This window comes from Glycomyces endophyticus (assembly GCF_039531525.1).
Taxonomy (GTDB): Bacteria; Actinomycetota; Actinomycetes; order Mycobacteriales; family Micromonosporaceae; genus Glycomyces; species Glycomyces endophyticus.
On the sequence record NZ_BAAAQF010000020.1, the window covers coordinates 1 to 40942 of the forward strand.

At 72.0% G+C, this 40942-nt stretch carries 40 protein-coding genes and 1 pseudogene; 29 read left to right on the top strand and 12 right to left on the bottom strand.

Going from position 1 to position 40942, the window contains the following annotated elements; genetic code table 11:
• Positions 1–183 precede the first annotated feature (183 nt).
• The 3 genes and pseudogenes from ABD419_RS20160 to ABD419_RS20170 form a co-directional block, all read right to left on the bottom strand.
• Positions 184–987: pseudogene (locus ABD419_RS20160) on the bottom strand (IS5 family transposase).
• 70 nt (positions 988–1057) lie between these two features.
• The gene (locus ABD419_RS20165) at positions 1058–1702 is read right to left on the bottom strand and encodes a class I SAM-dependent DNA methyltransferase (protein ID WP_344490237.1); all 645 of its coding nucleotides are present in this window, start codon (positions 1700–1702) and stop codon (positions 1058–1060) included.
• Between the two features lie 146 nt (positions 1703–1848).
• Positions 1849–2985 carry a hypothetical protein gene (locus tag ABD419_RS20170; RefSeq protein WP_344490240.1) on the bottom strand — a complete coding sequence of 379 codons (1137 nt, stop codon included), beginning with the start codon at positions 2983–2985 and terminating at the stop codon, positions 1849–1851.
• 226 nt (positions 2986–3211) lie between these two features.
• On the opposite strand from ABD419_RS20170, the gene ABD419_RS20175 reads away from it, so the two are divergent.
• From ABD419_RS20175 to ABD419_RS20185, 3 genes are all read left to right on the top strand, one after another.
• Positions 3212–4363, top strand: a complete 1152-nt coding sequence (locus ABD419_RS20175; RefSeq protein ID WP_344490242.1) for a tetratricopeptide repeat protein — start codon at positions 3212–3214, stop codon at positions 4361–4363.
• A gap of 100 nt (positions 4364–4463) precedes the next feature.
• The gene (locus tag ABD419_RS20180; protein WP_344490245.1) at positions 4464–6014 is read left to right on the top strand and encodes a gamma-glutamyltransferase family protein; all 1551 of its coding nucleotides are present in this window, start codon (positions 4464–4466) and stop codon (positions 6012–6014) included.
• Positions 6015–6247: 233 nt separating this feature from the next.
• Entirely contained in the window at positions 6248–7390 is a 1143-nt protein-coding gene (locus ABD419_RS20185; protein WP_344490248.1) for a DNA glycosylase AlkZ-like family protein, read from the top strand.
• 174 nt (positions 7391–7564) lie between these two features.
• Here ABD419_RS20185 and ABD419_RS20190 read toward each other — a convergent pair whose 3' ends face one another.
• The 4 genes from ABD419_RS20190 to ABD419_RS20205 all read right to left on the bottom strand — a co-directional run bounded on the left by ABD419_RS20190 (position 7565) and on the right by ABD419_RS20205 (position 12083).
• The gene (locus ABD419_RS20190) at positions 7565–8719 is read right to left on the bottom strand and encodes a S1 family peptidase (RefSeq protein WP_344490251.1); all 1155 of its coding nucleotides are present in this window, start codon (positions 8717–8719) and stop codon (positions 7565–7567) included.
• 282 nt (positions 8720–9001) lie between these two features.
• Entirely contained in the window at positions 9002–9826 is an 825-nt protein-coding gene (locus tag ABD419_RS20195) for an NmrA family NAD(P)-binding protein (RefSeq protein WP_344490253.1), read from the bottom strand.
• 293 nt (positions 9827–10119) lie between these two features.
• Positions 10120–10794 carry a response regulator gene (locus ABD419_RS20200; RefSeq protein ID WP_344490256.1) on the bottom strand — a complete coding sequence of 225 codons (675 nt, stop codon included), beginning with the start codon at positions 10792–10794 and terminating at the stop codon, positions 10120–10122.
• Positions 10791–12083, bottom strand: coding sequence for a sensor histidine kinase (locus ABD419_RS20205; RefSeq protein ID WP_344490259.1), 1293 nt, complete (start codon positions 12081–12083; stop codon positions 10791–10793). Before ABD419_RS20205 ends, ABD419_RS20200 begins: the two co-directional genes overlap by 4 nt.
• Positions 12084–12225: 142 nt before the next feature.
• Here ABD419_RS20205 and ABD419_RS20210 point away from each other — a divergent pair, with 142 nt between their 5' ends.
• The 5 genes from ABD419_RS20210 (at position 12226) to ABD419_RS20230 (ending at position 14674) form a co-directional block, all read left to right on the top strand.
• Entirely contained in the window at positions 12226–13107 is an 882-nt protein-coding gene (locus tag ABD419_RS20210) for a DUF998 domain-containing protein (RefSeq protein WP_344490262.1), read from the top strand.
• On the top strand, positions 13104–13256 hold the full coding sequence (locus ABD419_RS20215) for a hypothetical protein (protein WP_344490265.1): 153 nt from the start codon (positions 13104–13106) through the stop codon (positions 13254–13256). Before ABD419_RS20210 ends, ABD419_RS20215 begins: the two co-directional genes overlap by 4 nt.
• A gap of 8 nt (positions 13257–13264) precedes the next feature.
• Positions 13265–14029: a carbon-nitrogen hydrolase family protein gene (locus ABD419_RS20220; RefSeq protein ID WP_344490268.1), complete on the top strand. Its 765-nt coding sequence runs from the start codon at positions 13265–13267 to the stop codon at positions 14027–14029.
• Positions 14030–14118: 89 nt separating this feature from the next.
• Positions 14119–14409: a type II toxin-antitoxin system Phd/YefM family antitoxin gene (locus ABD419_RS20225; RefSeq protein ID WP_344490271.1), complete on the top strand. Its 291-nt coding sequence runs from the start codon at positions 14119–14121 to the stop codon at positions 14407–14409.
• On the top strand, positions 14402–14674 hold the full coding sequence (locus ABD419_RS20230; RefSeq protein WP_344490274.1) for a type II toxin-antitoxin system RelE family toxin: 273 nt from the start codon (positions 14402–14404) through the stop codon (positions 14672–14674). The genes ABD419_RS20225 and ABD419_RS20230 overlap by 8 nt, the downstream gene beginning before the upstream one ends.
• 41 nt (positions 14675–14715) lie before the next feature.
• Here the strand turns inward: ABD419_RS20230 and ABD419_RS20235 are convergent, their stop codons facing one another.
• Both ABD419_RS20235 and ABD419_RS20240 read right to left on the bottom strand, forming a co-directional pair.
• Positions 14716–14976 (bottom strand): hypothetical protein, encoded by a 261-nt coding sequence (locus ABD419_RS20235; RefSeq protein ID WP_344490277.1) that lies wholly within the window; start codon positions 14974–14976, stop codon positions 14716–14718.
• A gap of 59 nt (positions 14977–15035) precedes the next feature.
• Positions 15036–16484 (bottom strand): MFS transporter, encoded by a 1449-nt coding sequence (locus ABD419_RS20240; RefSeq protein ID WP_344490279.1) that lies wholly within the window; start codon positions 16482–16484, stop codon positions 15036–15038.
• Between the two features lie 128 nt (positions 16485–16612).
• On the opposite strand from ABD419_RS20240, the gene ABD419_RS20245 reads away from it, so the two are divergent.
• The 7 genes from ABD419_RS20245 to ABD419_RS20275 all read left to right on the top strand — a co-directional run bounded on the left by ABD419_RS20245 (position 16613) and on the right by ABD419_RS20275 (position 22333).
• Complete coding sequence (locus ABD419_RS20245) at positions 16613–17812, top strand: cytochrome P450 (RefSeq protein ID WP_344490281.1); 1200 nt, start codon at positions 16613–16615, stop codon at positions 17810–17812.
• Complete coding sequence (locus ABD419_RS20250; protein WP_344490283.1) at positions 17809–18468, top strand: TetR/AcrR family transcriptional regulator; 660 nt, start codon at positions 17809–17811, stop codon at positions 18466–18468. The genes ABD419_RS20245 and ABD419_RS20250 overlap by 4 nt, the downstream gene beginning before the upstream one ends.
• Positions 18465–18665 carry a ferredoxin gene (locus tag ABD419_RS20255; protein WP_344490286.1) on the top strand — a complete coding sequence of 67 codons (201 nt, stop codon included), beginning with the start codon at positions 18465–18467 and terminating at the stop codon, positions 18663–18665. Before ABD419_RS20250 ends, ABD419_RS20255 begins: the two co-directional genes overlap by 4 nt.
• A gap of 113 nt (positions 18666–18778) precedes the next feature.
• Positions 18779–19939 carry an NAD(P)/FAD-dependent oxidoreductase gene (locus ABD419_RS20260; protein WP_344490288.1) on the top strand — a complete coding sequence of 387 codons (1161 nt, stop codon included), beginning with the start codon at positions 18779–18781 and terminating at the stop codon, positions 19937–19939.
• A gap of 225 nt (positions 19940–20164) precedes the next feature.
• Positions 20165–20887, top strand: a complete 723-nt coding sequence (locus ABD419_RS20265) for a hypothetical protein (RefSeq protein ID WP_344490291.1) — start codon at positions 20165–20167, stop codon at positions 20885–20887.
• Positions 20887–21687 (top strand): hypothetical protein, encoded by an 801-nt coding sequence (locus ABD419_RS20270; protein ID WP_344490293.1) that lies wholly within the window; start codon positions 20887–20889, stop codon positions 21685–21687. The genes ABD419_RS20265 and ABD419_RS20270 overlap by 1 nt, the downstream gene beginning before the upstream one ends.
• Positions 21668–22333, top strand: a complete 666-nt coding sequence (locus ABD419_RS20275) for a hypothetical protein (protein ID WP_344490295.1) — start codon at positions 21668–21670, stop codon at positions 22331–22333. The genes ABD419_RS20270 and ABD419_RS20275 overlap by 20 nt, the downstream gene beginning before the upstream one ends.
• Before the next feature lie 100 nt (positions 22334–22433).
• Here the strand turns inward: ABD419_RS20275 and ABD419_RS20280 are convergent, their stop codons facing one another.
• A complete protein-coding gene (locus tag ABD419_RS20280) occupies positions 22434–23138 on the bottom strand; it encodes a siderophore-interacting protein (RefSeq protein WP_344490297.1) in 705 nt (234 codons plus the stop codon).
• Positions 23139–23199: 61 nt separating this feature from the next.
• Between ABD419_RS20280 and ABD419_RS20285 the strand changes: the two genes are divergently transcribed.
• On the top strand, positions 23200–25767 hold the full coding sequence (locus tag ABD419_RS20285; protein WP_344490299.1) for a GNAT family N-acetyltransferase: 2568 nt from the start codon (positions 23200–23202) through the stop codon (positions 25765–25767).
• Positions 25768–25824: 57 nt separating this feature from the next.
• On the opposite strand, the gene ABD419_RS20290 is transcribed toward ABD419_RS20285, so the two are convergent.
• Entirely contained in the window at positions 25825–26847 is a 1023-nt protein-coding gene (locus ABD419_RS20290; protein ID WP_344490302.1) for a pectate lyase family protein, read from the bottom strand.
• 313 nt (positions 26848–27160) lie between these two features.
• Between ABD419_RS20290 and ABD419_RS20295 the strand changes: the two genes are divergently transcribed.
• From ABD419_RS20295 to ABD419_RS20325, 7 genes are all read left to right on the top strand, one after another.
• The gene (locus tag ABD419_RS20295) at positions 27161–28501 is read left to right on the top strand and encodes an ABC transporter substrate-binding protein (protein WP_344490304.1); all 1341 of its coding nucleotides are present in this window, start codon (positions 27161–27163) and stop codon (positions 28499–28501) included.
• A gap of 17 nt (positions 28502–28518) precedes the next feature.
• Entirely contained in the window at positions 28519–29457 is a 939-nt protein-coding gene (locus ABD419_RS20300; RefSeq protein WP_425556139.1) for a carbohydrate ABC transporter permease, read from the top strand.
• Positions 29458–29466: 9 nt separating this feature from the next.
• The gene (locus ABD419_RS20305; protein ID WP_425556138.1) at positions 29467–30363 is read left to right on the top strand and encodes a carbohydrate ABC transporter permease; all 897 of its coding nucleotides are present in this window, start codon (positions 29467–29469) and stop codon (positions 30361–30363) included.
• Between the two features lie 9 nt (positions 30364–30372).
• On the top strand, positions 30373–32277 hold the full coding sequence (locus ABD419_RS20310; protein WP_344490309.1) for a glycoside hydrolase family 43 protein: 1905 nt from the start codon (positions 30373–30375) through the stop codon (positions 32275–32277).
• The gene (locus ABD419_RS20315; protein WP_344490339.1) at positions 32270–33157 is read left to right on the top strand and encodes a DUF6807 domain-containing protein; all 888 of its coding nucleotides are present in this window, start codon (positions 32270–32272) and stop codon (positions 33155–33157) included. Before ABD419_RS20310 ends, ABD419_RS20315 begins: the two co-directional genes overlap by 8 nt.
• 76 nt (positions 33158–33233) lie before the next feature.
• Complete coding sequence (locus ABD419_RS20320) at positions 33234–34121, top strand: DUF6807 domain-containing protein (protein WP_344490312.1); 888 nt, start codon at positions 33234–33236, stop codon at positions 34119–34121.
• Complete coding sequence (locus ABD419_RS20325; RefSeq protein ID WP_344490315.1) at positions 34118–35329, top strand: ROK family transcriptional regulator; 1212 nt, start codon at positions 34118–34120, stop codon at positions 35327–35329. Before ABD419_RS20320 ends, ABD419_RS20325 begins: the two co-directional genes overlap by 4 nt.
• A gap of 66 nt (positions 35330–35395) precedes the next feature.
• On the opposite strand, the gene ABD419_RS20330 is transcribed toward ABD419_RS20325, so the two are convergent.
• On the bottom strand, positions 35396–36067 hold the full coding sequence (locus tag ABD419_RS20330) for an NUDIX domain-containing protein (protein ID WP_344490318.1): 672 nt from the start codon (positions 36065–36067) through the stop codon (positions 35396–35398).
• A 147-nt stretch (positions 36068–36214) separates the two neighbouring features.
• Between ABD419_RS20330 and ABD419_RS20335 the strand changes: the two genes are divergently transcribed.
• The 6 genes from ABD419_RS20335 to ABD419_RS20360 all read left to right on the top strand — a co-directional run bounded on the left by ABD419_RS20335 (position 36215) and on the right by ABD419_RS20360 (position 40876).
• Entirely contained in the window at positions 36215–36955 is a 741-nt protein-coding gene (locus tag ABD419_RS20335; protein WP_344490321.1) for an SDR family oxidoreductase, read from the top strand.
• Between the two features lie 12 nt (positions 36956–36967).
• The gene (locus tag ABD419_RS20340) at positions 36968–37552 is read left to right on the top strand and encodes a TetR/AcrR family transcriptional regulator (protein ID WP_344490324.1); all 585 of its coding nucleotides are present in this window, start codon (positions 36968–36970) and stop codon (positions 37550–37552) included.
• A gap of 4 nt (positions 37553–37556) precedes the next feature.
• Positions 37557–38525, top strand: a complete 969-nt coding sequence (locus tag ABD419_RS20345) for an NADPH:quinone oxidoreductase family protein (RefSeq protein ID WP_344490342.1) — start codon at positions 37557–37559, stop codon at positions 38523–38525.
• The gene (locus ABD419_RS20350; RefSeq protein ID WP_344490327.1) at positions 38522–39253 is read left to right on the top strand and encodes a glucose 1-dehydrogenase; all 732 of its coding nucleotides are present in this window, start codon (positions 38522–38524) and stop codon (positions 39251–39253) included. The genes ABD419_RS20345 and ABD419_RS20350 overlap by 4 nt, the downstream gene beginning before the upstream one ends.
• Before the next feature lie 142 nt (positions 39254–39395).
• The gene (locus ABD419_RS20355) at positions 39396–40163 is read left to right on the top strand and encodes an ABC transporter ATP-binding protein (RefSeq protein ID WP_344490329.1); all 768 of its coding nucleotides are present in this window, start codon (positions 39396–39398) and stop codon (positions 40161–40163) included.
• Complete coding sequence (locus ABD419_RS20360; protein ID WP_344490331.1) at positions 40160–40876, top strand: ABC transporter ATP-binding protein; 717 nt, start codon at positions 40160–40162, stop codon at positions 40874–40876. The genes ABD419_RS20355 and ABD419_RS20360 overlap by 4 nt, the downstream gene beginning before the upstream one ends.
• The last annotated feature ends 66 nt before the right edge of the window (positions 40877–40942 follow it).

The following is a 40942-nucleotide window of genomic DNA, read 5'->3' on the forward strand; positions in this document are numbered from 1 at the left end:
GAGGGTGTGGGAGAGCAGGACACCGCCAAACATGAACATGAAGGAAAGGCCCGACACAATGTGTCGGGCCTTTTCGCTTGCCGTGGAACTTGTCCAGAGTGCCATTGCCATGACATATGTAGAAGGCCCCCACCATTCGGTGGGGGCCTTTCTTCGTTGTCCTTGCGGGCCTTAGAGCTCGTTTCAAGTTGTTTGATTGAGGCGCCTCCAGCAGATGAGCGCGGCGGCGAGTTTGGTGAAGCCGTGATGGAGGTCGAGCTGGCGTTCCCAACGGACGGCGAGGCGCTTGAACTGGTGAAGGTGGGCAATGGCCTGTTCGACAACCCAGCGGATCGTACCCAGGCCGATGATCTTCTTGCGGCCTCGTTGCGGGATGATCGGCTCGATCCGTTTGGAGCGCAACCAGTCACGGAAGGCAGCCGAGTCGTAGCCGCCGTCCGCCAGGACTGCATCGGGCCTGCGTCGCGGGCGTCCGACCCGGCCCGCGATGGGTGGTATGGCTTCGGTCAGGTCCTGGGCGGCCTTGATATCGGGCACATTGCCTGCAGTAGTGATGACTGCGATCGGCAGCCCCGCCCCATCGCAGGCGATGTGGTGCTTGGAGCCGGGCCGGCCGCGGTCGACCGGCGATGGGCCGGTTGCGGAACCCCCTCATCTTGCCTTGACATGGGAGCCGTCGAGGCAGACCGCCGACCAGTCGATCTGACCGAGCGCATGCAGGTCGGACAGCAGCATTCGGTGGAGTCCCTCCCACACACCGGCATGACACCAGCGACGGAATCGTCTCCAGCACGTGGTGCCGGATCCAAACCCGAGTTCGGTCGGCAGATGATTCCAGCTGATGCCGGTGTACAGCACGAACAGGATGCCTTGCAGACACTTCCGATCGTCGAGCGGCATCGGCCCACGACGCCCTGGCCGGTGGACCGGTAGCAGTGCTTCGATCCTGACCCACAGCCCCTCGTCAATCTCCCATGGTTTCGCCACGTCGGTTCAACGAGCCCCAAGCCGCGCATCGCACCAGCAGTCCACCAGCCGAGGAGCTTGGAGCCCGTGCTCAGGAGCGGCGCCGTGCGAAGAGTATCGCTTGCGGGACTTGCCCGTCGGGGTCGCAAAGCCACTGAGCCTCGATCGTGAAGCCGGCCTCGCGCAGCCAGGAGGCCACCTGGTCAGGCTCACGGTGGTGGACGTAGACCGACATGGGGTGGCCTCCGTACCCTTGCGTCTTCAGGTGCGAGGTGTCGCCGACATGGAATCCGAGCTGCAACGGTGCGCCTGGCCGTAGGACTCGGTGGAAGTGCGCGAAGACTGCCGGTACCTCGTCGTCGGGGATGTGGATCAGTGACCACCAGGCGATCAGGCCCGCTATCGAGGCGTCGCCAAGGCGCAGGTCGGTCATCGAGCCCACCTCGAAGTGCAGGTCGGGGTGATCGCGACGGGCCGCGTCGATCATTCCCGGAGAGAGATCGATGCCGAAAGCGTCGATACCGAGCCCGTGCAGGTGGGCGGTGACGTGTCCGGGTCCGCAGCCGACGTCTGCTACCGGCCCGCCGCCAGCGGTCCGTACCAGCTCGGCGAACACCTCCAGCGCGGCGCGTAGGTGCGGGCCACCGGAGATGGCGTCACGTAGTTGCTCGGTATAGCTGGTAGCGACGGTGTCATACGAGGTTCGGGTGTCGGCCATCCAGTCGTCAGTGGTCATGCCCGACAACATACTCGACCGCCACGTCGTCGGCCCCCAAGGCGCAGAGACGGGTCACCAACCCTCTAACCAACCCAGAACCCCACCACCTGTCGACAAGGCATGATCCGGAAATCGCGCCCCTCGCTCGAACTTGAAACGAGTTCTTAGACGTACGGGCCTTCGAGGTGTTCGCCCGCGTGCTGGCGGTACCAGAGGCCGCGGTAGCAGCGCCACGGCTGCGGGCGGAGGTGCGTGGGCGCGAAGATCTGCTCGAGGAGGCGGCGGGCCTCCAGGAAGAAGTCGAGGCGCTCGTCGGGTGCGGCGATGTGCTGGGAGTCGTCGACGGGGGTCTCCGCAGGGAGGATCGTCAGCGACGGCCACATTGTGGTCTGCTCGGCGAGGGGGAGGAGCCAGGCGCGCATCTCGTCGAGCGGCTCGCTGCCCACGGTGTAGGTGAAGGAGGTCCGGTGGCCGGCTTCGCGTGCGGCCGAGAGGATCTCGGAGAGGCGCTCGGACTGGTGGCTCGCCGCCGGCGAGAGCGGGTCGGCGGCCGCGGCGTCCTGGGGGACGATCGGTTCGGCCGCGAGCTCGGTGCTGTCGTCCTTGTACGTCTCCGTCGTGAGGAACAGCAGGACCGGGCCGACCTTCTCGGCGAGCTCGTTGAACGCGGCCTTGCTGCGCAGGGCCGGAGTCAGGACGCCGAGCGTGGTGGACTCGGGGAGTCCCTCAGCGGTCATGGCTGCGCGGACCGCGAGCAGGTGCTCGACGATCAGCTGCTCGTCGAGGGCGCCGCTCGCGGAGAGGGTGACCTCGTCGAAGAGGTGCTGCTCGCCGTCGTCGGCCAGATCGGAGGCCAAGGCCTCCAACAGGTCCTGGTAGCACTTGACGAGTCCGGAGGACTCGACGCCGGTCTGGAGGAGGAGGGTGGCGGCGGTGCCGTCGGCGCGGAGGTACCCGCGGACCTCTTCTCCCGGTTCGGCTTCGATGATCTCGGCGACCGGGGTGCCGTCGACGCACAGCTCGCTCAGCCCGTGCTGGGGCGAGGAGGGGTCGACGTGGGCCCGGAGGCTGAACGGCGAGGTCGCGCGGTCGGCCGGGAGGACGAGCATGAACTCCTCGTCCTCGGAGTTCAGGCGCAGGCGCATGCCCTCGGTGTTGTTGCCGCGCAGACCGTAGAGGTTGAGCGCGATGAGCAGGAGTTCACTCCACTCCAGGTCGTGGCGCACAGCGAGGCGCCGCCACCGGTGCACCGTCGAGGAGATCGGGCCGGCTGAGTCAGCTGGTTGTGTCGGCTCTTCCATGACCAGTTCCGATTCTTCCTCTCGTCCCCACCGCGGAAACTCCACCGTACAAGAGACTTGGACGTACAGGTGGACGCGGTCCACCTCTATGCTAGGTCCGTCGGCGGACAAAAGCACCCGTCGTGAGCACCGGCACGCGGTCCGAATGCTGGGAACCGTGTCGTGCGAGCCGTCCCTCTCCCACCTCGACCGGAACCCAAGTCCCCCGAGTGATCTGGAGTGGGGAATGCAAGATGTCGCCGATCCGACCGCAGCCGAGCCGCCGCGGGCGCAGGGGCGGGTCCTCAAGGCGGTGGCCAAGGTCTGGCCCGGATTCCTCACGGGCGCCGTCGAAGGCCGCGCACACGATCTCATCGAGCAGGGTCGATACGACGATGCGGTGGCGGTGCTGGAGCGGGGAGTCGAGCGGTTCGGCGCGCGCGCGGTGCCCGCGGTGCTGCTCGCCTGGTGCCTGCATACGGCCGGGCGGCAGGCGGAGGCGCTGACGTGGGTCGCGCGGGCCGTCGACGACGACCCGGAGCACGCGGACGCGCTCTGGCTGCGCGCCGACATCCTGTTCGAGCTGGAGCGGCCCGAGGAGGCGACCGCGTCGCTGTGGGCCGCGGTCGAGCTCGACCCGGAGAACGGCCGGTATTACATGCAGCTCGCCTGGATCCGGTACCAGGACGCGGAGTACGCGGTGACGCGCGACCTGGTCGAGCAGGGGCTGGAGCGCGCGCCCGACGACGCGTGGGTGCAGCACATCGCCGGTCGGATCTACGACCACCACCTGCGGCACCGGCGCGCGCAGCGCCACTACGAGCGGGCCGTGGCGCTCGACGCCTGGAATACCGTGGCGCGGCTCGATCTCGCCGAGCTGCTCCAGGCGCGCGGACGGTGCAGCGCCGGGGTGCGGACCGCCTGGGAGACGACCCGGCTGGAGCCGCTCGCCGCAGCCGACGCCGAGGAGGCGCGGAGCGTCTACGACACGGTGCTGCGGCGGTGGCCGTGGCGGTGGTACGAGTGGGCGCTGCGGGCGGCCGTGGTGCTGAACGCGCTCGACTGGATGCTGCCGACGCCGCGGGCGGCGGACTGGGCGCTCATCGGGGCGGTCGGCGTGCCGTACGCGGCGGGCTGGGTCCGGTCCCTGCTGGTCCTGCCCGCGCCCTGCCGCCGGGACCTGGTGGCGAAGGGGCGGCGCGGGCCGTTCGCGGGGACGGTGGCGCGGACCCTCGCAGTGGCCGGCGGGATCTCGCTGGTGCTGCTGGGGGAGTTGAACGCGGTGCAGCACTTGGGGGTGCTGGCGCTCCTTGCGCTCGCGTACGCCGAGTGGTTCCGGCGCGCGTACCTGATCGCGCAGGGCCGGGCCGCGGGCGGGGAACCGGCCGGTCGTCACTAGCCGCGCGGCAAGGTAGGCTTCGAGCCGGTGCCGGACCTGCGGTTCGGCGCGATCCCGTCCCCCCGTCCGGTACCGCCGGCGGTTGCGCAAAGGAGTCCCCGTGGTCGATCAGGGTGTGGTCTGTTCCGTCGATCCGCACGTCAGCCGAGCGGGCGCCGAGGTGCTCGCGAACGGCGGCAACGCCGTCGACGCCGCGATCGCGGCCGGCGCGGTGCTCACCGTCGTCGCCCCCCACCTCTGCGGGCTCGGCGGCGACCTGTTCGCCCTGGTCCACGTGCCGGGCGAGGACACCCCGGCGTACCTGAACGCCTCGGGCCGCGCCGGATCGGGCGCGGACGCCGCAGGCCTGCGCGCCGAGGGCCACACGGCCATGCCGTTCCGGAACGACCTGCGCTCGGCGACCGTGCCGGGCGTCGTCGACGGATGGTTCGCGCTGCACGAGCGGTACGGGACGCGGCCGATGGCCGAGCTCCTCGCCCCCGCGATCGAGCTGGCGTCGCAGGGCTGGCCCGCGACGGCGATGCTCGCCAAGGCCGGGGCGATCCTCGACGGCGTCGAGGGCGCCGAGGATCTCGTCGGGCTGGAGCCCGGGGCGACGGTGACCCGCACGCGGACCGCGGGCGCGCTGCGCGCGGCGGCCGAGGGCGGCCGCGACGGGTTCTACCTGGGCGACTTCGGGCAGGGGCTGGTGGAGATCGGCAAGGGCCTGTTCACCGAGGCCGACCTCGCGGCGGTGCAGGCGGCGTGGGAGGAGCCGATCGGCGTCGACGCGTTCGGGCACCGGATCTGGTCCGCCGCACCGAACTCGCAGGGCTACCTGCTGCTGCTCGCACTCGCGGTCGCCGACCGGCTCGACCTCCCCGTCGACGCCGGCGACCCGCTGTGGGCGCACTACCTGGTCGAGGCCGCGCGGCAGGCCGGGCACGACCGGCCGGAGCGGCTGTTCGACGGTGCCGACGTCTCGGACCTGCTGGCCGCGGCCGGCGAGCGGGCGGCGCGGATCAGCCCTGACGCGAAGGCCGACGTGCCGGTGCACCAGGCCGCGGGCGGGACCACGTACATGGCGGTGCTCGACGGGAACGGCATGGGCGTCTCCTACATCCAGTCGAACGCGGCCGGGTTCGGGACGTGGCTCTTCGAGCCGCGCACCGGGATCGGCCTCCAGAACCGCGGCACCGGGTTCAACCTGGAGCCGGGGCACGAGGCCGAGTACGGGCCGGGCAAGCGCCCCCCGCACACGCTCGTGCCGGCGCTGGTGACGCGCGCCGACGGGTCGCTGCGGCTGGTCGCCGGGTCGATGGGCGGCGACTCGCAGCCGCAGATCGTCTCGCAGCTGATCGCGCGGGTGCTGCACGGCGGCGAGTCGGTCGAGGCCGCGGTGAGCGCGCCGCGGTGGCGCCTCCACCCGGGCGAGACCGGGTTCGGGACCTGGACCGGCGTGTACGAGACCGACGTCGAGCTGGAGGACGGCAGCCCCGAGGCCTGGTCCGAGGGGCTGCGCGAGCGCGGCTTCGCGGTCGCGCCGGCCGCGGCCGGGAGCGGCTTCGGGCACGCGCACCTCATCGAGATCCACGAGGACGGGCACGTCGAGGGCGCGGCCGACCCGCGCGCCGAGACCGGCACGGTCGGGGTCGCTCCGAATCGGGGGTGACGCGCCCGGGTTTCGAATCGGGGGAGCCTCGGAGGGTCCGGTGCAAATCGGGCGTTCGGAGTCGCCCCCGGTTCGATGGTGCCCGGTGGGTGTGACACCGGGTGAACGGGAGAGGCGTTCGCGCTGGTCGCGGGCTGACGCATGATCGTCGGCGGGTTCGCGGCCGCCAGGTTGTCGGTGGGTCGTTGTACGGTCGGGGCGATCGCTGTCGTTCTCTGAGAGGAATGAGTGCAGTGCCTGAGTCGTTGCGGCTGGCCGACGCCCGGCGGATCGCCATCGCCGCGCAGTTGCGGCCGAAGGCCACGCGTTTCAAGACCGTCCTGGAGCGGCTCGGGTGCATTCAGCTCGACACCATCTCCGCAGTCCGCCGGGCGCACGAGCTGACGCTGCTCGCCCGCGACCTCGACGTGGACGAGGCGGTGCGGAGCCTGGACCGGCGGAAGGCGCCGGTCGCGTTCGAGTACTGGGCGCACGCGATGTCGCTCCTGCCGGTCTCGGCCTGGCCGTACCTGGCGCGGCGGCGGCGAAGCTGGCGCGAGCGGTACCAGACCGACGCGCTGGCCGTCGCCGAGGCCGAGGTGCTCGCGCTGCTGAACGAGCGCGGGGCGATCACCGTCTCCGACTTCCCGTCCGGGGCGATGCACCGCGGAGAGGCCGTCGGCAACATGGGCGACAGCTGGAACTTCCGGACCGACCACAAGCAGGCGGTCGAGCGGCTGCTGTGGTTCGGCGACGTCGCGTGCACGCACCGGATCGGCTTCAAGCGCGTCTACCAGCTCGCCGAGCGCGGCATCCCCGCCGAGCACCTGTGGGACGCCGACGACGAGGAGTGCCTGCGGTACATGGTGTCCACTGCCTTGCGGAACCTCGGCGTGGGCACCACCAAGGACGTCGCCGACTACTTCCGGCTCAAGATCGCCGACACCGACCGGGTGCTGCGCGAGCTGGAGGTGGAGCAGGTCGCCGTCGAGGGGTGGAAGTCCCCCGCCTGGATCGACCCGCAGGTCAAGCGCTCGAGGCTGACCGGCGCCGAGCGGGCCGTCACGGTGTCGATGTTCGACCAGCTGGTGTGGCTGCGCGAGCGGATGAACCGCCTGTGGGGCCACGGCTGGAAGATCGAGATCTACGTGCCGGAGCCGCAGCGCACCTTCGGGTACTACTGCCTGCCGGTGTTCGTCGGCAGCGACCTGCCCGGGCGGGTCGCGCTGCGCCGCAGCGGCGGCGAGCTCGTCGTCGAGGCCGCGCAGTGGGACGACGCGCGCGCCGACCGCGAGCACCTGATCGCCGCAGTCGACCGCGCCGCCTCGTGGGTCGGCGCGGAGGCCCGGTGGAAGGCCGAGGTCCGCGGGTTCGACACCGTCGCCGGAGACGTCTGAGCGATTGGGCGGCAACCGGACCGGTCGGCGCCGCTGAATGATGCGACGCTGCGGCCGCTACCTACGTGAAGAGCCCCGGCCTAGGGTGGCGGCCGGGGCTCTGCGCCGTTGCGGCGCAGTGGGTCGGGCCCGGCCGTTGTCGATCCGGCCGGGCCCTGGTTCAGCGGTGCGGGACTAGCTCGTGACGAGCGTCAGGCCCCACGCGGAGAGGGCCGGTCCGATGGGCTGGAAGTAGGTCGTGCCGCCGGAGGAGCAGTTGCCGTTGCCCCCGGAGGTCATGCCCTGGGCGCTGTTCCCGGTGATGAACGAGCCGCCCGAGTCGCCCGGCTCGGCGCAGACGTTGGTGCGGGTCATGCCGTAGACGCTGCCCTCGGCGTAGTTGACGGTCTGGTTGAACGCCTGGACGGTGCCGCAGTGCCAGCCGGTGGTCGAACCGGAGCGGCAGACTGAGGAGCCGACCGCGGCGCGGTTGGCGTTGGCGACGTCGCGGGCGCCGGAGTACATGTTCACGTCGTCGTACAGGACCTCGCTGGTGCCCACGGCGACCCACGCGCGGTCGGCGGACGGGAAGACCGAGTTGCGGAAGGTGCCCGGGGCGGCCTCGCCGCTGGTCACCTGGTCGCCGGCCGAGCCGCAGTGGCCCGCGGTCACGAAGCCGGGGGTCGACCCCTGGCGGACTGAGAAGCCGACTGAGCAGCGCCACGAGTTCTCGACGATGTACGCGTCGCCGCCGCGCACGAAGAACAGCTCCGGCGCCTCGGAGACGGCGGTCGTCGCAAGGTCCGCGTCGATGCCCGCGGTCTCGATCGCCTGGGCCGCAACGGCTTCGTCGGTGGCCTCGACCACGAGCGTGTTCTTCTCAAGGTCGACGTAGTGGCCGTTGAGCCCGTCGATCGCGAGCGCGTCGAGGGCCGCGCCGGCCGCTTCGAGCTCGGCGAGGCCGTGCTCGACGAGGACCGGGGTGGCGCCTTCGCCGCGCAGCTCGGTGAACTCGGAGCGGTCGGTGGTCGCGACGAGGATCTCGTCGGCGCTCTCGTCGACCCAGAGGCCGGCGTAGGAGGCGTCGAGGGAGTCCGGGACCTCTTCGAGCAGGTCGGCGGCGACGGCCTCGACCGCGAGGCGGTCGTACGCCTCGGACTCGCTGAGCCCGAACGTCTCCGAGAGCTCCTCGATGAGGCCGGGGGAGACGTTGCCGAGGAGGTCGGCGCGGGCGTCGGCGGCCTTGGCGTCGAGGATCTCGGCCGAGGCGGGTGCCGCGCCGGCGGCGAGAGAGAGTGCGGTGGCGATGGCGCCGGCGGCGGTGACCGCAAGTGCGCGTTGGCGGTTCATGTGATGCCCTTCGGGTGAGGCTGTCGACGGCCGACGGGGTTGGCGGCCGCCATGGCAGGGCGGGGGTGCGATCGCTGGTTGCGGTCTCACCCGGAGTGATGGGTGAGCCATGCCATACATGGAGATTAGAGGTAAACCGCGCAAAGTTAAAGATAGAAATAATTCAGTGAATATCGGTCCAAGTCGTGCAAGGTTTCAGAAATGCTACCCAACCTGTGATTTCACAGATTCAACCCAAAAGGGGCGGCGTTCCGACCGGAACGCCGCCCCTTCGTCTCGGGCCTACTTGAACGCGTCGGCGTGCTCCCTCGTCCACTGCGCGAAGCTCAGCGGCGCGCGGCCGAGGAGGCGCTCGACGGTGTCGGCCACGGTGCGGCCTTCGACCGGCGTGTTGCCGAGGGCCTCGATGAGGAAGGCGATGAGGCCCTCGTGCATGCCCTCGCCCCGCCACTTCTCGCGCGCCTCGTCGACGGTGAGCTCGACGTACTCGACCTCGCGGCCGACGGCCTCGCCGATGTGGCGGACCTTGTCCTGCATGGTGAGGACCTCGGGACCGGTGATGACGAGGGTCTGGCCGTCCTGGCCGCCGTCGAGGAGGACGCGCGCGGCGACGGCGCCGATGTCGACCGGGTGGACCATCGCGCTGAGGCGGTCGCCGAACGGCTCGCGGATGCGGCTCTCGGCCTTGATGGGCGCGGCCCACCACATGAGGGCGTTCGACATGAACTCGACCGGCTGGAGGAAGGTCGCCTCGATCGCGCTGGCGGCGAGGGCCTGCTCGAGCGGGCCGGCGGCGATGCCGCCGAGGACGGTGCTGCGGCGCACGCCCGCCTGCTCGGCGAGGGCGACGATCGCGGCGGGGTCGGGGATCGCGCCGTACTGCTCGCCGGCGAAGTTGATGAAGTGGACGGCGTCGACGTCCTTGAAGGCGTCGGCGAGGGTCTCGGGCGCGGCCAGGTCGCCGACCGCGATCTCGACGCCCGCGGGGAGGTCGGCGTCGGGGTTGCGGGTGAGGGCGCGGACCTGGACGGTCGGGTCGAAGGCGATGAGCTGCTCGACGACGTTGCGGCCGACGGTGCCGGTGGCGCCGGTGATCAGGATGCGCATGGGGTACTCCTCGCTCGGGATTTCTTGGAACGGAATCTCTTGTTCCAATAATAGCAGAGCGGAATGATCTATTCCAGGAGGTGGGGAAAGTTTGTCGGGGCGGGCGGCTCCGGCCCCCGAGGTCGGGTGTTTCGGCACGTAGGAGCCCCCGCTTGCAACGATGCCCGGTGGGTCTGACACTCGTCGGAGGCGTGAGGCGTGAGGCGTGAGGCGTGAGGCGTGAGGCGTGAGGCGTGAGGCGTGAGGCGTGAGGCGTGAGGCGTGAGGCGTGAGGCGTGAGGCGTGAGGCGNGGTCAAGACTCCCGCGGGTCCCCCGCTGTGACGAGGCCGGTCTCGTAGGCGCAGACGACCGCTTGGGCGCGGTCGCGGAGTTCGAGTTTGGCGAAGACCTTGCCGACGTGGGTCTTGACGGTCTGCTCGGAGACGAAGAGGGCGGCGGCGATCTCGGGGTTGGAGAGGCCGCGGGCGATGAGGCGCAGGACCTCCTCCTCGCGCGGGGTGAGCGCATCGAGGCGGGACGAGCGGCGCAGTGCGGGGCGGGCCTTGAAGCACTCCTCGATGAGGCGGCGCGTCACCGACGGCGCGAGCAGGGCGTCCCCGGCGGCGACGATGCGGACCGCCGAGATGAGGTCGCCCGGCGGGGCGTCCTTGAGCAGGAACCCGCTGGCGCCCATGCGGAGCGCCTCGTACACGTAGTCGTCGATGTCGAACGTCGTGAGCATGAGCACCCGCGGCCGCCGCGCCTCCGGCGCCGAGAGGATGCGCTTCGCCGCCTCCAGGCCGTCCATCGTCGGCATCCGCACGTCCATCAGGACCACGTCGGGGCGCAGCCGGGTCGTCTCGGTGACCGCCGCGACCCCGTCGGGGGCGTCGCCGACGATGTCGATGTCCTCTTGCGCGTTCAGCAGAGCCGCGAACCCGGCGCGGACCATGGCCTGGTCGTCGGCGATGAGCACCTTGATCGTCACGCGGACTCCTCTGCGGTGGAACGGACCGGCAGCACCGCGCGGACGCGGAAGCCGCCGTCGGGCGTCGGCCCGGTCTCCAGCTCGCCGCCGTCGAGGGCGACCCGCTCGCGCATGCCGACCAGGCCCAGGCCCGAACCCTCCTGCCCCGGCGGGACCGGGCCGGGCGGCGGGCCGTTCACCACGGTAACCACCACCGTCCCGTCGCCGGCGGCGACCGACGCGTCGACGTGCGCGCCCGGGGCGTGCCGGACCACGTTGCTCAACGCCTCCTGGACCACCCGGAACACGGTGAGCGCCACTGTCTCAGGCAGGTCGGGCGGCAGGTCGCCGACCGCGAGGTCCACCGGCGTGCCCGCCCGGACCACCGACTCCGCCAGGCCGCGCAGGGCCTCCGGCCCCGGCTGCGGCTCGCGCGAGCCCGCCTCGTCCTCGCTGCGCAGCACCCCCAGGAGCCGGCGCATCTCCGCGAGCGACTCGCGCGCCTGGTCGCCGATCGACCGGAACTCCGCCCGCACCTCCTCGCCGAGCCCGGCCAGCCGGTACTCCGCGGTCGAGGACTGGACCGCGATCACCGACATGTGGTGCGCGACGATGTCGTGCAGCTCCCGCGCGATCCGGGTGCGCTCCTCCAGGAGCCGGCGGCGCTGGCGCTCGGCCTCCGCGACCCGCTCCTCCTCGGCGACCCGCGAGCGGCCCTGCCGCCAGATCCGGACCGTCAGGCCCACCAGGAACGCGAACGCGCCCAGCAGTGCCCCGAGCGTCAGGTTTTCGACGGCCGGGTTGTCGTTCACGAACTCGTTGTAGGACAGCGTGATCCGGCCCGAGTTGACCGCCCAGACCACCCAGGAACCGGCCGCCGTGTACCCGCTCCACGCGAGGACCCCGACCCAGGCCGGGCGGTCGCGGCCGAGCGCGAACAGCGCCACCAGCAGCGCGAACAGGGTCGGCACCGTCAGCGGCCACGGCTCCCAGCCGCCGACGTCGCCGAACCGGACCGTCCCCGCGAAGACCGCCATGACCAGCAGCCACGCCTCGACCGGCCGGAACCGCGCCAGCACCACGGCCGCGCCGGTCGCCACCGCCAGCATCATCGGCGCGCCGATGTCGTAGTTCGTGCGCAGCAGCTGGTTCTGGGTCCCGAACATGAGCAGCGCGAACGGCACCGACCCCGGCCCGACGAGCGCGAGCACCAGCGCCAGGCCCCAGCGCCGACTGCCCGGCGCCACCGGGACCAGGTAGCTGATCACCCGGCGGACGGGACGGGGGCTCGGTGCGGTCTCGGCGGTCACGGCACTACCGTATGCCGCCCGGGACCTGCGCGCCCTCACACCGCGGTACGGCATCGGCGGGCCCGTCTCACCCCAGGGGGTGAGACGCGATTCCACGCCTCGGCTTGAGGGAAGAGGACTTCCCGGAACCTACCTTCGGCGCATGTTCCCAGACTTCTTCCGAAGCCGCGCAGCCGAAGTGACCGCCATGGCGGGCGTCGCCGCCGCGCAGGCGGGCTTCGCGGTGATGCACCTGACGCAGGGCGGCACGGTCGACCCCGTCGCGATCCCCGTCTCCTCCTACGCCGTGACCTGGCCCGGCGTCCTCCTGTTCCCCGTCTCCGTGCTCGCGCTGGCCGCCACCTGCGCGATCCTCGCCGGGCGCGGCGTCGGCCTCGCCCGCGAGGGCCTCATCCGGTTCCTCCTCGGCGGGACCGCCCTCATGCTGGTGTGCGCGGCGGTGTTCCGTACCGGCACGCCCGAGTCGGGCCTCACCTGGTGGGCGCAGATCCACCGGTACACCGCCGGGGCGGCGTTCGTGCTGCTCACCGTCGTCGCCGCGCTCTGCGCGATCCGGATGCGGCAGGCCGGCGCGCCCGCGTGGGTGCGGCACGGCACCTGGTGGGCGACGGCGCTGGCGGTCCTGACGTTCGCGACCACCACGGTGAACACGTTCCTCCCCGGCTTCCTCGGCGGCGGCGACTGGCGCGGCATCCCGCAGCGGGTCCTCCTCGTGGTCCTGTCGACGCTGCTGTGGTGCCTGGTCGCGAACTCGATCCGGGCGGCGGTGCCGGTGGCGGATTCAACGGCTGTTCGGGCGGCGGAGCCGGGTGTGGTCCCGGGCACTGGGCCAGCCGCGGTGGCGACCAATGATCGGGCGACAGAGCCGGCCGTGCCTGGGACCGCCGAGCGGGTGACCGCCGGACCAGTACCGGTGAACGGGCCGGCCCTTAGAACCGAACCGGTCGGCGCACCCGGGCTCGCGGCCCCGTCGACGCGGGCCGTCGACGCTCCGGCCCGAGTGCTCGCCGGGGTCCGGCCGTGAAGGCCCCCGCGCGGCTCCGGTCCCGCCTCGCCCGGGCCCGGCTGGCCCTGGGCGGGTGCCGCGAGCTGCGGCGGGCCCGCGAGGAGTTCGCGTTCTTCACGCCGGTCGACGAATCGAGAGAGGGCCCGCACTTCGGCTCCTGGCTATAGTCGCCGGTATGAACGCACCCTCGCCGAAAGCACCCTTGTCGATCGCGCTCGCTCAGCCCGACCTGCGGCCCGGTGACGTGGCAGGGAACGCCGCCGCGCACGCGGCCGCGATCCGCGCCGCCGGGGCCCGCGTCGTGGTCTTCCCCGAACTCTCGCTGTCCTCCTACGCGATGGCCGCCCCGACCGTCGACCTCGCCGACCCGGCGCTGGCCGTGATCGTCGACGCCTGCGCCGAGACCGGGAGCATCGCGCTCGCGGGCGCGCCACTCCTGGAGGACGGGCGGGAGTTCATCGCGACGGTCCGCTTCGACGCCGATGGCGCGGTGCCGGTGTACCGCAAGATGTTCCCCGGCGGCGACGAACCCGGGCGCTTCGCCGCCGGGCCCTGCGCCGCGGTGCTGGACGTCGACGGCTGGCGCCTCGGCCTGGCGATCTGCCGGGACTCGAAGATCGACGCCCACATCGAGGCGACGGCGGCCCTCGGCATCGACGCGTACGTCGGCGGGAACCTGCACGACCCCGAGGGCGCGGCGGTCCGCGACGCCCGGATGCCGAAGCTGGCGGCCGAGTACGGCGTGTGGGTCGCCCTGAGCTGCTTCGCCGGTCCCGGCAGCGACTACCCGGACGCCTCGGGCGGATCGGCCGTGTGGGCCCCGGACGGGTCGCTCGTGGCACAGGCCGACGGTGAGCCGGACCGGATCGTGCGGGTCGATCTGCACCGAGGCTCGGCGGCGGCCGCGCGGCCAGGCGACCCTTCTCGCCGCCCGGCCTAACCCGCTCGGTGACGGTGGTCACGAAAAAGACGAATACTCGGCGCATGTCGTGACACGAGTACGGCTTGTACAAGTCATACGGTTGTGGCATGGTTGATGTCATGAAAGAGATATCGGTCGGTGACCTGCGGCTTCATCTCGCGGACGTCCTGAACGAGACCGCCTACACCGGCGCCCGGACGATCATCACGCGCGCGGGGAAGCGCATCGCCGCCGTGGTGCCGGTCGACGAGGCCGAGAAGCTCGAAGACGACGAGGACGCCTATCTGCTGAAGCTTGCAGAGGAGGCGAGGGTTGCACAGGGCGACAAGCCCTATGTGACGTTCGAAGAGGTGCTCGCCCAGTACAAGGAGGACTTCGGCGAGGATCTCCGTGGCTGAGGAGCGGTACCGTATCGACTTCTCCGAAGAGGCCAGCAAGGGATTGAGCAAACTCGATAAGCAGGTGCAGAAGCGAATACTCCTTGCTGTCGACAAGCTGAGAACCAATCCCCGCCCAGACGGTGTCAAGAAGCTCAAGGGCGGCAGCAACGAATGGCGAATCAGAGTCGGTGACTGGCGTATCGTCTACGAGATTCACGATGGAAGATTGGTCGTAATCGTGCTGGATGTCGATCACAGAAGCAAAGTCTACAAAACGAAATAGCGAGCTCGGGCCCGGCAGATGCCGGGCCCGCTCTCTTGTGATCAGATCGTGTTCGCGTACTGCTCCAAGGAGTCCGATCCGCCCTGGAAGAGGGTGACGGCCTCGTCGAGCCGGTCCTTCGCCTGGCGCCACTGCGAGAGCGCCTCGCCCGGAAGCGAGCTCGCGGTGTCCTGGGTGGCGGCGGTGCCGGCGCCTATCGCGCCGTCGGCCCGGTCCTGGGCGCCGCCGACGGCGCCCATGGCCTCCTGGACCTGCTCGATCGCGCCTTGGATCTGGGCCTTGATCTCGGCCGGGCTCGACATGGCTCTCCTCTCGACGACTGCACTGTCGCCGTCCACGGTAGAGCCCCGACCGCCTCCGATCAGGCCGCGGCGCGGACGAGTTCGGGCTCGGCGTCGGCCGTCTCGACGGCGCGCCCCGGCAGGAACGCCGCGATGGCGAGCGCGGCGACGGAGGCGAACGCGGCGATCAGGAAGATGATCTGGAACGCGTCCTTGGAGGGCACGGCCGTCCCGGCGAAGTCGACGGTGACATGGGCGAGGACGACGCCCGCGATGGCGCTGGAGATCGAGGTGCCGATCGAGCGCATGAGCGTGTTCAGGCTGTTCGCGGCCGCGGTCTCGTGGACCGGCGTGGCGTCCATGATGAGCGCGGGCATGGCCCCGTAGGCGAGTCCCATGCCGGCGCCCATGAGGGTGGCGACGAGGACGAGCTGCCAGATCTCGGCCATGAGGAACGCGCCGAGGCCGTACGCGACGGCGACCACGACCGCGCCGGCCATCAGGGTGACCTTGGGGCCCTTCGCGTTCGTGATCCGCGCCGAGACCGGCGACATCGCCATCATGACGATCCCGGAGGGCATCATGACGAGGCCGACGGTGAGCATCGACTGGCCGAAGCCGACGCCGGTGGCCTCCGGGAGCTGGAGCAGCTGCGGCAGGACCAGCGACATCGCGAGCATCGCGAAGCCGAACACGACCGAGGCGAGGTCGGTGAGGAGGACCTGGCGGCGGGCGGTGGTGCGCAGGTCGACGAGGGGCTGCGGGGTGCGCAGTTCCCAGGCGCCCCAGGCGAGGAGGACCACGACGGCGCCGCCGCCGAGGCCCAGCGTGAGCGGGTCGGTCCAGCCCCAGTCGGCGCCCTTGGAGACGGCGAGGAGCAGGGCGAGGAGGCCCGCGGAGAGCCCGGCCGCGCCGACGGGGTCGAACCTGCCGCCCGACTTCACGCCGGACTCGGGGACGATCGCGGCGACCAGGAGCAGGCACAGCAGGCCGGCGCCGGAGGCGACCCAGAAGAGGACGTGCCAGTCGGTGTGGTCGGCCAGGAGCGCGGCCGCGGGGAGCCCGAGAGCGCCGCCGATGCCGAGCGAGGCGCTCATGAGGGCCATCGCGGAGGCGAGCTTCGCCTTCGGCAGCTCGTCGCGCATGATGCTGATGCCCAAGGGGATCACGCCCGCGGCGAGGCCCTGGACCGCGCGGCCGGTGAGGAATGCGGCGAGGTTCGTGCTCAGTGCGGCGACGACCGAGCCGACCGTCAGCAGCACGAGGCTGACCAGGAGCATGCGCCGCTTGCCGAACATGTCGCCCAGGCGGCCCACGACGGGCACCGCGACGGCGGAGGCGAGGAGGGTCGCGGTGACCGCCCACGAGGTGTCGCCGACCGAGGCGCCGAGCAGCGCCGGCAGCTCGGGCAGGAGCGGGATCACGAAGGTCTGCATGAGCGAGACGACGATCCCCGAGAAGGCGAGGACCGCGATGATGCGGTTGGAGCGGGACGGCGAGACGTCCGGATCGGTGGTGTTCTGAGTCATCGGCGGTGGTTTCCATCCTGGTAGTGCATGTGACCCGAAATATTTTAAGTCAGCTGCTTGACTTACTGTACTCCCGGCGGTTGAATGGTGGGCAAATCGAACTGCCGTCGATCCGTCAGGAGGACCACATGTCCGAGCACGCCGCCCTTCGATACCCCATCACCGGCGACTCCGCGCTCGAGCCGCCGACGGCATGGGCCGAGCTCAGGGGCACCTGTCCCGTCGCCCACGTGACGTTCGTCTCCGGCGACGACGCGACGCTCCTCACCCGCTACGCCGACGTCAAGGCCACTCTCGCCGACCCGCGCTTCACCCGCACCTCTCCGGACGGCGACAGCGCCCGCGTCAGCGAGGAGTCCGGCGGCGTCCTCGACTCCCAGATGGCGAGTGTCCTCCCGCAGCACGGCGAGGCCCACCTGGTGTGGCGCCGCACCCTCAACAAGTGGTTCACCGCCAAGCGCATGGCCGCGCTGCGCCCCGGAATCACCGCGATGGCCGACCGGCTCGTCGACGAGATGACCGCCGCGGGCGACACCGCCGACCTCAAGGCCGCCTTCGGGTTCCCGCTGCCGGTCTGGGTCATCTGCGAGATCCTCGGCGTCCCCGAGGCCGACCGCGACCGGTTCGCCTACTGGTCCGACACGCTCCTGAGCATGACCCGGTACACCCGCGACGAGATCACCGCCGCCCAGACCGAGTTCCATCGCTACATGGCCGGGCACCTCGCCGCCAAGCGCGCCGACCCCGGCGACGACCTCCTCTCCGAGCTCGCGACCGGCTCCGGCATGTCGGACGCCGAGATCATCGCCACCGGCCAGGGCCTCCTCGTCGCCGGGCATGAGACCACCGCCAACATGATCGGCAAGATGGCCGCCATGCTCCTGGCCGACCGCGCCCGCTGGGAGGCCCTCCTCGCCGACCCGAAGCTCGTGCGCACCGCCGTCGAGGAGACGCTGCGCATGGACGTCAACGCCGGGTTCGGCATGGTCCGCTACATCGACCGGGAGTTCGAGGTCGGCGGCGCCGTCATCGAACCGGGGACGACCGTCGTCTGCTCCATGGCCGCCGCCAACCGCGACGAGGACGCGTTCGAGGGCGCCGCCGAGATGGACCTCGCCCGCACCCCCAACCCCCACCTGGCCTTCGGCGCCGGCGCGCACTCCTGCCTCGGGCAGGCCCTCGCCCGCACCGAACTCCAGGTCGCGCTCGAAGTGCTCCTGCGCCGACTGCCCTCCCTCGAACTCGCCGTCGACCCCGAGGACCTCCAGCGGGTGGAAGGACTCCTGGTCGGAGGCATGGCCGCCGTCCCCGTACGGTGGCGGACATGAGCACCAGCACCAGGGCCACGCGGGTCGCCGCGACCCGCGAGGCCATCATCACCGCAGCCGAACGGCTCATCGCCGAGCAGGGCGTCGCCGCCGTCTCCAACCGCCAGATCTCCGAGGCGGCCGGTCAGGGCAACAACACCGCCGTCGGCTACCACTTCGGGACCAAGGCCGACCTCGTGCGCGCCGTCATCGCCAAGCACATGGACGACATCGAGCGGCTGCGCATCGAACGGCTCGAACGCCTCGGCCCCGAACCGGCGCTGCGCGACTGGGTCGCCTGCTTCGTCATGCCCACCATGGACCACCTCGGCTCCCTCGGCGGGCCGACCTGGTTCGCGCGCTTCGCCTCCCAGGCCCTCTCCGACCCCGCCATGCGCGAGGTCATCGCCGACGAGGCCATGGAGGCGCCCTCGCTGCGCCGCGTCACCGCCGGCCTCGACGCCTGCCTGCCCCACCTGCCCGCCGACGTGCGCGCCGAGCGCGACGACATGGTCCGCCAGCTCGCCGTCATCGTCCCCGCCGCCCGCGAGGCCCGGATCGCGGCCGGGGCCGCCACCGCCAGGGACACCTGGCACGAAGCCGGACTCGGGCTCGTCGACGCCATCGTCGGCCTGCTCCAGGCCGAGTACACCGAACTGAGGGAGTTACCGCCATGAGGATCACCGTCGACGAGGACAAGTGCTGCGGCGCCGGATCGTGCGTGCTCGTCGCACCCGACGTGTTCGACCAGCGCGACGAGGACGGCATCGTCGTCCTCCTCGAACCCGCCCCCGCCGCCGAGCACCACGAGTCCGTACGCGAGGCCGCCAGCGTCTGCCCCGCCCTCGCCATCGACGTGGACGAGGCCGCGTGACCGGGGCGCCGGCAGTCCCCGGCAGCGCCGCAGGCCCGGGAGATTCCGGTGCGGCCCCGGGCGGCGCCGGGAACGCAGGGACCGCCGCGGCCCTGCGCGGTCCCGGCGCCCCGGTGTCGAGCGTCCTCGTCGTCGGCGCCTCCGCGGCCGGGCTCGCCACCGCCGAAGCGCTGCGCCGCAAGGGCTTCACCGGGAAGCTGACGCTCCTCGGTGCCGAACCGCACCTGCCGTACGACCGGCCGCCTCTGTCCAAACAGGTCCTCTCCGGCCAGTGGGACCCGCGGCGCGCGCAGCTGCGGCCCGAGACCGTGCTCGCCGCCCTCGACGCCGAGATCGCGCTCGGCGAGGCCGCCACCGGGCTCGACGCCGCCGCCCGCGCCGTCACCACCGAGACCGGCCGCGTCATCACCGCCGACGCCGTGGTCATCGCCACCGGCATCCGCGCCCGGCACCTCCCCGGGGCCGCCGGGCTCGGCGGCGTCCACGTCCTGCGCACCATGGAGGACGCGCTCCGGCTCAAGGGCGAGCTCGCCGGAGCCCGGCGCCTCGTGGTCGTCGGCGACGGCGTCCTCGGCGCCGAGATCGCCGCCACCGCTTCGGGACTCGGACCCGACACCACCCTGGTCGGCCCGCAGGCCGCACCGATGGCGACGCAGCTCGGGACCGCCGTCGCGAAGTACCTCGCCGAGCTGCACACCGAGCGAGGGGTCGGGCTCCGCCCCGGCGTCGGGGTCGCGGGTCTGGAGGAGCGCGACGGGCGCGTGACCGGCGTCCGCCTGGAGACCGGCGAGATCCTCCCGGCCGACGCCGTGGTCGTCTCCATCGGGTCCCTCCCGGTCACCGAGTGGCTCTCCGGGAGCGGCCTGCGGATCGGCAACGGCATCGTGTGCGACGCGAACTGCCTTGCCGCCGAAAGCATCTGGGCCGTCGGCGACGTCGCGCGCTGGCACCACCAGGGGCTCGGGCGCTCGCTGCGCCTGGAGAACCGCACCAATGCCACCGAGCAGGCCGCCGCGGTGGCCGCGAACATCCTCGGCGCCGATCTGCCGTACACGCCGGTGCCCTACTTCTGGACCGACCAGTTCGACGCGAAGATCCAGGTCTACGGCCTGCCTTCGGTCGGCGGCGAACTCGAGGTCCTCGAAGGCGACCCGGCCGCTCGCCGCTTCGTCGCCGCGTACCGCTCCGCGGGCCGCATCACCGGCGTCGTGGGTTGGCGCATGCCGAAGCAGGCTCGGCAGCACCGACAGTCCCTAGTGGAGTCATACTCCTAGCGCCGTCCGCGCCCCCCGATAACCGACCGAAGTACGGCGGCACCGCTGCGGGAACCGGCTGGGTGGTGTCCCCGTGCGAATGGGTCGGATACTCCCCGCCTGACCAGCGGTACCGCGCTGAGCGCGGGGCGGAACTAGACTGAGCGCGACTACCGGCCCACAACTGAAAGCCCCTGCCCCCATGCACAACCCCATATTCCTGCCGCCCGTACCCAAGGCGGCGTCGTGACGACGCTGCGCGAATTCGCGCCGTTCATCGGCATCGCCCTCTTCGTGATCGCGATGGGTGCGGTGTTCGTCCGCTTCAAGTTCGCGGACTCGGTGCCGCACCGCGTGCCCGTGGCGGTCTTCGCGGTCGTCTCGCTCGCCTTCCTCCTGACGGGAGCCGGCCTGCGACTCCACGAGCAGCAGGTGCTGAACCGCCCGCTGACCGTCGGCGACATCGTCCGCCCCGATCTCGAGGGCGAGCTGCCGACCGACGTGACGGTCGAGTCCTGGCAGGCCGCCCTCGAACCGCTCGGACTGGAGTGGACGAGCCGCGACGAGCTCCTGGTCGACCGGCCGCAGGATCTGCTGTCCTTCGACGGCGAGTACACGGGATACATGGAGGGGCACACTGACGATGGGAGTCTCCGGCTGACCGCGGTCATCGGCTTCGAGGGCACGGAGATCTCCTGGTTCGCCTGCCATGCAGCGGGCCTCGACGAACTCGACATCAGTTCACGGTTCTTCTCCACCTGCATCACCTCGGCGGAGATCGCGGAGATCGATCCGGACGCCGTAGCCGAGTGGGTCGGCGACACCCTGTCCTCGCCGAGCACGGAAGTGGGAGGGATCGCCGTCACGATCGCGCGGGAGTGCCCGGTGAGACTGATGGCGGCGTCGATCGTCGGGACCGAGCCGAGGGTGAACGCCCAGCTGACCGTCTCCCGAGGGGAACTCTGCTGATGGACGAGGTGGTGAAGCCAGGCTTGCGCCGCTTCGGGCCGCTGTGCCTGTGGAGTTCGGCGATCGTCGTCGCCATGTACCCGAATCTGCTGCTCATCGTGTGGCTCGACGACAGCGGATCGGACTTGATGACCTGGTGGTCGAGTGGCTTGATCTACCTCGAAACGGGGGCGTTCTTCCTCATCGTCTTCTCCTGGAAGGGGGTGGTCGATGGTATTTCCGGGTCAGCGGGATCCGGGAGGCGATGGCACGGCATCCAGCCGGGCTTCGAGATCATCGTGGTGCTGCAACCTGTCGTCGCCCTCCTCGCAACCTTGCTGTCGCTGGACTTGGTGAGAAGCAACGGACTCGAGGCAGGGACGATCTCCTACTTCGCAAAGTGGGCCGTCTTCCAGCTGCTCCCCTGGATGCTCTACTTCAAGCACCGGACACCGAAGCCGTTGCCGCCCCGTCCCGGCATCAGCGGATCGGACTCCGTGCGGCTCTGGTATGTCACCGACCGGGAGGACGACACCGACCAGGTCGAGGTCGCGGTGCGAGTGGAGGAACCGCTCAGCATTGCCGAGGTCCTGGGCACGGTCGTCGGGAATCAGGTGCTTCCCGCGGTCCCCGGCGGCACTCGGCGCTGGACGGTGCTCGTGGACGGCGCACCCGTGGGCGAGCTGATCCAGACTTGGCAGCATCCGCGCTGGTGGCAGGAGACCGAGTGGGAGGACGAGGTCAGTCCGTCCGCGCTGTTCAAGGGGGAGCGCATCGAGTTTCGGGTGAAGAGGGAGAACGGTGCGGCTGGAGGGGCGTGAGTGGCGGGTCGTCGTCGATGAGGTGCGGCTTGGGGTGGAGCGGTTTCGGGTGGTGCGGGCGGTGAGGGTCGGGCATCTGGTGCTTCACGAAGGGCGGCTCGGGGCGCAGTTGTCCGTGGACAGGCAGGGGACTGTCGATCTCGCGATCGCCTGGTGGCTGGCGTCGAGGTCGCCGCGGAGCCTGGTGTACCTGCCGCTGCGGGAGAGCGCCGCCGAGTGCGGGGCGGAGTACGGCGGGCGGAAGCTCGATCTGGTGCTGCTGCACCACAGCCTGGGGTTCAGGCCCTCGCAGTGGAAGGCGGTGCGGGGGAGGCTGGGGGCCGGGCGGGCGCAGAAGGTGACCGCGCCGGCCGGGGCGCTTCCCGAGTACGAGGCGAACGTGCATCAGGTGCGGTGGCGGCGGGAGTTCCGGGATCGGCTGCGGTGGACGATCGCGGCGGACACGTTGTTCCTGGTGGGGAGCCGGACCGCGTTCGAGTTGGAGGGCGGGCAGGTGCGGGCGCTGGCCGAGGACTGCCCGGCGCATCTGGCCGAGCAGCCCGGCACGCACTGCTGCGCGGAGATCGAGATGGGCCGGCGGGGAGCCGTCGATCGGCGCAACCCTTATGCGCAGCTGCATGTGGAGTGCTGCAACCGGCACTGGTAGCCGCGGCGGAGTCGACGGTCAGCGGCGGCGGAGGACCGCCTCGACGACCGGGAGGCAGGCGGGGTGGGGCTCGCGCCGACCGGCGTACCGGTCGGTGGGATCAGGGACGCCAGTACGCCATGGCGTGGAAGCGGTCCTTGGGGATCGCGAGGTCCTTGCGGGCCAGGGCCGTCAGGGCGCGGGTGGTGCGGGCGTCGCAGGTTATCCACAGGTATGTGGACGGGGAGACGAGGGCGGGGAGGTCGGCGCGGACCGCCGCTTCGAGGGCGGTGCCGTCGCCGCGGGGGACGCGGTGGAGGTCGTGGCCGTCGCGGGTGCGGAAGGGGAGGTCGTCGTTGGAGGTGGTCTCGAACCAGATCGTGGCGGGGGTGCCGGGGAAGGCGTCGAGGAGGGAGTTGATCGCGGGGAGCGAGGCGGCGTCGCCGACGAGGAGGAGGCGCTCCGGGGCGGGGTCGGGGGCGGTGAAGGCGGTGCCGTAGACCGTGGCGGCGATGACGTCGCCGGGCCGGGCCCGCTCGGACCAGTCGCTGGCGGTGCCGTCGTGGAGGGCGAACTCCAGGTCGAAGGCGCCGGTCGCCGGGTCGGGGTCGACGAGGGTGTAGGCGCGCTGGTGCGGCTTGCCGTCCTGCTCGAACCAGAGGCGGACCCACATCGCGGGGTGGACGCCGACCTCGGCGAGGAGTCCGCCGTCGGTGAACGAGAGGCGGCGGTAATGGGGCGCGACCTGCTCGGATCCGGTGACCGTGAGCTTGAAGTCCTTGGCGCGCAGCAGTTTCAGTACCGCGCCTTCCCAGCCGTGGCCCATGTCCGGTCCTCTCGAAACGTTCGCTTGAGTGATTCTAGGGTTAGGTTAGACTAACCTAATTATGAGCTTCTCCTGTCATCGGGACGCCTGGGGAATCCCCCACCTGCGGGCCTCCGACCTCCTTGCGCTGGCCTTCGCCCAGGGATGGAACGCCGCAACGGACCGGGCCTGGCAGCTCGAGCGGCTGCGGCGCCGCGCCACCGGGACCGCCGCCGAACTGCTCGGGCCCGAGTGGGCGAACTGGGACCGCCTCATGCGGCAGGTCCGGGTCACCGCGAAGGCGGGCGAGGTCTTCGGCGCACTGGACGAGGACACCCGCGCCTGGGTCGCCGCGTACGTCGACGGCGTCAACGCCGGATCGCCCGTCGCCCCGTGGGAGCCCTGGACGCCGCTGGCCGTCTGGTACGCCGAGCACCTGACGTTCGGGTCCGGCTTCCCCGCGAAGCTGTGGCGCCAGACCGTGCGCGACACCCTCGGCGAGGACGCCGTGGCCCGGTTCGCCATGGACGGCCCCGAGCCGATCGGGTCCAACGGATGGCTCGTCTCGGGCGACCGGACCGCCTCCGGGAAGGCGATCGTGGCCGGCGACCCGCACCGGTTCATCCAGCTTCCCGGCTCCTACCAGCAGATCCGGCTCGCCTGCGACGAGTTCGACGTGGTCGGCCTGGCGATGCCCGGCATCCCCGGGATCGCCCACTTCGGACATACCGGCGGCGTCGCGTGGGGCATCACCAACGCCATGGCCGACACGCAGGACCTGTACCGCGAGCAGCTGCGGCGGAACATGGACGGGTCGATCGAGGCGTACGGGCCCGGCGGATGGGAGCCCGTCCGGCGCTGGACCGAGACCTTCGCCGTCGCCGGAGGCGACGACGAGACCGTCGAGATCCTCGAGACCGCGCGCGGCCCCGTCGTCGCGGACGGACCCGACGGGGCGCTCAGCCTCCGCGGGCCTGTGAACGCGGCGCCCGACCTCGGATTCTCGACGCTGCCCAAGCTGCTGCGGGCGCGCACCGTCGCCGACGTCGACGCCGCCCTCGACGACTGGGTGCTGCCCGTCAACGTCGTGATGGCCGCCGACACCGCCGGGGGCCTGCTGCACCGCGCCGCGGGGAAGGTGCCCGAGCGCGACGCCGAGAACACCAGGTACCCCGTCTTCGCCTGGGACGGGCGCTATGCCTGGAAGGGCTGGAAACCCATGCCCCGCAGGGACGTCGAACAGATCGCGACCATGGCGAACGACCGCGGGGTCGCCGCCCCGCTCGGCGTCGAGTTCTGCTCCACCGACCGCGCCGACCGCATCCGCGCCCTCCTGGAGGAGCGCGACGACTGGACCGCGGACGGCATGGCCCGCATCCACACCGACACCCGGCTGCCCACCGCCGGGCTGCTCCTCGACCTCCTCCCCGGCCTCGACCTGAGCCCCGACGCCGCGCAGCTGCGCAAGCGCCTCCTCGGCTGGGACCGCCGCATGGACGCCGCCAGCACCGACGCCGCCGCCTTCGCCGCCGTCAGGCGCGCGTTCGTCCGCCGCCTCGCCGAGCTGCCGGTGTTCGCGCCGCTCGCGAACCCGAACTGGCACCCCGCGTTCTTCCAGCCGTGGCTCGCCCTGGTGCCGCGCATCGCGTTCGCGCTCCGCCACGTGCTCGAGAGCGGCCTCGTGGCCGACGGGGACCGCGACGCCGCGCTGGCCGCCGCCGTCGAGGAGGCCGCGCAGGGCGAGCCCGCGGCCTGGGGCGACGTGCACCGGCTCACCGCCTGGCACGACCCCGCGCCGGGGGAGGAGGCCGTCGGCCCGCTCGGCGGGATCTCCGGTGACGCCGACTGCGTGCTCTCGGCATCCGGGGCCGGCGTCGGGGAGGACTTCCTGCGCGGACCCGCCGCCCGCTGGGCGTGGGACCTGGCCGACCGCGAGGCGAGCCGCTGGATCGTCCCCTTCGGAGCGTCGGGGGAGCCGGGGCCGCACCAGCGCGACCAGTTCCCCCTCTGGAAGCGGGGCGAACTCGCACCCGTCGTCACCGACTGGCAAGAGCTGCAAGAGGAGTACCGCATGATCGACCGCCGGCCCGTCTTCGAGCACGAGGTCGGCGGCTTCGGCCGCGTCGCGATCGTCCCCGTGCGGCCCGCCGAGGACCTCGACCTGATCTACGGCTGGGTCACCGAGGAGCGCGCGACGTTCTGGGGCATGACCGGGCACTCGAAGGACCACGTGCTGGAGATCTACGAGTACCTCGACTCCCTCGACACCCACCACGCGTTCCTGGTCCTGCGGGACCGGGAGCCGATCGCGCTCTTCCAGACCTACGAGCCCGCCGCCGACCCGGTCGGGGAGTGCTACGAGGTCCAGCCCGGCGACATCGGCGCCCACCTGCTGGTCGCCTCCTCGCGCGGGCAGGCGCGGCCGGGGTTCACCGGGGAGCTCATGGGAGTGCTCGCGCTGTACCTGTTCGCCGACCCGGCGCACCTGCGGATCGTGGTGGAGCCCGACGCGCGGAACATGCGGGCCGCGGCCCGCATGCGGCGCACCGGGTTCACGCTCGGGCCGGAGATCCAGCTGGGGGAGAAGCGGGCGCAGCTGGCGTTCATCCGCCGCGAGGACGCTCCCTGCCAAGGGGTGTCGAAGGAGTGAGAACGGGCGGCGGCCCCAACCCCAGGGCCGCCGCCCTCAGTTCAGCGGTGGTGCGGCTCAAGTCCCAATACTGCGCTGCGGGCCGCTGAACCGGCTCAGGAGGCTCGGCACCGCGCGGGCGGGGTCGAGCCGGTAGTCGTAGAAGTCGCGGGGGTCGAAGCCCTCGCCCTGCGAGGTGATCAGGCCTTCGTCCCAGGTGCAGTCGACGGTGACGTTCCCGCGCTCCACCAGCTCGCCGTCCACAGTGTAGTACGGGTTGTGGACGCGCTCGAAGTACGAGTTCTCGATGACCCCGTTGGAGAAGCCGCGCACGTAGTTGCCGTAGGCGGCGACGTCCTGCAGGTAGTTGTTGTACATGTGCAGGTTGGCGATGTTGTCCGCGCTGGGGTTGCGCTGGACGGTCTCCTTGAACCAGTTGTGGTGGATGGTCATCTGCGCGGTGACGTTGGGGGTCCACCCGATGCCGAAGGTCTTGTTGTTCTCGTGCAGCCGGTTCCACGAGACGGTGAGGAACGTGGTGTCCTTGCGGCTGTCGATGAGGCCGTCGTTCATGCGGGTGAGCGTGTTGTGGTCGATCCAGACGTGGTCGGCGGTGTCCATCTGGATCGCGTCGAAGTCGAACTCCTTGTCGTCCGGGTCGTCCTCGGGCATGAGGGTGTCGCGGATCGTCAGGTTGCGGATGATCACGTTGTGCACGCCCGCGGCGAGGAAGAAGCCGCCGCCGGCGATCGCGCCGCGCGTGCCGACGCCGACGATCGTCTTGTTCGAGGCGACGCGCAGCTCCGTGCCGCGCGGGGCGATCTCGATCGTGTTCGGCACGCGGATCACGTAGGGCGCCTCGGCGGTGACGTACGCCGTCAGCTCGGCCTGCGTGGTGGCGGTGACGGTCGCGCCTCCGGCGCCGCCGGTCGTGGGCCCGCGCCCGAGGCCCGGGAGGGACGCGAAGCCGTCGGCGCAGTCGGACCAGCGGCCCGGCCCGGCGGCCTCCGCGGCGCCCGGGAGGGCCGCGGCGAGCGCCCCCGCGGCGGCGGCCGCGCCGAGGGAGCGGCGGCTGAATCTCGATGGGTTCCAAGGGGTCACGCGAGGCTCCTTCGACTCGGGGTGAGCGGCGNCGCCGCGGCGAGCGCCCCCGCCGCGGCGGCCCCGCCGAGGGAGCGGCGGCTGAATCTCGATGGGTTCCAAGGGGTCACGCGAGGCTCCTTCGACTCGGGGTGAGCGGCGTCAGCGAGCAGTCTAAGCAGGTCGATTGATTATGGTCAATGGATTCGCGTAATCTCGACCCAATTATTTTCATGACTTGACATAACCTCGCCCCCGGTCGTAACCTGAGCGCCCAACCATCGAGTCCGATCGATACGCCGGACACGGACGTCCGCGTGAAGGGACCGCAAGCGTGACCACAGCATCAACCCCTCCCACCCCCCGGCGGCCGGTCAGCCGCCGCAACCTCATGAAGGCCGGCGGCCTCGGCCTGGCCGCCGCGCCCGCCCTCGCCGCCTGCGGCCGCGGATTCGGCGGCGGCGGTGACGACGAGTCGGGCGACGGCGTCACCCTCAACATGGTCTGGTGGGGCGACGCCACCCGCGCCGAGAAGACCCAGGCCGCCCTCGACCTCTTCAAGGAGCAGAACGAAGGCGTCGAGATCGAGGTCGAGTACCAGGACTCCGGCCCCTACCAGGACAAGCTCGCCACCCGCTTCGCCGCGGGCGACCCGCCCGACCTCATGGCCATGCGCATGGACAGCCTTCGCGAGTACGCCGACCGGGACGCGCTCCTCGACCTCAACGAGTACGCCGACCGGCTCGACCTCTCCGGGCTCAGCGACAACGCCGCGACCATCGCCGAGGTCGGCGAGAGCGTCTACGGCGTCCCCGCCGGCCTGAACACCGTCGGCTTCGTCGTCCGCCAGGACTTCGCCGAGCAGTACGGCGTCGCGGTCCCCGACGGCGACACCTGGTCCTGGGACGACCTGGCCGCCTTCGCGAAGGCGATCACCGACGCCAGCGGCGGCGAGGTCTACGGCACCGGCTTCGAGGCCCAGACCCTCGCCAACATCCTCGTCTTCACCCGCCAGCGGGGCGAGAACTTCTTCACCGAGGACGACCGGCTCGGCGTCACCGCCGCCACCGTCCAGGCCTGGTTCGAGCTCATCAACGGGATGCGCGAGGACGGCGGCTTCCCGCCCGCGGGCTTCTTCGAGAACATCGGCGGCTCCGCCGACCAGTCCTACATCGCCCAGGGCAAGCTCGCCTCGCAGATCATCCCCACCAACAACTTCCTCGGCTACAACGAGGCGTGCGGCGGGACGCTCGCGCTGCTGCGCATGCCCGGCGAGACCCAGGGCTCGCGCCGCGGCCAGTCGGTCGACTGCCCGCACCTGTGGTCGGTCGCCTCCGCCTCCAAGCACCCCGAGGAGGCCCTGAAGCTCCTCGACTTCCTGCTCAACGACGCCGAGGCGTCCCTCGCCACGGGCACCACCCGCGGCGTCCCCGCCAACGCCGAAGTGGCCGAGGAGATCAAGGCCTCGCTGGAGCCCGACGACCAGGTCGCCACCGACTTCCTCATCGCGCTCCAGGGCGAGGACCTGCCGCGCTCGCTCCTGTACCCGCCGGGCGGCAGCGCCGTCTTCGACTTCCTCGACGCGCTCGCGGTCGAGGTCGAGTTCGGGCGGATCAGCCCGGCCGACGCCGCGGCGCAGTTCATCGAGCAGGCCGAAGGGGCCATCGCAGGGTGAGCACCGAGACCGCCGTCATGCCGGAGGCGGACGTGCCGCCGGCCCCGGACCACCGACGCCTCTCCGCGGGGCGCCGCCGGGGCCGGCGGACGCGGAAGGACCGCGCCGGCTACCTGTTCCTGCTGCCGTGGTTCATCGGGATGCTGTTCACGGTCGTCCCGTTCTTCGCGTCGCTGTACCTGGCGTTCACGGACTACAACCTCTTGAACCCTCCGAAGTGGATCGGGTTCGAGAACTTCACGGCCATGTTCCGCGACCCCGTGCTGCTCAAGTCGCTGCAGGTCACGTTCGTCTACACGTTCGTGTCGGTGCCGCTGTCGCTGGCGGCCGCGCTGGGCGTGGCGATGATCCTGAACAAGGGCATCAGGGCGCTCCCGGTGTACCGGGCCGTGTTCTACCTGCCCTCGCTCCTGGGCGCGAGCGTCGCCGTGGTCCTGCTGTGGCGCTACGTCTTCGGGCTCGACGGGATCGTGAACGCGTTCCTCGGCTGGTTCGGCGTGCCCGCGATCGCGTGGACCTCGGACCCGGACTACGCGCTGACGACGCTGATCATCCTGCACATCTGGACGTTCGGGTCGCCGATGGTGATCTTCCTGGCCGGCCTGCGGCAGATCCCGGTCATGTACTACGAGGCGGCCGCGGTCGACGGGGCCTCGAAGTGGCGCCGGTTCCGCTCGATCACGCTGCCGCTCTTGAGCCCGATCATCTTCTTCAACCTGATCCAGTCGCTCATCGCCTCGTTCCAGACGTTCACCCAGGGCTTCGTGATGAACGACGGCGGCGGCGGCCCCGCGAACTCCACATTGTTCTACAACCTGTACCTCTACCAGCAGGGATTCAACCAGTTCAACATGGGCTACGCCTCGGCGATGGCCTGGACCCTGCTGGTCATCATCGCCGCGTTCACCGCCCTGACGTTCTTCTCCGCGAAGTACTGGGTCAACTACGACAACTGAGGCCGGGAGATGTCAACGACCTTGCAATCGACGAAGGCGCGGCGCGACGACGACGACGCGCTGATCGAGCGGTTCGGCTCGAGCCGCAAGAGCCGCTTCACCAGGCACCTGGCGCTGTGCCTCATCGGCCTGTTCATGATGTACCCGCTGCTGTGGCTGGTGTCGAGCTCGCTCAAGCCGAACGGCCTGATCTTCTCGGACCTGTCGCTGTGGCCGGCGAAGTGGAGCCCGTCGAACTACGCCGACGGCTGGACGGCCCTGGAGTGGGACTTCGGGGTCTACTTCACGAACTCGATCGTGATCGTGGTGCTCAGCATCGTCGGGAACCTGTTCTCGTGCTCGCTCGCGGCGTACGGGTTCGCGCGGCTGCACTTCACCGGGCGGAAGCTGTTCTTCGCGCTCATGCTCGGCACGATGATGCTGCCGGGGCACGTGCTGCTCATCCCGCAGTACATCCTGTTCGCGAAGCTCGGCTGGCTGAACACGTACTACCCGCTGCTGGTCCCGAACTTCCTGGCCACCAACGCGTTCTACATCTTCCTGATGGTGCAGTTCATGCGCCAGCTCCCGCAGGAGCTCGACGACGCGGCCCGAATCGACGGGTGCGGGCCGTTCCGCACGTTCTGGAGCATCATCCTGCCGCTGTGCCGGCCGGCGTTCGCGACGACCGCGATCTTCACGTTCATCTCGGTGTGGAACGAGTTCTTCGGGCCGCTGCTGTACCTGACGGACCCGGAGCTGTACACGGTGCCGCTGGCGCTGCGCCAATTCGTGGACTCCGAGGGCCAGTCGCAGTGGGGCCAGATGTTCGCGATGTCGGTGCTCTCGCTCGCGCCGATCATCGGGTTCTTCATCGCCGGACAGAAATACCTGGTCAAGGGCATCGCCACGACCGGCCTCAAATAGAAGGAACGCATGGACTCGCCCTGGACCGCCGACAACGGCGACGGCACCTACCGCAACCCGGTCCTCAACGCGGACTGGTCCGACCCCGACGCGGTCCGGGTCGGGGACGACTTCTACCTGACCGCGTCGAGCTTCCACCGGGTGCCGGGCCTGCCCGTCCTGCACAGCCGCGACCTCGTGAACTGGACCCTGATCGGGCACGCGCTCACGAGGCTCGCGCCGGAGGAGGACTTCCGGACCCCTCAGCGCGGCGGCGGCGTGTGGGCCCCGGCACTGCGCCACCACGCGGGCCGCTTCTGGATCGTCTACCCCGACCCGGACCGCGGGCTGTTCGTCACGAGCGCGGAGGACCCGGCCGGGGAGTGGACCGAGCCGCTGCTGCTCAAGGGCGGCAGGGGACTCATCGACCCGTGCCCGCTGTGGGACGAGGACGGCTCGGCGTACCTGGTGCACGGCTGGGCGAAGAGCCGGGCCGGGATCAACAACCGGCTCACGGTGCACCGCATGAGCGCGGACGCGACCGAGCTGCTCGACGAGGGCGTGGTCGTGATCGACGGCGACCGGCTGGAGGGGTACCGGACGCTCGAAGGGCCGAAGTTCTACCGGCGCGACGGCTGGTACTGGATCTTCGCGCCCGCCGGAGGCGTGACGGATGGCTGGCAGTCGGCATTCCGGTCCCGGGACCCGTTCGGGCCGTACGAGGACCGGATCGTGCTCGCGCAGGGGTCGACGCCCGTGAACGGTCCGCACCAGGGCGCGTGGGTCGACACCCCGGACGGCGCGGACTGGTTCCTGCACTTCCAGGACAAGGGCTTCCTGGGCCGGGTGGTCCACCTGCAGCCGCTGCGCTGGGACGAGGACGGCTGGCCGGTGATCGGCGACGGCGGCGAGCCGGTGCTGTCACATGAGAAGCCGGTCCAGGGCGAGCCGGCGGACGCCCCGGCCGCCGGGGACGACTTCGCGACGGGCATCGGCCTCCAGTGGAGCTGGCAGGCGAATCCGGAGGCGGGGTGGGTTGCGGCAGGAGGCGAGGGCGGGGATTCGGGTGCGGCGGCCGGGGGTCGGGGCGCCGGGGCCGGAGCAGTGGCCGGGACATCGGGTGTCGGGGCCGGGCTGCGGCTCAACTGCGTGCCCGGACCGCAGGACCTGCGGTACCTGCCGAACCTGCTCGGACAACTGCTGCCCTCGGACGACCTGCGAGCGGAGGTCACGGTGACGCTCGACGGTGCCGCACCCGGCGACCGCGCCGGGCTCGCGATCGTGGGGGACGCGTACGCGTGGATCGGGCTGGAGCGCACCGAGAACGGCACCTTCCTCGTGCACCGCACCGCTGAGGACGGCGTCGAGATCGATGCGGCGCCGCCGGTCGAGGTCACGGGTTCGGTGACGGTGGCGGTCGAGGTCGAGCCCGGCGGGCGGTGCCGCTTCGCGGCGGCGCACGGCACCGGCGCGGACGGCGCGCCGAGCGCGCAGACTCCGGGCCTCGCCGCGGGCGAGGCATCCGGCCTGTTGAGCGGCGGCGCGGCAGCAGCGGCCGACATCGGCCAGGCGGTGGCAGCGCCCAGCGTCGGCCGAGCGGCGGCAGCGGCCCGCGGGCCGGAGCACGAGCCGCGCCCCGGGATGCTCACGCCGGTCGGTGATCCGTTCCAGGCCAAGGAAGGGCGGTGGGTCGGGGCTGCGCTCGGACTGTTCGCGACCGGCGTCGCCGCGCACGGAACCGACGCCTCCGGGGCCGAAGTCCCCGCCGGACTACCCGGCGCGGCCGCCGCGGGCGGCGGCGCCGTCCACAACAGCGCCGTCCAGGACCGTGCCGCCGACGGTGGCGCCGCCCGCGACACCGGCGCCGCCGTGACCTCCGGCGCAGCCGTCTTCGGCCCCTTCATCGTCGAGGCGCGGCCGGGTGACCATGGATGAGCAGCTCACCCTCGTCCAGACGCACCCGCTGAGCCTCGGCGGCGCCACCGTCGCGGAGTACGTGTGGCGGCCCCATCTGCCGAGCCTGCTCTCCCCCCGCCCCTACCTGCACCCCGTGCGGACGCTCGCCGGGACCGAGGTCACCGAGGCCATGCCGCCCGACCACCTGCACCATCTGGGGGCGAGCCTCGCCGTGCCCGACGTGGGGGGCGTGAACTTCTGGGGCGGGCGGACCTACGTGCGCGGCAAGGGCTCCGTGCCACTGCCGAACCACGGCGTGCAGCGCCACCACCGGTGGGAGGCGCGCACCGACGCGGTCCTGGCGCAGGAGCTCCACTGGGTCGGGCCCGACGGGAGGGTGGTACTGCGGGAGCGGCGGCGGATCGCCGCGCGGCCGGTGGACGACCGGGCGTGGGCGCTCGACTTCCGGTTCGCGCTGTACAGCGCCGGGCCCGGGCCGCTGGAGTTCTCGAGCCCGGGTGCCAAGGGCCGCATCGGAGCCGGGTACGGGGGCTTCTTCTGGCGGGCGCGCCGGGGCCTGCGCAGCGTGCGCATCCTCGGTCCCGGCGCGGAGGGCGCGGCGCGGCTGCACGGCTCCCGCGACCGCTGGATCGCGTTGAGCGCGAGCGGCCCCGACCCGTGGACGCTCGTGTTCGTCGACATCGCGGCCCAGGGCGACCCGTGGTTCGTGCGCGGCGACGACTACGTCGGGGTCGGGGCGTCGCTGGCCTGGTCCGAACCGTTCGCGGTCGCGAACGGCGAGGGTCCGCGGCGCCGGATCGTCACGGTGGTCGCGGACGGCGCGCTCGGACGCGCCGAGTCCGAGGAGCTGGCGGCGTCGGTGACCTCGGCAACGGCGGAGCGCGACCATGGATCGTAGATCCTATAGGATAGGTGATCTTCGATCCGGTGTCGTGCACGCGGCGCCGGGACCGGCCGATCCGACGGGAGGCCCCATGGAGCACTCCGGCACGACCACGGTCGCCGAGCGGCCCGAGGCGCTGCTGCTGCAGGTCGACGGCCGCGAGGTCGCCAGCTACGTCTGGCGCTCGCGACTGCCCGCCTCCACCGCGCCCCGGCCGTTCCTCCACCCCGTGCGCACCCTCGCCGGCACCGTCGTCACCGACGCGCGCCCCCACTCGCACACCCACCAGCTCGGCATCAGCATCGCCGCCCCCGACATCGGCGGCCGCAACTTCTGGGGCGGCCGCACGTTCGTCGCCGGGCACGGCCCCGCCTGGCTCGACGACCACGGCGCGCAGCGGCACCGCCGGTGGCTGCGGCACACCGAGTCCGAACTCGCGCACACCCTCAACTGGGTCGACCGGGACGGCGCGGCGCTCCTGCGCGAGCGCCGCTCGATCGCGTGCGACCCGCTCTCCGCCGAGGCCTGGACCCTCACGGTCCAGACGCGGCTCCAGAACGCCACCGACGGCCCGCTCCAGATCCGCAGCCCCGCCGCCCTCGGGCGCGTCGGCGCCGGGTACGGCGGGTTCTTCTGGCGCGGGCCCTCGCGCGCCGAGCGGGTGCGGGTGCTCAGCCCCGCGGGCGGCGGCGAGCGCGCCGTCAACGGCACCACCGCCGAATGGGTGGCCGTCTCCGGTGCGGGCGAGGGGGAGTGGACGGTGGTGTTCGCGCCCGCCGACGCGACGACCGCCGCCGACCGCTGGTTCGTGCGCTCCCGCGACTACCTCGGCGTCGGCTCCTCGCTCACCTGGGACCGTCCACTGGTGCTGGAGCCGGGCGGCGCCATCGAGCGGCATATCCTCGCAGTCGTGGCAGACGGAACCCTCAGCGAGCGCGCGGCCGGCGAACTGGCCGCGGCGGCCCGGTCCCAGCGGTGACCGGCGACCCCGCGCGCCAGGAGCGCCTGCGCGAACTCAACCTCGGCCTCGTCTTCCGCGAGGTCCTCGCCGCGTCCGAGCCGGTCTCGCGCACCGAGCTCGCCGCCGCGACGGGCCTGACCCGGCCCACGATCACCCGCATCGTCGAGGAGCTGCTCGCGGGGCGGCTCGTCAGCGAGACGGGCGCGACCCCCGACGGGCGGGCCGGGCGGCCCCGGGTGGGCCTGACGCTCTCGCGCACCGGGCCCGCCGGCCTCGGGCTCGACATCCGCTCCGACGGGCTCGCCGCCTGCGTGGTGGACCTCGCCGGGCGGGTCCGGCACCTCGCGTTCGCGCCGCTCACCGACACCGACGCGCCCGCGGTCCTCGACCGCCTGGGCCGCATGGCGGCCGAGGCCGTCGCCGCGACGGCCGCCGAGGACCTCACCGTCGTCACCGCGACGCTCGCCGTCCCCGGGCCGGTCGACGGCGGGATCGTGCGCACCGCGCCCGCGCTCGGCTGGCGGGACGTCGACGCCGTCGAACTCCTCGACGCGGCCCTGTCCGGGCTCGGCCTCGCGACCGCCGTCGACAGCGAGGCGAACCTCGCCGCCCGCGGCGAGCTCCACGCCGCCGGCGACCGGTCGCCCTCGCACTTCGACGGCGCCGCATCGCATTTCATCTACGTCTCCGGCGGACTCGACATCGGCGCCGGCATCGTCATGGACGGCCGGCTCATGCGCGGCGCCCGCGGGTGGGGCGGCGAGCTCGGGCACGTCACCGTCGACCCGGAGGGGAAGCCGTGCCGGTGCGGCTCGCGCGGCTGCCTCCAGACCTACGCGAGCCTGCCCGCGCTGCTCGGCGGTGAGGCCGTGCCGCCCGGCACGAGCCCGGAGTCGGTGATCCTCGGCCGCGCCGACGCGGGCCGGCCCGAGACCCTGGCGGCCCTCGACACCGCGGCGAGCGCGCTCGGCGTGGCGCTCGCGAACGTGTGCAACCTGCTCGGGATCGACACCGTGTTCCTCGGCGGCAGCTTCGCGCTCATGGACTCGTGGCTCTCCGCGGGCGTGCGGGCCGAGCTCGCGCAGCGGGTCCTGTTCGCCGACTGGGCCCCGGTCGCCGTGCGGCCCGCGACGATCGGCCCCGACGCCGCCGCGATCGGCGCCGCCCTCGCCGTCGTCGACCGCGTCAGCACCGACCCCGCCGCCTGGATCGCCGCGAACCGCTAGGCCGTGCGGTCGTCAGGAACTGGTGGCGGCGTGGAGGACTCGGGCGACGGTGCGGAGCCGCCCGCGTCACCGGGCCGACTCGTCAGGGGCGAACGGCCCTTCAAGCGCCGCCCACTGGAGGAGCATCACGGTCTTGGCGTCGGCGATGCGGCCGGTGCGGACCATGGCGAGGGCCTCGGTGAAGGGGAGTTCGACGACGGCGATGTCCTCGCCCTCTTCGGCGACGCCCGCGCGGTCGGCGAGCGGCGCGGACCCGTCGTAGGGGGCGGCGAAGCAGTGCAGGCGCTCGGTGACCGAGCCGGGGCTCATGTACGGGGCGAAGACCAGGTGCGGCTCGCCGATGTCGAGGCCGGTCTCCTCGGCGGTCTCGCGCCGGACGGCCTCCTCGGGCGCGTCGTCGTCGAGGAGGCCCGCCGGGACTTCGAGGAGCATTCCGTCGGGGTGCTCGTTCACGTACGCGGGCAGGCGGAACTGCCGGGTGAGGACGACGGTGCCGCGGTCGGCGTCGTAGAGGAGCACGGCCGCGCCGTCGCCGCGGTCGTAGGTCTCGCGCTGCTCGCGGGTCCAGGTCCCGTCGGGGCGGCGGCGGTCGTACGTGGTCTTGCGCAGGACGTACCAGTCGCTGGAGAGCAGCTCGACGTCGACGACGCGCACGTCGGGGTTGCCGTCGAGGTCGCGTCCCTGCCGGTCGAGTCCGGTGCGGCCGCGCCGGTCCGGGGTGTCGATCCCTGCGGTCATCTCGGCTCCTCATTTTCGGTTCTGTTCGAAAGTGTTCGATTTTGATGGTATCTCGGGCGCCCTGGAAAGCACGGTCGAGAGCGTTTACGGGTTGCGCGCGCCATGGTAGTCTCCGTTACATACCGACCAGACGGTTTGGAGTCGCGAATGCAGAGGTTCGAGGGCAGCGTCGCCCTGATCACCGGGGCGAGCAGGGGCATCGGCCTCGCCGTCGCCCACCGCCTCGTCAGCGAGGGCGCGTCGGTGGTCGTCACCGGTCGAGACGAGGACGCCCTGAAGGCGGCCGTCGCCGAGCTCGGCGAGGAGCGCGCCGCGGGCGTCGCCGGGAAGGCCGACGACCCCGGCCACCAGGCCGCGGCCGTCGCGCACGCGGTCGAGCGCTTCGGCGGCCTCGACCACCTCGTCAACAACGCCGGGATCAACCCCGCCTACGGGCCGCTCGCCGAGATCGACCTCGACGCGGCCCGGAAGATCCTGGAGGTCAACGTGATCGCCGCGCTGGGGTGGACCCGTGAGGCGGTGCAGGCGGGCCGGCTGCGGTCGGTCGTCAACATGGCCTCGATCGCGGGCACCGCCTCCAGCCCCGGCATCGCGTTCTACGGGGTCTCCAAGGCCGCCTTGATCAACCTGACCGAGCAGCTCGCCGAGGAGCTGGCCCCCGCGGCCCGCGTCAACGCCCTCGCGCCCGCGGTCGTCAAGTCCCGCTTCTCGAAGGCGCTCTACGAGGGCCGCGAGGAGCAGGCCGCCGCCGCGTACCCGCTCGCGCGCCTCGGGGTGCCCGACGACGTGGCCGGGCCGGCCGCGTTCCTGCTCTCGGAGGACGCCGCCTGGGTCACCGGGCAGACGATCCTCGTGGACGGCGGCGCCAGTGCCCGCCGGTCCTGGTGAAGGATGGGAGCCATGAAGACCAAGAACGTCGCCGACGAGGTGCTGCGCGCCGCCCTCGCCCTCTTCGCCGAGCAGGGGTACGCCAACACCAGCGTCCAGCAGATCGTGCAGGCCGCCGGGGTGACCAAGGGCGCGATGTACCACTACTTCACGTCCAAGGACGACCTGCTGTTCGCGATCTACGAGCGGATGCTCTCGCTCCAGAAGCGCCGCCTCGACGAGATCACCGCCGCGGGCGGCGACACCGAGGCCGTCCTGCGGGCGGTGTGCGAGGACGTGGTCGTCACCTCGATCGACTTCCTGCCCGAAGGCACCGTGTTCTTCCGCAGCCAGCACATGCTCACCCCCGAGCGGCAGGCGGAGGTCAAGCGCCGCCGGCGCGAGTACCACGACAAGTTCGCCGAGCTCATCGCGCGCGGCCAGGAGGAGAAGCTGTTCCGCGACGACGTGCCGGTCTCGGTGCTCATCGCGCACTTCTTCTCCGACATCCACTACCTGCCCCACTGGTACTCCCACGAGGGGCCCGAGAACGAGGCCGAACTGGCCGCCCAGATCACCGAGCTGTTCCTGCGGAGCCTGCGGAGGGCCGATGGCTGACACCATGCGCGCGTGGCGCGTCGACACCTACGGCGAGCCCGCCGACGTCATGTCGGTCGCGGAGGTCCCCGTCCCCGCGCCCGGCCCCGGCGAGGTCCTGGTGCGCACCCGCGCCGTGGCCGTGAACTTCCCCGACGTGCTGCTGGCCCGCGGCCAGTACCAGGAGCGGCCGCCGCTGCCGTTCACGCCCGGCATCGAGCTGTGCGGCGAGGTCGCCGCGGTCGGCGAGGGCGTCGACTCGACGGCCGTCGGCCGCCGGGTGGTCGCCACCTCGATCGGGGTCATGGCCGAGTACGCGGTCGTGCCCGCCTGGTCGGTGCACGACGCCCCGGACTCGATGGACGACGCGGCCGCCGCGGCGCTCCTCATCGCCTACCAGACCGCGTGGTTCGGGCTCCACCGCCGCGCGTCCCTCCAACATGGAGAGACGCTGCTCGTGCACGCCGCCGCGGGCGGTGTCGGCACGGCCGCGTGCCAGCTCGGGGCCGCCGCGGGCGCGACCGTGGTCGGCGTCGTCGGCTCCGAGGCGAAGGCGCCGGTGGCCGAGGCCGCCGGGGCCGCGCGGGTCCTGCTGCGCGGCGACGACTGGATCGGCGCCGTCAAGGCCGACGGCGGCGCGGACGTCGTCTTCGACCCGGTGGGCGGCAAGGCCTTCGCCGGCTCGACCAAGGCGGTCAACTTCGAGGGCCGCATCGTGGTGGTCGGCTTCGCCTCCGGCGAGATCCCGCCCGTGCGCCCCGACCACGCCCTGGTCAAGAACTACAGCGTCCTCGGCCTCCACTGGGCCCTGTACCAGCGCCGCCGCCCCGACCTCGTGACCGAGGCCCACGCCGCGGTCACCCGCCTCGCCGACGAGGGCGCGATCCGCCCGGTCGTCGCCGCGACCGTGCCGTTCGCCGAAGCGGCGCAGGCGGTCCAGCGGCTCGCCGACGGGACCACCACCGGACGCCTGGTCGTGGCGGTGGGGGAGTGAGCGGCCTCGCCGGGCGCGCCGCGATCGTCACCGGCGGCGCGCGCGGCATCGGCGAGACCTACGTGCGCGCCCTGCACGCCGAGGGCGCCCGCGTGGTCGTCGCCGACGTCCTCGCCGACCAGGGGAAGGCGCTCGCGGACGAGCTGGAGGGCGCGCGGTTCTGCGAGCTCGACGTCACCGACGAGGCCGCCTGGGACCGGGTCGTCGCCGAGACGCTCGCGTCCTTCGGCGCGGTCGACGTGCTCGTCAACAACGCGGGCATCGCGAACGCCGCCCCCATCGAGCACTTCACCCTCGCGAAGTGGAACGCGGTCATCGCCGTGAACCTCACCGGGACGTTCCTCGGCTGCCGCGCCGTGGTGCCGGCCATGAAGGCCGCCGGACGCGGCTCGATCGTCAACGTGTCCTCAGTGGAGGGTTTGCGCGGCTCCGAACGGCTGCACGGCTACACCGCCTCGAAGTTCGGCGTGCGGGGGCTCACCAAGTCCCTCGCCGTCGAGCTGGGCCCCGACGGGATCCGCGTCAACTCGATCCACCCCGGCATCATCCTGACGGACATGACCACCCGCATCGACCCCGCCCGGCTCCAGATCCCGCTCGGGCGCCCCGGCGCGCCCGGCGACCTCGCCGGGGCCGTGGTCTTCCTCGCCGGGGACGCCTCCGCGTACCTCACCGGCGCCGAGCTCGTGGTCGACGGCGGCATGACGACCGGCATCCCGCACACCTGAGCCGGACTCGGGCGGCCCCGGTCCGAGCGGCGCCCACACCCGCAACATATCGAAATGGATTCACCGTCCTCACTACATACCGTCCGGTCGGTATCTAGGGTATGGTGACACTACTCCGACACGAAGAGGTGCGAGTACGACGATGAACACCCCTCCCCCGCCCCGACTGTCCGTGCGCGGACTCGAGGTCGCCTTCGGCGGCCTCACCGCCCTCAGCGGCGTCTCCTTCGACGTGGCCGACGGCGAGACCGTCGCCCTCATCGGCCCCAACGGCGCCGGCAAGACCACGGTCTTCAACGCCGTCTGCGGACTCGTCAAGCCCCGCAAGGGCACCGTCCGCATCGCCGGCCGCCCCGCGTCCGCCCGGCCCACCGGCCTCCTCAAGGCCGGCGTCGCCCGCACCCTGCAGGGGCTCGGCCTGTTCGAGCACCTCACCGTCCTGGAGAACGTCCTCGTCCCGCTCACCAGCCTGCGCGAGACCGACGCGATCGGGAAGGCGCGCAAGGCCCTCGCGGACCTCGGGCTCGAGCACCTCGCCGCCCGGCCCGCCGGGACCCTGCCCTACCCCGAGCGCAAGCGCGTCGCCCTCGCCCGCGCCCTCGCCACCGACCCGCGGCTGCTCCTCCTCGACGAGCCCGCCGGCGGCCTCGGCTCCGCCGACATCGACGCCCTCGCCGACACCGTGCGCGCCGTCGCGGACGGCGGCCGCGCCGTGCTCCTCGTCGAGCACCACGTCGACTTCGTCATGGAGGTCGCCGACCGCATCGTCGTCCTCGACTTCGGCGAGGTCATCGCCACCGGCACCCCCGAAGCGGTGCAGGGCGACCCCGCCGTCGAGGCCGCCTACCTCGGCCTGGAGGCGGTCGGCGCGCCGACCGCCGCCGCCGCCGACGAGAGCGGGACCGCATGAGCGCCTTCGTATTCGAGGACCTCACGGTCGGGTACGGCGACGGCGCGCCGGTCGTCGACGGGCTCAGCCTCGACGTCGCCGCGGGCGCGGTCGTCGCCCTGCTGGGCGCCAACGGCGCCGGGAAGACCACCGTGCTGCGGGCCCTCGCCGGGCTCGAACCGGCGCGCTCCGGCCGGATCCTGCTCGGCGGCCGCGACCTCGCGGGCCTGACGGCCGAGGACCGCGTGCGCGCCGGTCTCTCGCTGGTGCCCGAGGGGCGCAGCGTGGTCGCCGAGCTGACCGTGGACGAGAACCTGCGCCTCGGCGGCCTCTGGCGCCACCGGCCCAAGGCCCGCAAGGCCGCCGTCGCGGAGATGTACGCGCTGTTCGAGCCGCTGGACCGGCGGCGCGGCGCCGCCGGGCACACCCTCTCGGGCGGCGAGCGGCAGATGCTCGCGCTCGCCCGCGCCCTCCTCGCCCGCCCCGCCGTCCTCCTCCTCGACGAGCCCTCGCTCGGCCTGGCGCCCAAGGCCACCGCGCAGCTCCTCGGGGTGCTCCGCGAGACCGCCGCCCGCACCGGCCTCACCGTGCTCCTCGCCGAGCAGAACGTCACCGGCGCGCTGTCGGTGGCGAGCCGCGGCGTCGTGCTCTCGCTCGGCGCGGTCGTCGCCGACCGCCCCGCGGCCGAACTCGCCGCCGACCCCGCCCTCCGCCACGCCTACCTGGGGTTCTGATGACTCGACACCACGCCCGCCCGGCCGCCGGCGCCCCCCGCGCCGCGACCGCCGCCCGCCGGCCCG

Excerpts from the sequence above, each read along its gene's own strand:
- ABD419_RS20165 (WP_344490237.1), bottom strand. The coding sequence starts at position 1,702 with ATGACCACTGACGACTGGATGGCCGACACCCGAACCTCGTATGACACC.
- ABD419_RS20170 (WP_344490240.1), bottom strand. The coding sequence starts at position 2,985 with ATGGAAGAGCCGACACAACCAGCTGACTCAGCCGGCCCGATCTCCTCG.
- ABD419_RS20175 (WP_344490242.1), top strand. The coding sequence starts at position 3,212 with ATGCAAGATGTCGCCGATCCGACCGCAGCCGAGCCGCCGCGGGCGCAG.
- ABD419_RS20190 (WP_344490251.1), bottom strand. The coding sequence starts at position 8,719 with ATGAACCGCCAACGCGCACTTGCGGTCACCGCCGCCGGCGCCATCGCC.
- ABD419_RS20195 (WP_344490253.1), bottom strand. The coding sequence starts at position 9,826 with ATGCGCATCCTGATCACCGGCGCCACCGGCACCGTCGGCCGCAACGTC.
- ABD419_RS20210 (WP_344490262.1), top strand. The coding sequence starts at position 12,226 with ATGTTCCCAGACTTCTTCCGAAGCCGCGCAGCCGAAGTGACCGCCATG.
- ABD419_RS20220 (WP_344490268.1), top strand. The coding sequence starts at position 13,265 with ATGAACGCACCCTCGCCGAAAGCACCCTTGTCGATCGCGCTCGCTCAG.
- ABD419_RS20225 (WP_344490271.1), top strand. The coding sequence starts at position 14,119 with ATGGTTGATGTCATGAAAGAGATATCGGTCGGTGACCTGCGGCTTCAT.
- ABD419_RS20235 (WP_344490277.1), bottom strand. The coding sequence starts at position 14,976 with ATGTCGAGCCCGGCCGAGATCAAGGCCCAGATCCAAGGCGCGATCGAG.
- ABD419_RS20240 (WP_344490279.1), bottom strand. The coding sequence starts at position 16,484 with ATGACTCAGAACACCACCGATCCGGACGTCTCGCCGTCCCGCTCCAAC.
- ABD419_RS20245 (WP_344490281.1), top strand. The coding sequence starts at position 16,613 with ATGTCCGAGCACGCCGCCCTTCGATACCCCATCACCGGCGACTCCGCG.
- ABD419_RS20250 (WP_344490283.1), top strand. The coding sequence starts at position 17,809 with ATGAGCACCAGCACCAGGGCCACGCGGGTCGCCGCGACCCGCGAGGCC.
- ABD419_RS20255 (WP_344490286.1), top strand. The coding sequence starts at position 18,465 with ATGAGGATCACCGTCGACGAGGACAAGTGCTGCGGCGCCGGATCGTGC.
- ABD419_RS20270 (WP_344490293.1), top strand. The coding sequence starts at position 20,887 with ATGGACGAGGTGGTGAAGCCAGGCTTGCGCCGCTTCGGGCCGCTGTGC.
- ABD419_RS20280 (WP_344490297.1), bottom strand. The coding sequence starts at position 23,138 with ATGGGCCACGGCTGGGAAGGCGCGGTACTGAAACTGCTGCGCGCCAAG.
- ABD419_RS20285 (WP_344490299.1), top strand. The coding sequence starts at position 23,200 with ATGAGCTTCTCCTGTCATCGGGACGCCTGGGGAATCCCCCACCTGCGG.
- ABD419_RS20300 (WP_425556139.1), top strand. The coding sequence starts at position 28,519 with ATGCCGGAGGCGGACGTGCCGCCGGCCCCGGACCACCGACGCCTCTCC.
- ABD419_RS20305 (WP_425556138.1), top strand. The coding sequence starts at position 29,467 with ATGTCAACGACCTTGCAATCGACGAAGGCGCGGCGCGACGACGACGAC.
- ABD419_RS20310 (WP_344490309.1), top strand. The coding sequence starts at position 30,373 with ATGGACTCGCCCTGGACCGCCGACAACGGCGACGGCACCTACCGCAAC.
- ABD419_RS20315 (WP_344490339.1), top strand. The coding sequence starts at position 32,270 with ATGGATGAGCAGCTCACCCTCGTCCAGACGCACCCGCTGAGCCTCGGC.
- ABD419_RS20320 (WP_344490312.1), top strand. The coding sequence starts at position 33,234 with ATGGAGCACTCCGGCACGACCACGGTCGCCGAGCGGCCCGAGGCGCTG.
- ABD419_RS20330 (WP_344490318.1), bottom strand. The coding sequence starts at position 36,067 with ATGACCGCAGGGATCGACACCCCGGACCGGCGCGGCCGCACCGGACTC.
- ABD419_RS20335 (WP_344490321.1), top strand. The coding sequence starts at position 36,215 with ATGCAGAGGTTCGAGGGCAGCGTCGCCCTGATCACCGGGGCGAGCAGG.
- ABD419_RS20340 (WP_344490324.1), top strand. The coding sequence starts at position 36,968 with ATGAAGACCAAGAACGTCGCCGACGAGGTGCTGCGCGCCGCCCTCGCC.
- ABD419_RS20345 (WP_344490342.1), top strand. The coding sequence starts at position 37,557 with ATGCGCGCGTGGCGCGTCGACACCTACGGCGAGCCCGCCGACGTCATG.
- ABD419_RS20355 (WP_344490329.1), top strand. The coding sequence starts at position 39,396 with ATGAACACCCCTCCCCCGCCCCGACTGTCCGTGCGCGGACTCGAGGTC.
- ABD419_RS20360 (WP_344490331.1), top strand. The coding sequence starts at position 40,160 with ATGAGCGCCTTCGTATTCGAGGACCTCACGGTCGGGTACGGCGACGGC.